Here is a 57671-nt window from a genome sequence, read left to right on the forward strand (position 1 = left end):
ACCTGGGATGCCTCGGCGATCCTCACCGAGGTCAGCCAACTCACTCAGCGGTTCGGGTACGTGCGGGTCCTCTATTCATCCGACTGGAACGAACTGTCGGGCCTCCCCGGGGAGCCGGCGTGGATGACGGTCGCGGCGCTCGCCTACTCGGATCCCCAGGACGCGTTGCAGTGGTGCCTTCAGCAGGGCTTCGACAACCAGCACTGCAACGCGTTCTACGTCTCCGACACCGCCCAGCCGACCGACCCGATCGTCAAGACGAATCCCTGACGAGAGCTCCGCCGAACCTCCGGCGGCGCTACCCCGAGTTCCGCAGGGCGGTCGCCAGGCCGTTCATGGTCAGCAGGATCCCGCGCTGGACCTGCGGGTCGGGGTCTCCGGCGCGGTAGCGGCGCAGCAGCTCCACCTGCAGGTGGTTCAGCGGCTCGAGGTACGGGAACCGGTTGAACACCGAACGCCTGAGCGCCGGGTTGTCCGCCAGCAGGTCGTCGGTCTCGGTGATCGCGAAGTACATCCGGATGGTCCGGGTGTGCTCCTCTGCGATCATCCCGAACACTTTGTCCCGCAAGGCCTTGTCCGCCACCAGCTCGGAGTACCGGGCGGCCAGTCCGAGGTCGGACTTCGCGAGCACCTGCGCCATGTTCGACATCACCGTCTGGAAGAACGGCCACTTCTGATACAGCTCGCGCAGCTGCTGCAGCCGACTCGCGTCACCGTCGACCCATCGCTCGAACGCCGCGCCCGTGCCGTAGAAGCCCGGCAGCATCACCCGCGACAGCGACCACGACATCACCCACGGGATCGCACGCAGGTCCGAGATCTTCTGCGTCTGCTTCCGCGAGCTGGGCCGCGAGCCGATGTTCAGCGAGCCGATCTCGGCGACGGGAGTCGACGTGGTGAAGTACTCGACGAAGCCCTCGGTGCGGTGTACCAGGTCGCTGTAGGCGTCGCGGGCGAGCACCGCCAGTTCGTCGAGGATCCGGTACGCGTCCTCGGCATCCTCGCCCAGCCCCTCGGTGTCGAGCAGCGACGACTCGAGGGTCGCCGCGACCAACGACTCGAGGTTGCGCCGTGCCAGCGTCGGCTCGGCGTACTTCGCCGCGATGATCTCGCCCTGCTCGGTCAGCCGCAACGAGCCACGGACCGCGCCCGGGGGCTGCGCCAGGATCGCCTCGTAGCTCGGCCCACCACCGCGCCCGACGGTGCCGCCGCGCCCGTGGAACAGCCGTAGGGTGATCCCGGTCTCCCGAGCCATCTTCACCAGGTCGAGTTCCGCGCGGTACAGGGCCCAGTTGGCGGCCAGGTAGCCGCCGTCCTTGTTGGAGTCCGAGTAGCCGAGCATGACCTCCTGCAGCATGCCCTTGGATTCCACCAGCTGCCGGTACTCCGGCACCGCCAGCACGGCACGCATCGTCGGTGCGCCCTGCTGGAGGTCCTCGATGGTCTCGAACAGCGGGACGATGTTCAGCGGGCAGACGAGCCCCGGGACCGGAACCGGCGAGCTACCTGACGCGGCGCCGCCGTCGTCACCGCGCCGCAGCAGCCCCGCCTCCTTGAGCAGAACGGCCGCCTCGAGCATGTCCGACACCGACGTACACATCGAGATGATGTAGTTCGGGATCGCAGCGGGCCCCAGGGCCCGAACGGCCCGCGCGCCCGCCGCGAGGATGCCGAGTTCCTTGGTCGTCTGCGCGGAGAACTCGGCGCCGGGCCCCACCAGGGGCCGACGGGTTCGCAGCTCGGCGATGAGCAGCGCGACCTTCTCGTCCTCGTCGAGCGCCGCGTAGTCGGGGTGCACACCCGCCCAGGCGAACAGCTCGGCGATGGTCTCCTCGTGCACGTCGGAGTTCTGCCGCATGTCGAGGGACGAGAGGTGGAATCCGAATGTCTTCACCGCCTCGCGCAGCGCCAGCAGGCGATCGTCGGCGATCAGTCCGTCGCCGCCGGCACGCAGCGAGGCGTCGACGATGTCGAGATCGGCAAGCAGCTCGGCCGGGGCGGTGTAGCGCTCGGCACCGAGGTCGAGGCGACCGTCGAGTTCCTCCGCGACGAGTTCGTCCGCGGTGGCCGTGAGCCGGGCGTGAATCCAATTCAGCGCCCGCCGGTACGGCTCGTCGGCGCGGCGGGGTGAGTCGTCGAACGCGGCGAGCGCGAGTAGTTCATCGGAGACGTCCGTGAGCCGGATCGACAGTGCCAGCTCGCGTTCCAGCTCGAGCACCTGCCGCAGGTAGTGAACAAGCACAGTTGCGGCCGCGCTCTGCGTGGCCATCTCCACGACATCTGCGGTCACGTTCGGGTTGCCGTCCCGATCGCCGCCGATCCACGAGCCCGGACGTACCATCGCGTCCTCGAGCAGATCGACACCGGGGTACATCTCGCGGAGCCGGGTGCGCAGTTCACGGTTCAGCTGCGGCATCACCTCGAGGAACGACGCCTCGAAATACCGTAGGCCAGAGACGATCTCATCCTGAATCCGCAGTCGCTCGAGCCGCACCAAGGCCGTGTCCCACAGCGTCAGGATCTGCCGCCGCAGCGCCAGGTCGACCTGCGCCTCCTCACGCCCGTCGAGGTCGGTGCGGTCGCGGTAGCGCATCAGCTCGGTGATCCGGTGCTGCGTCTCGAAGACGGTACGCCGGCGGGTCTCGGTCGGGTGCGCGGTGATCACCGGCGCGACGAGTGCGTGCCGCAGCGCGTCGGCCACGTCCGACGGTGCCAGGTCCGCATCCGCGAGCAGCCCGTACGTCGCCGCGAGCGACGACGCCTGCGGCGGCTCGCCGGCGCGGACATGGATCGCGCGGCGCCGCTCCCGATGCAGATCCTCGGCGAGGTTCGCCAGCAGCGCGAAGTGGCTGAACGCGCGGATGACGGGCACCGCCTGATCCGTCGGTAGGCCACTGAACATCTCCGCCAGCTCGGCGCGGTCGATCTCCGAGCGCCGCACCCGGAAGGACTCGACGCGCGCCTTCTCGACGAGATCGAAGATCTCGGTGCCCGCATGCTCCCGTACGGTATCGCCGAGGATTCCGCCGAGCAGGCGGATGTCCTCGCGGAGTGGTTCGGTGGCGGCGCGATCCGGGACGGCTGTCATGCGGAACAGTATGCCGTCGCACGACCGATGTCTCAGCACGAGCACCGCGGCAGGTGATCCGGGGGCTCGTCCCGCTCCCTCGCTCGGCTGCTACAGCGGACACACGACAGCGCCGCGGGCCGTGTCCGGCCCGCGGCGCTGTGTCGTCGATCAGGTCAGCTGCCGAGCTTGATGCTCAGCGTCACGCCGATGATGCACACCGTCCAGATGATGCCGACGAAGATGGTCAGCCTGTCGAGGTTCTTCTCGACCACCGACGATCCCGACAGCGAGGACTGGACGCCGCCGCCGAACAGCGACGACAGACCACCGCCCTTGCCCCGGTGCAACAGCACCAGCACGACGAGCAGCAGGCTCAGCACGATGAGCGCGATGTTCAGCGACGTCCGCAACGTTTCCACGGTCGATGAGTCTACCTTCCCGGCTCGGTCCGGCCGTTACAGCGGCCCGCCGGCGGCGATCGCCGACAACGCGGCGAACTCCTCCGGCTTCAGCGACGCGCCGCCCACGAGGGCACCGTCGACATCGGACTGGGCCACGATCTCACCCACGTTCTTGCTGCTCACCGAACCCCCGTAGAGGATTCGGATGCCTGCTGCCACGTCGGCGCCGCCCAGCTCGGCGAGCGAGGCCCGCACTGCGGCGCACACCTCCTGCGCGTCGGCGGGCGTGGCCACCTTGCCGGTTCCGATGGCCCACACCGGCTCGTAGGCGATCACGATCTTCGCCAGCTCGTCGGCCGTGAGCCCGGCGAGCGAGCCCTCGAGCTGCGCGACGTTGTAGGCCACCTGCGTGCCCTGCTCGCGGATCTCGAGGCCCTCGCCGATGCACACGATCGGAGTCAGGCCGTGCCGCAGGGCCGCCTTGGTCTTGGCCAGCACGATCTCGTCGCTCTCGCCGTGGATCGTGCGCCGCTCGCTGTGCCCGACCACGACGAAGGTGCAGCCGAGCTTGGCCAAGAACGCACCGCTGATGTCACCGGTGTACGCGCCGGAATCGTACGGCGAGACGTCCTGCGCACCGTAGGTGATCAGCAGCCCGTCACCGTCGACGGCGGTCTGCACCGAACGCAGGTCCGTGAACGGCGGGATCACCGTCACGTCGACGTGCGCGAAGTACTTCTCCGGCAGGGCGAAGGCGAGCTTCTGCACCACCGCGATGGCTTCGAGGTGGTTGAGGTTCATCTTCCAGTTGCCGGCGATCAGCGGCTTGCGGCTCATCTGCTTGCTCTTCCTCAGGGGTTCGGTTCGGACAGGACGGCGAGACCGGGGAGCTCTTTGCCCTCCAGGTACTCGAGCGATGCACCGCCGCCCGTCGAGATGTGGCTGAAGCCGTCCTCGTCGAGGCCCAGAGTGCGCACCGCCGCAGCCGAATCGCCTCCGCCGACGACTGTGAACGCGCCGCCGCCGGTGGCCTTGATGACCGCCTGCGCGATGCCCTTGGTACCTGCGGAGAAGGCCGGGAACTCGAACACGCCCGCCGGGCCGTTCCAGAACACCGTCTTCGCCTCGGTGAGTACCGCCGCGAACCGCTTCACCGACTCGGGGCCGATGTCCAGGCCCATCCAGCCGTCGGGGATCTCGGAGGCCGGCACCGTCTTGGACTCGGCGTCGGCCGCGAACCGATCTGCGACCACCACGTCCTGCGGGAGGTGCAGCACGTCGCCGAACTCGTCGAGCAGGGCCTTGCACACGTCGATCTGGTCCTCCTGCAGGAGCGAGGTACCCACTGGAAGTCCTTGCGCCGCAAGGAAGGTGAACGCCATCCCGCCGCCGATCACCAGCGTGTCGACCTTGGGGGCCAGCGCCCGGATCACGCCCAGCTTGTCGGATACCTTGGAGCCGCCGAGCACCACCGCGTACGGCCGCGACGGGTTCTCGGTGAGCTTTCCGAGCACGCGCACCTCGGACTCGACGAGGGTGCCCGCATAGTGCGGCAACAGCTTCGCGATGTCGTAGACGGATGCCTGCTTGCGGTGTACGACGCCGAATCCGTCGGACACGAACGCGCCGGGGCCGGCGTGCGAGGACGCGTCGACGAGCTCTGCGAGGGCCCGCGCAAGGCCGGCGCGCTCGGCGTCGTCCTTACTGGTCTCGCGCGGATCGAAGCGGACGTTCTCGAGCAGGAGCACGTCACCGTCGGTGAGACCTTCGGCGCGGGCCAGGGCGTCCTGGCCGACCACGTCGCCGGCGAGCTGGACGTTGCGGCCCAGTTGCTTGGCGAGTTCGGCCGCGACAGGTGCGAGCGAGAACTTCGGGTCCGGCTCGCCCTTGGGGCGGCCGAGGTGGGCGGTGACGATCACCTTGGCGCCGGCCTCGGCGAGCGCCTCGAGCGTGGGGACCGACGCGACGATGCGGCCCGGGTCGGTGATGACCCCGTTGTCGAGGGGCACGTTGAGATCCGAGCGGACCAACACCGTGCGCCCCTCGACTCCGCTCTCGATCAGTTCGGAAAGCGTAGGGACAGAAGACATTACAGGGACTTACCCACCAGCCCGGTGAGGTCGACGAGGCGGTTGGAGTAGCCCCACTCGTTGTCGTACCAGGAGACCACCTTGGCCTGGTTGCCGATCACCTTGGTCAGGCCCGCGTCGAAGATCGAGCTGTGCGGGTCGGTGACGATGTCGGAGGAGACGATCGGGGCATCGTAGTACTTGAGGATGCCCTTGAGCTTGCCCTCGGCCGCGGCCTTCAACGCTGCGTTGATCTCGGTCGCGCTCGCCGTCTTGGAGAGCTCCGCGGTGAGGTCGGTGACCGAGCCGGTGGGGATCGGGACGCGCAGCGCGTATCCGTCGAGCTTGCCCTTGAGCTCGGGCAGCACCAGGCCGATCGCCTTGGCGGCGCCGGTCGACGTGGGCACGATGTTGATCGCGGCGGCGCGGGCGCGGCGCAGATCCTTATGCGGGCCGTCCTGGAGGTTCTGATCCTGGGTGTACGCGTGGATCGTGGTCATCAGCCCCTGGACGATGCCGAACTCGTCGTTCAGCACCTTCGCCAGCGGGCCGAGGCAGTTGGTGGTGCACGAGGCGTTGGAGATGATGTTCTGGCTGCCGTCGTACTTGTCGTCGTTGACGCCCATCACGATCGTGATGTCCTCGCCGCTCGCGGGCGCCGAGATGATGACCTTCTTGGCACCGCTGTCGATGTGGCCCTGGGCCTTCTCGCGAGCGGTGAAGATGCCGGTGGACTCGACGACGACATCGACGCCGAGGTCGCCCCAGGGCAGCGCCGCCGGGCCCTCGCGGACCTCGAGCGCCTTGATCACCTGGTCGCCGACCTTGATCTCGTCACCGGTCGCGACGACATCCTGATCCAGGCGTCCCAGGATGGAGTCGAACTTGAGCAGGTGCGCGAGCGTCGCGTTATCGGTCAGGTCGTTGACCGCCACGATCTCGATGTCGGTGGTGCCCAGGGCCTTCTGGGCCTCGACTGCGCGGAAGAAGTTTCGGCCGATCCGACCGAACCCGTTTACGCCAACCCGAACCGTCACTTGAGAAGCTCCTTAGTTTGGTGGTGCCTGGTCCGATCACCTTATCGTGTGCCGCCGCCACATCGCCTGGGACGTGCACACGTCGCCGACGGTCGGGAGGGTACGGACGCAACCGGGCGCCACCACAGGCGTCGGGAGTCGCTGGGCACGAGGTTTCGGGCACACCGCGGAGTCGCCCGCGTACGCCGTCAGCCCTCCTCGAGCATCTCCGCCGTGACAGCCGACTCGGTGTCGGGGACACCGTCCTGCGCGGCCCGCTTGTCCGCCATCGACAGCAGGCGCCGAATCCGGCCCGCGACAGCATCCTTCGTCATCGGCGGGTCGGCGAGCTGGCCGAGTTCCTCGAGCGAGGCCTGCCGGTGCTCCACTCGCAAGGCCCCCGCCTGGGCGAGGTGGTCGGGCACGTCGCTGCCCAGGATCTCCAGCGCGCGTTCCACCCGGGCGGCGGCGGCGACCGCCGCCCGCGCAGAGCGGCGCAGGTTGGCGTCGTCGAAGTTGGCGAGGCGGTTCGCGGTCGCGCGGACCTCACGGCGCATGCGCCGTTCCTCCCAGACCAGGCGTGTGTCGTTGGCGCCCATGCGGGTCAGCAGCGCACCGATCGCGTCACCGTCGCGCACCACCACTCGGTCCGCGCCGCGGACCTCGCGAGCCTTGGCCGTCACGCCGAGCCGCCGGGCGCAGCCGACCAGCGCGAGGGCCACCTCGGGGCCCGGGCACGAGACCTCGAGTGCGCTGCTGCGCCCGGGCTCGGTGAGCGAGCCGTGTGCCAGGAAGGCGCCACGCCACGCCGCCTCGGAGTCGCCCACTGAGCCGCCGACGACCTGAGCGGGCAGGCCACGGACGGGCCGCCCACGGAGATCGAGCAGGCCGGTCTGGCGGGCGAGCGCCTCGCCGTCCTTCGCCACACGCACGATGTAGCGCGCCGCTTTGCGCAGGCCTCCCGCACCCAGCACGTGCACGTCGGAGTTGTAGCCGTACAGATCCAGGATCTCCTTGCGCAGACGGCGGGCGATGATGCCCATGTCCACCTCGGCCTCGACGATCACGCGGCCACCCTGGATGTGCAGCCCGCCGGCGAACCGGAGCAACGCCGCCACTTCGGCGCGGCGACTGCTGACCTGGGTGATCGACAGCCTGCTCAGTTCATCCTTGACCTCGGACGTCAGGGCCACGACGGGGGATCCTCCTCGGGTGAATATGTTGGCTAGCGATCTGTTCGCTGACGTGCAGCAATTTGTTCACTATACTTCACATCGCGTATCGCCTCGGCGAGCGCGACGACGTCGTGCTGGTGCGTGCCCGGCACGGAGACAGGGACGAAGTGTGCCCGCGCCCCGAACAGCGCAGTCGCGCGCATGAGGTGCTCGCGGTCTCCATCCGACGGCACCGTGTCCACGTCCACGATGATGTCGTCGAACTGTAGTCGCTCTGCGTGCGCCGCGAGGACGTGCAGGTGCCGCTCGGCCGAGAAGCCGCCCGTCTCCCCCGCCTCCGGGGCGAGATTGAGGATCAGGATCCGCCGGGCTCGGGTCGCCTCGAGCGCCTCCAGCTGCGCCGGCACCAGGACGTGTGGGATCACGGAGCTGAACCACGAGCCGGGCCCGACGGTGACCACGTCCGCGTCGAGGATCGCGCGGATCGCCTCCGGGCACGCATCCGGATCGGGCGGCATCAGCCGCACCCGGCGTACCTTGCCCGGCGTTGACGCCACCGCGACCTGGCCGCGGATGACGCGGGTGAGCCGAGGGTCCTCCTCGAGCCCTGCGACGTCGGCCTCGATCCGCAGCGGTCCCGGCACCATGGGCAACACCCGCCCCTGGACGCCGAACCGCTGCACGAACGCGTCCAATGCCGCCACCGGATCGCCCAGCACCTCGCACAGTCCGGCGAGCACCAGGTTGCCGATCGGGTGCCCGGCCATCGCCCCACCGCCGCCGAACCGGTGCTGCAGTACCTCCGCCCAGAACAGGCCGTCCGGGTCGTCGAGCATCAGCGCGGCGAGCGCCATCCGCAGGTCGCCCGGCGGGATGATCCCGAGCTCGTGGCGGAGCCGGCCGGACGAGCCACCGTCGTCGGCGACGGTGACGATGGCCGTGATGTCGCGCGTCAGCCTGCGCAGCGCCTGCAGCGTCGCGAACAGCCCGTGGCCGCCGCCCAGGGCGGCTACGCGGAGCTCCCCGCGCGCCGGGTCGCCTCCCGCGGTCACTCCAGCCCCAGGTCCCGGTGCGCGGCGCGCACCTCGAGGTCCGACCTGTCCGCGAGCCGTCGTGCGAGTTCCTCCGTCATCGCGACGCTGCGGTGCTTGCCGCCCGTGCAGCCGATGCCCACGGTGAGATACAGCTTGCCTTCGCGGCGGTAGCCGTCCATGACGGGTTCGAGGAGTTCCAAGTACGTGTCGAGGAATCCGCTCGCGCCCGACTGCGCCAGGACGTACTCCGCGACCTCGCGATCGCGGCCGTTCTTGGGGCGCAGCTCGGGCACCCAGTACGGGTTCGGCAGGAACCGCACGTCCAACACCATGTCCGCGTCGAGCAGGATGCCGTTCTTGAACCCGAACGACTGCACCGTGATCGACAGCAATCCGTTGCGGGGGCTCGAGAACGCGCTCTCGATGGACTCCCGGAGCTTCGCCACCGACAGAGTGCTGGTCTCGATCACCAGGTCGGCCGTCGAGCGGATCGGTTGCAGGATCTGTCGCTCCGCCGCTATACCCTCGGCCAACGTGCCGCCACCCTGCAGAGGGTGGCGTCGCCGCACCTGCTCGAAGCGGCGGATCAGGGTGGCATCGGAGGCGTCGAGGAACAGCACGCGCGGCTCGATGTCCTTCTCGGCGAGCTCACGCCGGATGTCGGCGAAGTCGCCGGTGAACGTCTTGGAGCGGACGTCGGTGACGATCACGAGCCGTGGGATCCGGGACTCGTCGGCCAGGCTGATATCCACCATGTTGCTGATCAGGGCAGGTGGGAGATTGTCGGCGACGTACCAGCCGAGGTCCTCGAGCACCTTAGCCGCGGTCCCCCGACCAGCACCGGACAGACCCGTGACCAGCAGCACATCCATCGGGCCGTCGCTGCTGTTGGCGCCGATGGTGCGCTCGTCGTTCCGCGTCTCCCGGCCCACTCCCCGATTCCCCTCTCAGCCGACCCAAGCGCCGTCCAGAGTAGTCTGTGCGGCGCCGCCACTCTCGACAAGTTCGACAGGCTCACGGTCAGGTCGACGGTAACATCGCGCCACCGTCCGCGGTGTCGTCCGAACAGAGGGCGTCCCGTCCCGATCTCGCGACCTTCCGTCGAACACATCCCGCCGAATCGCGTTCGCGCCACGTAGGTGTCCGTGACCCACCTTCCCAGTGACCCGTCTTCCGCGCGACACAGCGCCCCACGACGATTCGTGACCTACCGTGGCAGCGTGAGCACATTGAAGATCGGTGCCGCGGCGTTCACCGCCCTTGCGGTGGTATCGCTGGCCGTACCGCGTACCGCCGAATCACAGCCCGCGATCGCGCTCGCCGCCTACTCCGCGCCCGGGACCGAGGGCCTCACTCCCGCCCTCGCCGCGGCCTACACGGCCGCGTATCAGCAGGCCCGCCGTGACGGTGTGCCGCTCCGGATCACGTCCGGGAGGCGGTCGTGGGCCGAGCAGGAGCAACTCTGGAAGCAGGGCATCGCGAAGTACGGCAGCGCGGCGGCGGCTCGCCGGTGGGTTCTGCCGCCGTCGGAGTCGACCCGTGTCACCGGCCACGCGATCGACGTCGGACCGGCTGCCGGTGGGAAATGGCTGGCGGCCAACGGAAGCCGCTGGGGCCTGTGCCGAGCGTATGCCAACGAGTGGTGGCACTTCGAACTACTGACGACGCCCGGCGGCACCTGTCCGCCGCCGCTGCCGGACGCCTCCGAGCGCTGACGGCCACGGTCCGACCGGCGCTCGCCGGTTCAGCCGCTGGTCTCCGCGGGTTGCAGAGCGTCGTGCACGGTCTGCGCGGTCGCGCGCCCGATGCCGGGGACCTCGGTGATCTCCTCCACGCTCGCGACGCGCAGCTTCGCGACCGAGCCGAAGTGCTTGACCAGCGCACTCTTCCGGGTCGGGCCGAGTCCGGGGATGTCGTCGAGGGCGCTCGCCGTCATCCGCCTGGTGCGCTTGCTGCGGTGGAACGTTATCGCGAACCGGTGCGCCTCATCGCGCACGCGCTGCAGGAGGAACAGGGCGTCGGAGCTACGGGGCAGGATCACGGGGTCGTCGTCGCCGGGCACCCATACCTCCTCGAGCCGCTTCGCCAGCCCGACGACCGCAACGTCGGTCACGCCGAGCTCGTCGAGCACCGCCTGCGCGGCCGCCGCCTGCGGCGCACCGCCGTCGACCACGAACAGGTTGGGCGGGTATGCGAAGCGCCGCGGACGGCCCGTCTGCGGGTCGATCCCGGCATGGGTGGCCAGGTCTCCCCCATCGCCCAGGTCTTCCCCCGCGCCCGACTCCAGCAGGTCACCGGCCGGCACTGCGCTGGACGCCGTGCCCCCGCCCGCGTCCGCGCGATGTCGCAGGAAGCGACGGCGGGTGACCTCCGCGATCGAGGCGACGTCGTCGCTGTGCCCGTCACCTGCGGCCTCTTTGATCGCGTAGTGACGGTAATCGGACTTACGCGGCAGCCCGTCCTCGAACACGACGAGCGAGGCCACCACGTCGGTGCCCTGCACGTGACTGATGTCGATGCACTCGATGCGCAGCGGAGCGGAGTCGAGGTCGAGCGCGTCCTGCAGGCCCTGCAGCGCGGCCGATCGGGCGGTCAGGTCGCCTGACCGCTTCAGCTTGTGCTGGTGCAGCGCCTCCGCCGCGTTCCGGGCCACCGTCTCGGCCAGTGCCTTCTTGTCGCCACGTTGCGGAACCCGCAGGGACACATGGGATCCCCGTAGCGCGGTCAACCACTGCTGCAACTCGCCCGCGTCCTCTGGGAGCTCCGGCACAAGCACCTCCCGCGGCACGGGCGCGAACGTGTCCGGGGAGGTCGCGGCCTGATCCGCCTCGCCGCCGTAGAACTGGGTGAGGAACTGCCCGACCATCTCCGCCACCTCGGACGAGCTGTCCTCGGCGGCGTCCATCCGTTCGGTGCCCGCCTTCTCGACCACCCAGCCGCGCTGGCCACGCACCCGACCGCCGCGGACGTGGAAGATCTGGACGGCCGCCTCCAGTTCGTCGGATGCGAAGGCGACAACGTCTGCGTCGGTACCGTCGCCCAGCACCACCGCCTGCTTCTCGACGGCCTTCCGCAGCGCAGCGACGTCGTCGCGCAGCCGGGCCGCACGCTCGAAATCGAGTTCTTCGGATGCGGCGAACATGTCCGCCTCGAGGTGCCTGATCAGCACGTCCGTCTTACCGGCGAGGAAGTCGCAGAAGTCCTCGACGATCTCCCGATGCCGCTGCGGTGTCACCCGTCCGACACACGGGGCGGAGCACTTGTCGATGTAGCCGAGCAGACACGGACGGCCGATCTGATTGTGCCGCTTGAACACTCCTGCCGAGCACGTCCGCGCCGGAAACACCCTCAGCAGTAGGTCGAGTGTTTCGCGGATGGCCCATGCGTGCGAGTACGGGCCGAAGTAGCGCACCCCCTTCCTACGCGGCCCGCGGTACACGTAGAGCCGCGGGAACTCCTCGTTGAGAGTGACGGCCAGCATCGGGTACGTCTTGTCGTCCCGGTAGCGGACGTTGAACTGCGGGTCGAACTCCTTGATCCAGTTGTATTCGAGCTGCAGCGCCTCGACCTCGGTACCCACGACGGTCCATTCGACCGACGCCGCGGTGTGCACCATCTGGTACGTGCGCGGGTGCAGCGAGTAGACATCGGCGAAGTACGAGCTCAGCCGACTACGCAGCGACTTGGCCTTGCCGACGTAGACCACGCGACCGTGCGTATCACGGAACTTGTACACCCCGGGCGCGGTGGGGATCGTTCCGGTTGCGGGCCGGTAGGTCGACGGGTCTGCCACGCGATCCAGGGTAGGCCGCACCTACGACACGGAGTCTCCGCGGTGCGGCAGCTCACCGGGAGCCGCTACCAGAGGTACGGCACCAGCCTCTTTCTGCCCTGCCAGCCCGACCCTCCGAATTTGTCGTACACCCGTGCGACCCTACGGTCCTAGTGTTCGATCCCGGGAGGAGCCCACCATGACCAGCAATCCGATCGACCTCGAAATCCCGCCGCTCACGCCCGATGAGGCGGTGCGGATGAAGTCGATCGTCGTGGCGTCCCTCCCGCCGACGGTCCGCGGCCGTGTATTCGGGCGGTTCCTGCTGGTGTACTCGGTAGCGGCGCCGAGCGTTCAGGCCGCGGTAGACCTACGTCCCGCCGGCGCCATGGCGGCGGGGGTGTCCGATCATGATTTCGCGGTGGTCGCCAAGGATTTCGCCGACGAGGCAGTCGTCTCGCTGACGCTCGCGGCGCTGCGCGACGGTGTCACGGCCGACGCCGTGTTCCCCTACCTGCGAGCCGCGCCCGACGGTGCCGATCCGCTGCCCGGATACCCCGACCGCGCGACGGTGCCGGGCTTCGAGCTGGTCGCCGCGGTACGGACGGAGACCGGGGCCCGGGTCCTCGAATCCACCGAGGAGTTCGGGCATCTCGGCGACGTCGACCGGATGTGGGGTTCGGCGCTCGCCAATCTACGGTCCCTCCGCCCGCCGCTGCGCCAGGTCTTCCAGTCGGGGTCGCGGCGAGCTCCGACGACGCTGCACGTCCTCCGGTTCGCCGATCCGTTCGGCGCGGCCCGCCTTGCGGATCTCGACGACCTGCTGCACCGCCATCTGCCCGAGGCGGGGACGCGCCCGGTGGTGTCGGTCCCCGATCCGCGCACGATGGTGGTGCTGCCCACGGATCCGAGCCCCGGGCCGCAGGGGTACTGCCGGCTCGCCGTTCTGACGCGGCGGCTGTATCTGGCCGCATCGACCCCGCTCTCCTCACTGTTGTGGTTCGCCGAGCCGTGGTTCGCCGACGACGCGGCAGGTCCGGCCGAGCGGGGCCTGACTCCGTGCCGCCCGGTGCCGGTCGGCGACGCGCGCGGGCGGAGCGGCTTCGCACCTACTCCGACCCTCGAGCGCCTGCTCGGCATCGATCCGATGCGCGCATCGGGGACGCCGCAGCGGGCGCGCCGCGCCGGGTCGGCCGCCTGACGCGTCGACGGCGGTGATCCACGGGCGGCCGATCTCGACCTCGCCGAGATCCACGACCTCGACAACGACGACGACCGAGCGGAGGCTCTGCAGCACGAAGGTCGGGAGATGCTCCGCAAGGGAGGCCCGTGCCGGGGGACTACACAGATCCATCCGCCCCGACCACGACGAGGCCACCGTCGGCGTACCGGGCGCGCAGAACCTTCTTGTCGAACTTGCCCACGCTGGTCTTGGGCACCGCGTCGACGAAGGACCAGCTGTCGGGGATCTGCCACTTGGCGAACTTCGTGGCGAGGTGCTCACGCAGCGCGGCGACCGACGGTGCCGCCCCCTCGCGCACGACCACCGCCACCAGGGGGCGCTCGTCCCATTTGGCGTCGGGGATTCCGATGGCGGCGGCCTCGAGCACATCAGGGTGTGCCATCACCTCGTTCTCGAGGTCGACGGACGAGATCCATTCGCCGCCGGACTTGATGACATCCTTCGAGCGGTCGACCAGGGTCAGGTAGCCGTTGGGCGTCACCTTGCCGATGTCACCGGTCCGCAGCCAGCCGTCGTCGAACTTGTCTGCGCCGACGGGCTTCGACTCGTCCGGCGTGTAGTACGAGGCGGTCGCCCACGGTCCGCGGATCTCGATCTCGCCGAGGGACTCCCCGTCGGGAGGCACCAGCCGGTCGTCCGCGTCGACGAGGCGCGCACGGATGCCCGGCAGGAAGCGCCCCTGCGTGTAGCGGTAGCGCCAGGCCTCGTCAGCGTCGGCGCCCCGCGGCGCCCAGGCGAGCGTGGCCAGCGGCGAGATCTCGGTCATGCCCCAGGCCTGGATGATGTCGACGCCGTGCCGCTCGGAGAAGGCGCGCATCAGCGACGGCGGAACCGCCGAGCCGCCGACGACCACGTGCCGCAGGTGTGAGATATCTTGCGGCACAGCGTCGAGGCGCTGCAGCACGCCGATCCAGACGGCCGGCACCGCCGCGGCGAATGTCGGCCGCTCCTCGGCGAGCAACCGGAGGACGTACTCGGGCTGCAGGAACCGGTCGGGCATCACGACCGACGCGCCGGCCATCAGCGTCGCGTACGGGATTCCCCACGACATGGCGTGGAACATCGGCACGATGGGCAGCACGGTATCGGTCGGCGACACGCCCATCCCATAGCTGGCGCACACCTGTAGGGAATGCAGCCAGATCGAACGATGCGAGTACACGACACCTTTCGGGTCGCCGGTGGTGCCCGAGGTGTAGCACGCGGCGGCCGCGGCGCGCTCGTCGATGTCGGGCCACGCGTAGCTGTCGGGCTGGGCGTCCAGCAGCTGCCGGTAGTCGTGTACCTCCACTCCGTGAGGCGCATCCACTCCGGCCGGATCGCCGTTCGTCACGACGATGTGCCGCACGGTGGTCATCCCAGGCAGCGCGGCGTTCAACTGCGGCAGCACCGAATGGTCCGCGATGATCACCTTGTCCGCGGCGTGATTCGCGATGAACGTCGCCTGCTCGGGGAACAGGCGGATGTTCAGCGTGTGCAGCACCGCGCCCATCGCGGGTATCCCCGCGTACGCCGTCATGTGTTCGGTGTTGTTCCACATGAACGTGGCGACACGATCGCCGGGCTTGACCCCCAGCGAGCGCAGGGCGTTCGCCAAGCGCGCCGCCTCCCGGCCCAGGTCCGAGAACGTGATGCGGCGCGTACCGGTGTCGGACCAGGTCGCGACGGTCGCGTCGCCGTGCCAGCCGGTGCCGTACTCGAGCAGAGTGGCCAGGGACATCTGCTCGTCCTGCATGGTGGACTGCATGGGAAGGATGCGGTCGGACATGGTTCATGCCTACCGCACACAATCACGGGGCGCACCTGTTCCGACCTGCTCGTGGGACCCGCTCAGTCGAGCCACATGAAGGGCGTGCCCGGCGCGAGCGCGAGAGGCTGCAAGGCGGCTGGACACCGCCCCGAGCAGCACCCCGACGCCGGTCGAGCACGCAGCCGGCCTGGACCGCGCCTCCGACGGGCCTCGGAGACGGCAGAGGCGCCGCGGCCGTGACCGGCCGCAGCGCCCCGCTGATCGGTGTTACTTGATCTTCGCGCCGAGAGCCTTGGCATCGGCCTGGATCGACGCCAGGGTGGCGTCGGCCTTCGCGCCGGTCAGCGACTTGTCGGTCTGGGCGGTCTGCAGCGTCTTGACGAACGCGGTCAGGCTGCTCTTGGACGAGATCGACACAGCCGACTCACCCTTGGTCAGGGTGGTGATGTCGGTGCCCAGCTTGGCCGAGAGGGCGGTCGCGGTCTTGGTGGACTCGATGCCGGACAGCACCGTCTTGACCTGGGCGGCGGTCACGGTCGAGGCCTTCTTGGCAGCCGACGCGGCGGACGACCCGGTGGCGGCGGACGCCGACTTGGAGGCGCTGGCGGACGCGGCGACATGCACGGTCGGGGCCGCACCGGAAGCCGGCGTGCTGGCGTACGCGACGGTGAGGGCGGGCGCCGCGCAAGCTGCGACGATACCGGCGGTAGCCAGGACGTGGCGGGCGTTGATCTTCATGGTGATACTCGTCTTCCTGTCGGGACGTCGGTCTCATTGCCGACTCGGCAACGCGACTGAGGCTAAGCCATCTGTAGCCTGAATTCCACCTGTGAATTCGGTTTGATCGAAACACGGCAGCGGTCGGATGTGGTTGCCGGACATTCCCTTTGTCATGGCTTTGCACTACCATCACCCGACTGGGCATATACAGGTTGTCGTTATCGTGCCGTGATCGAAACGTTATCGCAGGTGACGGCGTCGCGGCCGAAAAGCCCTGCCGCAGCCGCGATACGACAGGACGGATATCGGTCACCGGCGGCAAACCGCCGGAACGGCGCAGTGCAAAATCTTGGTGAAATCTTCTGGCAGACCCGCTCGATGTCCGAAACCACCTGGATCGGTGCCGTCGACGACACGTTCCGACGCGACGCGCTGAGGCGCATGCAGTCGGCGTGCACCCGAAACCTGTCGTACCGCCGTGCGACATTCGTCTCGAGCAGACGACGGCATAGCAGGGGGCACCATGACCGATATCCCGGACAGCCACGCGCAGCATCGCGTGCCGACCGTCGGAGCTCCCCGGTACCCTCGCACCGTGATGGATGCCCTCACCACGGATGAGCCACGCGAGTCACGACCGTTCGCCCATGTCAACGCACAGCATGCGGCGCTGTACCGGAGGGTGATGGGGGCGTTCGTCACCGCCAAACGGCGGTTCACCGTGCACCTGCGCCCCGAGGACGTTCGCGAGCACCTGGCCGCTGTCGCCGGTGAGGCACCCGACCACGAGGCCGTGGTCGATGCTCTGACCAGCCTCGAGCAGTGGGGCAATCTACGCGCCGACCCGGACACCAGCCGCGTCACCACGGTAGAAGACTTCCATCGAGCGCGGTACCTGTACCAGATGACCCGGGAGGGGGCGGCCGCCGAGACCGCGCTCGCCGCCTACGACGAGGCTCTCGGCCGCCGGGGCGCGCTCCAACGGGTCGCCTTGAGCGACATCGCGACCCAGCTGCGGGCACTGCTCGCGCTGGCCGGCGGGTCCGACGAGGCTCGGGCCTACTACGCGCTCGAGACACTGGCGAGCAGGTTCGACGAGCTGGCGGACAACGCCCAGGCGTTCATGGCGTCGCTGCAGCGGACCATCGACCTGCACGACGCCGAGGTCGAGGCATTCCTCGCCTACAAGGATCGGCTGATCGACTACCTCGAGCAGTTCATCAAGGACCTGGTGGCCACCGGCAGTGAGATCGCGCAGCTGATCGAGCAGCTGGAAGGCGGAGGCGCCGACGCCCTCCTCGACGACGCCGCACGGCACGTCAGCCGCGATGCGGTGCCGGACGGCACCGACGATTACGTCGACCGCGAGTTCGCGCGTCAACGCGTGCTGTGGGCCGATCGGTGGGCGGGTTTCCACGCCTGGTTCCTGAGCGGGCCGAGCCACCCCAGCCAGGCGACGCTCCTGCGCACCCAGGCCCGTGCCGCGGTCCCGCGCCTGCTGCGGGTGGTGTCGGTGCTCAACGACCGCCGCACGGGCCGGTCCGACCGCTCGGCAGACTTCCGCGAGCTCGCACTGTGGTTCGCGCAGGCGCCGGACGACGAGGCCATGCATCGGCTCTGGCGCGCGGCGTTCGGCCTGCACTCGGCGCGGCACCTGACGGTGGACGCCGACACCGTCGACGCCCGCGACGCCTCGCCCGTCCCCCCGTCGACGCCGTGGGCGGCGGCGCCGCCCATCGAGATCAGTCCGCGGCTGCGCCAGACCGGCCAGTACGAGCGCCGCGGGAGACCGAACCAGGTGATCGACCGCTCAGCGCAGCGCAGGGCGCTCGCCGAACGCGCGCGACTCGAGGCGGAGCAAACGGCAGCGGCGCGCGACGCCCTGCTCGACCGGGTGGGCGAGACCATCCGGCTCTCCGACGTCGGCGAGCTCGACCCCCACGCGTTCCGGCTGTTCCTCGCGCTGCTCGGAGCCGCGTTGGCCGCCAAGACCCCGGGCCGCGATCGGGCCGAGGCCACCACCACCGACGGCACGCTCACCATCGGACTCACCGAACTGAAGGACGCCGCCACCGCTGAGATCCACACCGACGCGGGCGTCTTCCGCGGCCCCGATCACCTGCTGCAGGTCACCGATCTCACCGGCGAGTACGTCGGGCGCCGGGCCGAGGCGTCATGAGCGACCTGACCGACGCCCTCACCGCCACACTCGCGGATGAGCGCCGGCGCGCCGCGCGAGCGGTCCTGCGGCGGCCGCTGCTGCGTGCCGACGGCGCCCACGCCGACGCTTTCGTCCTCGTCACCCGCCATCAGTCCCACCTGCGCGACTGGTTCGATCGTGAGACCGGCTGGCGCCTGCTGGTCAACAGCGAGGTCGCCCGGCTGGTCAAGACGCCGGCGTACGCGGGCGACCACACCCACCCCGCGCTCGATCCCGCCCGCGGGCTCGCCTTCACCCGCCGTCGGTACGTTCTCGTCTGCCTCGCGCTGGCGGCCCTCGAGCGCGCGGACGCACAGATCACATTGGGCCGGCTCGCCGAGCAGCTGGTGATGGCCGCGGCCGAGCCCGAGCTCGCCGACGCCGGGATCGATTTCACCCTCGAACGCCGCGACGAGCGCAGCGATCTGGTCGCCGTCGCACGGCTGCTCCTATCGATGGGCGCGCTCACCAGGGTGGCTGGAGACGAGCAGGCATTCGTCGACAGCACCGGCGACGTCCTCTACGATGTGCGCCGCCGGGTCACCTCCGCTCTGCTCGCGACCGCACGGGGCCCGTCGGTGGTAGGTGAGGAGAGGTTCGCCGACCGCCTGGACGCGGTCACCGCGGAGCCGCCGGCGGGCACCGACGAACTACGCAACCGGCGTATCCGGCACCGTCTCACCCGGATCCTGCTCGACGAACCGGTGCTGTACTACAACTCCTGTACCGAGGCCGAACTCGTCTACCTCACCAGTCAACGCTCGGCGATCTGTCAACGGATCAGCGCGTTCACCGGCCTGGTACCGGAGATCCGCGCCGAGGGCATCGCGATGGTCGACCCCGCCGACGATCTCACCGACGTCCGGATGCCGGAGGTGGGAACCGACGGCCACGCCGCCCTGTTGCTCGCCGAGCGCCTGGCGTCGGCCATCGGTACACCCGTACCGGTACCCGATCTGCAGACCTGGATCGCCGACATCGCAACGGATCTCGTCGCTCGCCGCCTGTGGAAGAGGGCCGCCGGCGAGCCGGGCGCCGAGCGGGAGCTGATCGACACCGCGCTCCGCAAACTCGAGGCGCTGCGCCTCGTCGAGCGCTCGCCCCGCGGCGACGCGCCGCCCTGGGTGCGGCCGCTGCCCGCGATCGCACGCTACGCCCTGACGGCCCCGACAGTGACTGGAGGGAACCGATGACTCGCACCCCGCCCACCCCGCTGCGCCACCGCTGGCAGCCGCTCCGCGCGGGCCTCGTCGACCTCTTCTACTACGACGCCGAGGAGTTCTGGTTCCGGGACGGCCGACTCCTGTTGCGCGGCAACAACGGCGCGGGAAAATCGAAGGTACTGGCGCTGACACTGCCGTTCCTGCTCGACGGTGACCTGGCCGCCCACCGCGTGGAACCGGACGCCGATCCGAAGAAGCGCATGGAGTGGAACCTGCTGCTCGGCGGCGCGCACCCGCATCCGGAGCGGATCGGGTACACCTGGCTGGAGTTCGGCCGGCTCGGCGCCGACGGCACAGCGCACTACCTCACGATCGGCTGCGGACTGAAAGCCGTCACCGGGAAGGGCATCGCGGCGCACTGGTTCTTCGTGTCGCCCGAACGGGTCGGCGACGGACTGCACCTGGTGGACCGCAACGGTACCCCGCTCACCCGGGACCGCCTCGGGGATGAACTCGGCGCGACCGGGCGGCGGTTCGACCGGGCGGGCGAGTACCGGTCCGCGGTCGACGAGGCGCTGTTCGGGCTCGGCCAGCAGAGATACGCGGCGCTGATCGATCTGCTGATCCGGCTGCGCCAACCGCAGCTGTCCAAGCGGCCGAGCGAGAAGGCACTATCGGCGGCGCTCACGGAATCCCTTCCCCCGCTGGGACAGGCGGTGCTCGCGGATGTCGCCGAGGCGTTCCGTAGCCTGCAGGAGGACCGCGAGGAGCTCGCGGCCATGAGCGAGGCATTCGGCGCGGCCACCACTTTCCTCACCCACTACCGGAGCTACGCGCGGCTCGCCTGCCGCCGCCAGGCCGCGAAGCCCCGGGTCGCACACTCCCGGTACGAACAGCTCGGCCGCGATCTCGCCGACGCCGAACGCCGGGTGCTCGACGCCGACTCCCGGCGCGCCGCCGTCGCCGCGACGCTCGGCGAGGTGGAGCGCGAGTCCGACCGACTCACCGCGCATGAGGAAGCACTGCGCTCGTCCACCGCGATGGAGGCCGCGACGCAGCTCGACAGCGCCCGGAAGACCGCGACGCTGCTCGCGCAGCAGGCACAGCGCGCCGCCGACGACCGCGACATCGCCGCCGAGGCAGCCGCCGACCGGCAGGAGCGGTTCGAGGCCGCCGTCGCCGCATTGGACGCGGCCCGGGAAGCGGCAAGCCTGGCTCGGAACGCGGCGAGCACGGCGAGTGACGGTGCCGCACTGTCGGATCGGCACGCGGCGGACGTCGACGCGGCACTCGGCACCATCGAGATCGCCGAGCTGCGGCGGGTGGTCGCGGCGCTGGTCGCGACGCAGCAGGCCGCCGTCCGACGCGTGGAGACGCTGGTGACGGAGGTCGAGCGACGCGGGCGGGACCTGACCGCAGCGCGCGCCCGGTTCGCCGAGCTCGACGCCCGAGCCGCCGAGCCCGCCGACGCCCGCGCCGCCGCAGGGACCCGCGTGGCCGACGCCACTGTGGTTCTGTCTCGGGAGACCCGCGAGCATCTCTCCGCCGCAACCGAACTGCGCCTCACCGACCCACACGACGTGTTCGAGGAACTGCGGGCGTGGTGCGAATCCCTCGCCGGCGACAACCCGTACACCGTTGCGGTCGCCGACCTGGCGGCGGAGGTCCGCGACGGGGTCGCCCGCACCGACGCCGCGGAGGAGGCCGCCGCCGCGGCGCTGCGCGCCGAGTTGGATCAGCTCGAGACCGAGCAGGACCGTCTGGAGTCGGGCCACGTCGACGCCCCGCCGCCGCGATACACCGTCGACCCCGAGCGCGCAGGCACCCCGCTATGGCGGCTCGTCGACTTCACGCGCAAGGCTCGGATGAAGGACCGGGCCGGGCTCGAGGCCGCGTTGGAGGCGTCCGGCGCCCTCGATGCGCGCGTCAGCGCCGACGGCGCCCTGGTCGGCTCCGATCTCGTCGTCACGGCCGGCGACCCCGCCCCGGGGCGCTCTCTGGCCGACGTGCTGACGCCGGCGATCGACCCCGACGATCCCGAGGCCGTGGCTGTGGGCGCCGACACCGTCGCCGCCGTTCTGGCGGCCGTCGGGCTAGGCCCGGGCCACCACACCTGGGTCGACACCGACGGGCGTTTCCGGGTCGGCGCACTGACGGGCGCGTGGCGCAAGGACGCCGCCCAGTACATCGGCGCGGGGGCACGCGAGCAGGCGCGGCGGCGCAGGCTCGCGGAGCTGGCGGAGGCGATCGCAGCGGTCGACGGGCAGATCGCCGAGGTGGCCGAGCGCCGCACCGTGCTCGCGGAGCGGCGGGCGACGGTCACCCTCGAGCACAAGTCGGAGGCCAAGCGGTCTTAGGAAGACAACCACTAGTCCCAACTCCTTGGCTCACAGAACGACATGGCTACGATCCGACTTCCCCCAACCGGTTGCGGCGCGGGGCTCATCGCGCGCCCAGGGCCGCGTGCATGTCCTGCAGGCTGCGCACGCCGATGTCGCCCCGCAGCGCCGCCTCGATGCCCTGGACCGCCGCCGAGGCGCCCGCCGTGGTGGTGACGCACGGTACCGACGCCTGCACCGCAGCCGTGCGGATCTCGTAGCCGTCGACGCGCGGCCCGGTGTTGCCGAACGGTGTGTTGATGATCAGGCCCACGTCGCCGTCCTTGATCCGCTGCACGATCGACACCTCACCCGCGGGGATCACGTCCGAGTGCTTGTGCACTGTCTCCACCTGGATCCCGTTGCGGCGCAGCACGTCCGCGGTCCCGGCGGTCGCCAGGATCGAGAAACCGAGGTCGGCCAGGCGCTTGACCGGGAAGATCAGCGCGCGCTTGTCCTTGTTGGCCACCGACACGAAGACGTTGCCCGAGCGGGGCAGCGAACCGTTCACCGCGGTCTGCGACTTGGCGAACGCCGTGCCGAAGTCGGCGGCCACGCCCATCACCTCGCCCGTGGACTTCATCTCCGGGGACAGCAGCGAGTCGACGCCCGTGCCGTCGGCGCGGCGGAACCGGTTGAACGGGAGCACGGCCTCCTTGACCGACACCGGCGCGTCGGCCGGCACGTAGGAACCGTCTCCGGTGGGCGGCAGCAGCCCCTCGGCGCGCAGGTCGGCGATGGTGGCGCCCAGCATCACCCGCGCACACGCCTTGGCGAGGGACACCGACGTGGCCTTGGATACGAACGGCACCGTCCGCGACGCGCGCGGGTTGGCCTCAAGCACGTACAGGATGTCGTCCTTGAGCGCGTACTGAACGTTGAGCAGCCCGTGCACCCCGATGCCCTTGGCCAGCGCCTCGGTGGAGCGGCGGACCGCCTCGATGTCACTGCGCCCCAGGGTGATCGGCGGCAGCGAGCACGCCGAGTCGCCGGAGTGGATGCCGGCCTCCTCGATGTGCTCCATGATCCCGCCGATGTACACCTCGCCGGTGGCGTCGCACAGGGCGTCGACGTCGATCTCGATCGCGTCCTCGAGGAACCGGTCCACCAGCACGGGGTGTTCAGGAGTCAGCTCGGTCGCACGGGAGATGTAGTCGCGCAGCGAGTCCTCGTCGTACACGATCTCCATGCCGCGGCCGCCGAGCACGTACGACGGACGCACCAGCACCGGGTAGCCGATCGTCGCGGCGACGTCCCGCGCACCGTCGAACGTGGTGGCGGTCCCGAACTTCGGCGCCGGAAGCCCCGCCTCGGTGAGCACACGGCCGAACTCGCCGCGGTCCTCGGCGAGGTCGATCGCCTCGGGCGAGGTACCCACGATCGGCAGGCCCGCCTCCTTCAGCCGGGCCGCCAGGCCCAACGGGGTCTGGCCGCCGAGCGTCACGATCACGCCGGCAACCGTGCCGGACTGCGACTCGCTGAGATAGACCTCGAGCACGTCCTCGAAGGTCAGCGGCTCGAAGTACAGGCGGTCGGCGGTGTCGTAGTCGGTGGACACGGTCTCCGGGTTGCAGTTGACCATGACGGTCTCGTAGCCGGCGGCCGACAGGGCCAGCGCGGCGTGCACGCACGAGTAGTCGAACTCGATGCCCTGCCCGATGCGGTTGGGGCCGGAGCCGAGGATCAGCACCTTCGGCCGGTCCGGCTGCGGCGCGACCTCGGTCTCGGACGTGGGATCGAGCTCGTACGCCGAGTAGTGGTATGGAGTCTTGGCCTCGAACTCCGCCGCGCAGGTGTCGACGGTCTTGTAGACGGGGCGGATCCCGTTGCTGTGCCGGAAGTCCCGCACCGCCGCCTCGGTGTCCAGGGACCGCGGAGCTCCAGCCGCCCGCCCGCTCGCGGCGCGCCCGGCGCGGAGGCTCGCGATCTGCAGGTCCGACAGGCCCAGGGTCTTCGCGGCGCGGACGGTGTCGACGTCGAGCCGGTCGGCGCCGGCGAGCGCGTCGCCGAAGTCGCTGACGGCCTTGATCTCCTCCAGGAACCACGGGTCGATGGCCGTGGCGGCGTACACGTCGGCCACCGCGGCGCCCAGCTCGAAGGCCCGCTGCACCAGGTAGATCCGGCCGTCCTTCGGGGTCTTGATCGCCTCGAGCAACTCCGGCAGCGTCCCCTCGACGGCGGGGCCGGTCCAGAAGCCCTGCCGCTTGGTCTCGAGCGAGCGCAGCACCTTCCCGAGCGCCTCGGCGAAGCTGCGGCCCAACGACATCGCCTCGCCCACCGACTTCATGGTGGTGGTGAGGGTGTCGTCCGCGCCCGGGAACTTCTCGAACGCGAACCGCGGCGCCTTGACCACCACGTAGTCGAGCGTCGGCTCGAAGCACGCCGGTGTCTCGCCCGTGATGTCGTTGAGGATCTCGTCGAGCGTGTAGCCCACGGCGAGCTTCGCAGCGATCTTGGCGATCGGGAAGCCGGTGGCCTTGGACGCGAGCGCCGAGCTGCGGGAGACCCGGGGGTTCATCTCGATGGTCACGAGCCGGCCGTCCGCGGGGTTGAGCGCGAACTGGATGTTGCAGCCACCGGTGTCGACGCCGACTTCGCGGAGGATGGCGATCGACTGGTCACGCATGACCTGGTACTCGCGGTCGGTGAGGGTCATCGCGGGGGCGACGGTGATCGAGTCGCCCGTGTGCACGCCCACCGGGTCGACATTCTCGATCGAGCACACGACCACCACGTTGTCGCGGCCGTCGCGCATCAGCTCGAGCTCGAACTCCTTCCAGCCCAGGATGGACTCCTCGATGAGCACGTTCGCCGTCGGCGACGCCGCCAGGCCGGCGCCCGCGATGCGCATCAGATCGGTCTCGTCGTACGCCATGCCTGAGCCCAGGCCGCCCATCGTGAACGACGGGCGGACCACCACCGGGTAGCCGAGCTCGGCGACCGTGTCCTTGCACTCGTCGAGGGAGTAGCAGACCCGCGACCGCGCGGACTCGCCGCCGATCTTCGCGACGATGTCCTTGAACTTCTGCCGGTCCTCGCCGCGCTGGATCGCGTCGAAGTCGGCGCCGATCAGCCGGATCCCGTGCTTGGCCAGGATGCCCTGCTCGTGCAGCGCGACGGCGGTGTTGAGCGCGGTCTGCCCGCCCAGGGTGGCGAGCACCGAGTCGATCGGGTGGCCGGCGGCCGCCTCACGCTCGATGACCTTCTCGACGAACTCCGCTGTGATCGGCTCGATGTAGGTGGCGTCGGCGAACTCGGGGTCGGTCATGATGGTCGCGGGGTTGGAGTTGACCAGCGATACCCGCAGGCCCTCCGCGCGGAGCACGCGGCAGGCCTGGGTGCCGGAGTAGTCGAACTCGCACGCCTGGCCGATGACGATCGGCCCGGAGCCGATCACCAGAACGTGCTCGATGTCTTTCCGGCGTGGCATTACTTCTCTCCTACTGTCAAGATCTCACGAACTCCGTCTCGGAAGACGCGGAAACTGGCTGATCTGTTCTTCTCGATATTCATGTGCGGCGCAATATCCCGTGCCGCCTGGATCTTCGCGAGCCCGCCCCTGTGTACCGGAACCTTGGACACGAGTCGAGAGAACGCCTCCCACGTTCCTCCACCGATCGCATCCGGATCGCGGTAGACGGACTTCGCAGCGAACGACGGCACGGCCGGGTATGCCGCGCGGACCGCTGCCTCGTCTCCGAAGTACCACGCTTCGAGCTCCTCGACGGCGATCCGACTCACGACGGTCATCGCGCTGCGACGACCGCCCGCCCGTACCTGGGTGAGGGTGCCGGCACCTGCCTTGGTGACGAACTCATCCAGCTGACGTTTGAGGTCGTGGCAATCCTGCTGATCACGGTCGACCACCACAACCACCGGCCCCGCATGGTAGCGCGCGAGACCGTTGAGCCGGGCGGGCAGCTTCTTCAGCAGGTTCGTCTTCCCGTCGAACGAGTGGATGACGAACGCGGCCTGCGGTTCGATCCGTGGCAGAAGCACCGCCAGGAACTCCTTCATCGACGGTTCTTCCGTGAACACCTCGACCAGATTCGGCGTCGTCACGACCCGGGTCCCGCGTGCGCGATGAAGTTCTCGTTCCACAAGTCGCCCAGGTGCCCACCGGCCGCCACCTGCGCGACCAGCTTCAGGTCGTCGCTCGCCCGAGCGACCGAAGCGTATCCGTCGGCGCCGCGCGAGATCGTCCACAGCTCGGCAGGTTCCAAGCCACTGACGAACTCCGGCGAGTGGGTGGTGACGAACACCTGGGATCGTCCGGAGACGCTGCGGATCACCTCGACGAGGTCGGTGAGGACCTCAGGGTGCAGCTGGTTCTCCGGTTCCTCGATCCCGAACATCATCGGCGGATCCGGATCGAAGAGAACCGTGAGGTACGCGAGTAGCTTCATGGTTCCGTCGCTCACATTGCGCGACAAGATGAGCTCATCAAACGCACGATCCTTCAGCCGCAGCAGCAAGCGGCCATCGGGCATGACCGAGGTCTCGAAGCCCTCCAGCTGGGGAACCAACCGTCCGAGTTCGGCAAAGATCCGGCGCAGTCGCTCCGGATGCTTCTCCTGGAGGTATTGAATGACGTTCGGAAGGTTGTCTCCAGTCTTGTTCAGTTGTCGCTGCGGGCCGGACTCCGGTTGCGACCGAGTCGCGCTCGGCTCGACGTAGGATAGATACCAGCCCGAGACCAAATCACGCAGGTATCGCACACGCGGGTGCTGGTCGAAGTTCGCAAGCGCCGTGACCGCGAGAGTGCTCGGCGACGCCAAAGACTGCTCCCGGTACACACCCTTCTCCTCGTCGTACCAACGACCTGAACCGTGTTCGTAACGAACGATCTCACGCGGGCGTCCAGATCCCGGCGCTGTTGACCAACTGACGATCTCACTGGCTACGACGGGCGCTCTGTCCTGCTCCTCGATCCGGAGCTGGTAACGAGCTTTGCGCAGCCCGGAAGTCCCCAGCCCGGGCGCGCGGTAGCCGATCTCGAACCCGATCGGACCGTCGCTGCCTCTAGACCGAATCCCTGCCATCCGGTTTCGGCGGTTCCACGCAGTCTCCAACCCTTCACTGAAGGACTCATGAAGGAACGCCAACGCGTCGAACACCGTCGACTTCCCGCTACCGTTGGCTCCGATGAGCACGGTCAGCGGCGTCACCCGCGTGAAATGGACCTCCTTGAGAACACGGTAATTCCACACCGAGAAGTCCTCGATGACCGGGGCGGCACTCACTGCACGTCTCCCCCCATCACCGAAGCGAAGCGGTCGAAGAGGTACGCGGCGTCGTGTGGGCCCGCGGCCGCCTCGGGGTGGTACTGCACCGAGAAGGCGCGACCGTCGAGCAGCTCGACCCCCTCGACGGTTCCGTCGTTGGCGCACACGTGGCTCACGCGACCGCGGCCGAACGGCGTGTCGAACTCACTCCCGCGTTCGCCCTCGAGCGCGAACCCGTGGTTCTGCGCGGTGATCGAGATCCGGCCGGTGGCGTCCTCGACGACGGGGATGTTGATGCCGCGGTGGCCGAACTTCATCTTGTAGGTGCCCAGGCCCAGTGCGCGACCGAGCAGTTGGTTGCCGAGGCAGATCCCGAACAGCGGCAGTCCGGCGCCCAGCACCTCGCGGGTCAGAGCCACCTCCCGCTCGGCGGTGGCCGGGTCACCGGGGCCGTTGGACAGGAAGAAGCCGTCCGGGTTCAGGTCCCGGACCTCGTCGAAGGTCACCGTCGACGGCACGACGTGGACGCGCATCCCGCGCTGCGCGAACATGCGCGGCGTGTTGGTCTTGATCCCCAGGTCGACGGCGACGACGGTGAACGCGGGCTCAGCCCCACTCGACATGACCGGCTCGATCGTGTATGTGTCCGGCGTGGAGACCTCACCGATCAGGTTGCGGCCGGCCATCCCCGGCTGCGCGCGCACCCGGTCGAGCAACTCGGCGTCGGCGGCGAGTGCATCACCGGAGAACACGCCGGCGCGCATCGAGCCGTGATCGCGCAGGCGGCGCACCACCGCGCGGGTGTCGATCCCGGCGATGCCCACGACCTCCTGGCTCGCCAGCTCGTCCTGCAGCGACCGGGTCGCGCGCCAGGAGCTGACCCGGCGGGTGGGGTTGCGGACGGCGTAACCGGCCACCCAGATCCGCCCTCCGCCCGAATTCGGCCCGCTCGCTACGCTCCCGGCGCCGGGCCGAGACTCTCCATCACTGTCGTTCCACCCCGTGTTCCCGATCTGCGGAGCGGTGGCGATCACGATCTGGCGGTCGTACGACGGGTCGGTGAGGGTCTCCTGGTAGCCGGTCATGGCGGTGCAGAAGACGGCCTCGCCGAGGGTCTCGCCCACCGCGCCGAACGCCTGCCCGCGATGGACGGTGCCGTCCTCGAGGACCAGCACGGCCGGCCCGGCCGGGCCCGGCGTGGGTGTCATCAGTGGTGCGGTCATGCCTGTTCGTCCTTCTCGTCGCTCTCACTCACGTCGCCCATGAGGCGGCGGTAATCGGTCTTGTCGTCGGCGCGGAAGCCGGTATCGATGACGGTGCCGGTGGGCAGCTCCCAGCGCAGCACCAGCAGGCCGCCGCCCGGCATCACCTTGCCCGCGAGCTTGCTGGCGAGGCGCACCCCCTCGAGGGCGCCGTCGGCGATCCACATCGGGTTGCCGCGGGACCGCTCGAGCAGGTAGCCGTCGGCGTACCTGCTCACGTTGACCACGGCCCGGAAGCCCCAGTCGCCCACCGCGACCCGGTCCTGCCAGTGCGGCGCGATGGTCGAGCCGACGTACACGCCGCTCACCGGGCCGTACACCAGGTCGGCGAGCCGGTCCGGCGCCGTGGGGATCTCGCCGATCGCGGCGGCCTGCCGCTGGCCGCGCGAGCGCCAGCCCCGCCACATCAGGGCGAACAGCCCGCACAGGGCCAGCAGGACGACCACGATCGTCGCGATGTCGCTCGCGTTCACCGGTTCTCCCCGGGGTCGGCCGCCACACCGTCCCGGGCCGTCACGCGACCGCGCAGCAGGGTGAGCACGGGCTTCGCATCGAACGACATCTCGGCGTACGGGGTGTTGGCCGACAGGCTCGCCAGCTCGTCGCTGCGCACGGTCCACGCGTGGTCGGGGTCGACCAGCACCAGGTTGGCGGGCTCGCCCACGGCGACCGGCCGGCCCTGGTCGTCGAGCCCCGCGATCTGCGCGGGCCGCTCGCTCATGACCCGGGCCACGTCGCGCCAGCTCAGTCCGCCGGGTTCGACGAGGACCTGGGCGACGACCGCCAGCGCGGTCTCGAGGCCCAGCATGCCGGGGCGTGCAGCAGCGAACTCACAGCACTTGTCCTGCTCGGCGTGCGGCGCGTGATCTGTTGCGACGCAGTCGATCACGCCGTCGATAAGGGCCTCCCGCAGCGCCGCGGCATCGGAGGCCTCGCGCAGTGGCGGGTTCACGCGGTTCACCGCGTCGAACGTCTCGAGCCGCGAGTCGTCCAGCAGCAGATGGTGCGGCGTGACCTCGGCGGTGATCGAGATGCCTTGCCCGCGAGCCCACTTCAGCAGCTCGACGGTGCCCGCGGTGGAGGCGTGGCAGATGTGCACCCGCGCCCCGGCGTCCCGCGCGAGCAGCGCGTCACGGGCGACGATGGCCTCCTCGGCGGCGCGCGGCCACCCGGCCAGGCCGAGCCGCGCGGCTGTGGGGCCCTCGTGCGCGACCGCTCCGATCGTCAGCCTCGGCTCCTCGGCGTGCTGCGCGATCACGACGCCGAGCGACGCGGCGTACTCGAGCGCGCGCCGCATCAGCAGCGGGTCGGCGACGCAGACACCGTCGTCGGAGAAGATCCGGACGCGCCCGACCCCCGCCGCCATCATGCCCATCTCGGCGAGCTTCTCGCCCTTCAGCCCGATGGTGACGGCGCCCACGGGGTGCACGTCGACCAGGCCGACCTCCTGCCCGCGCCGATACACGTGGTCGGTGACGACCGCCGAATCGGCGACCGGGTTCGTGTTGGCCATCGCGAAGACCGCGGTGTAGCCGCCGAGTGCGGCTGCGGCGGAACCGCTCTCGACGGTCTCGGTGTCCTCGCGTCCCGGCTCGCGCAGATGTGTGTGCAGGTCGACGAAGCCTGGCAGCAGGACCCGTCCACCGCCGTCTATCACCTCGAGGCCGACCGCGTCACCGCCGGGCGCCGCCAGATCCGGACCGATCTCGGCGATGGTCTGGCCCTCGATGAGTACGTCGACCGGATCGCCCTCGCCGTACGGGCGCACGTTCTTCAGCAGCACGCTCACTCTTCGCCTCCGTCCTTGGCCAATAGGTGGAACAACACGGCCATCCGCACGTGCACACCGTTGTCGACCTGTTGCAGCACCGCCGACCGTGACGAGTCGGCCACCGAGAAGCCGATCTCCATACCGCGCAGCATCGGCCCCGGGTGCAGGACCACGGCGTGGTCCGGCAACATGCGGGTCCGCTTGTCGCTGAGGCCGTACCGCACCGAGTACTCGCGCGCGCTGGGGAAGAAGCCGCCGTTCATCCGCTCGGCCTGCACTCGCAGCATCATCACCGCGTCGGCGCCCGGCAGCTCCGCGTCGAGGCTGTCGGCCACCGTCACCGGCCAGGTCTCGAGGCCCACCGGTAGCAGCGTCCGCGGCGCGACGAGCACGACCTCGGCGCCGAGGGTGGACAGCAGGTGCGCGTTGGAGCGCGCGACCCGGCTGTGCAGCACGTCGCCGACGATCACGACGCGGCGCCCCTCGATGCCGCCGAGCCGCTGGCGCAGCGTGAGCGCGTCGAGCAGTGCCTGCGTGGGGTGCTCGTGCATGCCGTCACCGGCGTTGATCACAGCGGGGCCCGCGGGCCCGCCGGGTGGGTTGGTCCACTGCGCGATCTGCTGCGCGGCGCCCGACGCAGGGTGCCGCACGATCAGTGCGTCGGCGCCCGCAGCGTGCAGGGTCAGCGCGGTGTCCCGCAGCGACTCGCCCTTGGCGACCGAGCTGGACGACGCCGAGACGTTGATCACGTCGGCGCTCATCCACTTCCCGGCGACCTCGAACGAGACGCGCGTGCGGGTCGAGTTCTCGTAGAACACCGTCATGATGGTCCGCCCGCGCAGCGTCGGCAGCTTCTTGACCTCGCGGCCGAGCAGCGCCTGCTGCATACGGTCGGCCTCGTCCAGGATCTCCTCCGCGTCCGCGCGCGGCAGTCCCTCGGTTGCGAGTAGGTGCCGCATCACGCCTCCCCGCCCGCCGCGATCGGTCCCGACTCGATCAGGACGGCATCGGTGCCGTCCTTCTCCTGCAGGCGCACGCGCACGTCCTCGGTGCGCGACGTCGGAATATTCCTGCCCACGTAGTCGGCGCGGATCGGCAGCTGCCGGTGGCCGCGGTCGACGAGCACCGCGAGCTGCACAGCGGCGGGCCGGCCGATGTCACGCAGCGAGTCCAGGGCGGCGCGCACGGTGCGGCCGGAGAAGAGCACGTCGTCGACCAGGATCACGAGCGCGCCGTCGATGCCGCCGTCGGGCACCGTGGTGCGCTCGAGGGGCCGGTGCGGCTTGTGCCGGAGGTCATCGCGGTACAGGGTGATGTCGAGCCGCCCGCAGGGCACGGCGACGCCGGTGAACTCCGCGATGTCGGCGACGAGCCGATCGGCGAGTACCGCGCCGCGGCTGGGGATGCCGAAGACCACCACCCGCACGGGAGGCTCACCCCCGTCGTCGACGGGTCCGCCCGAGTCCAGCGCCGTCTTCTCGATGATCTGATGCGCGATGCGCGCAATGGTCCGCGACACGTCAGCCGCAGACATGAGCTCTCGAGCCATTCGAGACCTCCTTCTCCGCCTCACCGGACGGCTCATTCCGCCTCACCGGACGGACCACAAAGGATGCCTTGATGCGCCCGGAAGCCTACCAGTACGTTCTGTAGGCCATGGAACTGAACACCGCGCAGCGCGAGACCCTCGCCGCCATCGTCGACGCCTTCGCGCCCGGCGACGGTGTCGCGATCCCGGCCGCGACCGCGGTGGGCACCGTCGACGTGGCCGTATCGCTGATCGGGCCCACCCCGAGACTCGGCCAGGACGACGGTCTGGGGAACCTGTTGTCGACATGGGGCAGCCGATTGTTCGCGACCACGGTCCTGGGCACCCGCGGACGCACGTTCGCCGAGTTGTCGCGGGCCGAGCGCGAGCGGGTGCTGGTGGATCTGTCCCGGTCCCGCTTCCCCGCCAAGCGCACGCTGTTCAAGCGGCTGCGCACCATCGCGATCATGTCGTACTACGTGGCGCCGGGATCGTCCGGCTACTCCCCCGTGTGGGAGGCCATCGGGTTCCCGCCACCGCCGCCCCGCAAGCGCCTGCGGGGCCGCGCGCTGCGGGCGGTCAAGCCGCTGTCGCCGACCCGGTTCGAGGTGGACGCGACCGCAGGCTGCGACGTCGTGGTGGTGGGCTCCGGCCCCGGCGGGGCGGCCGCGGCCGCGACGCTCGCCGAGGCCGGCCTGGACGTCATGGTGCTCGAGCGCGGCGACTACCTCGCCGCTCCCGACTTCGCATCCACCGAGTACGACGCCCTGCTCAACCTGTATGCGTCGAGCCCCTTCGTGAGCGACGACGCGCAGACGACCCTGCTGTCCGGGCAGTGCCTGGGCGGCGGGAGCGTGATCGGATACGCCGGCTGCTACCGCCCGTCGGACGCCGTGCGCGCCGACTGGGCCGACCGTGGCCTGACGATGGGCGACGACTTCGACGCCGCGCTGAACGCGGTGTGGCGGCGGCTGGGGGTGACCGACTCCGAGTCGCGGCCGTCGGCGCGGGACGAGTTGCTGGACGCGGGGTGCGCAGCGCTCGGCCTGTCCACCCGTACCGTCGAGCGCGCGGTGGACGACTGCGACCAGGGCGAGGAGTGCGGCCGCTGCGGGCTGGGCTGCCGGCTCGGGGCGAAGCGTACGGCCGCGCAGACGTGGTTACGGGACGCCGAGCGGCGCGGCGCACGGATCGTCACCGGCACGTCCGCGCGAACGATCGAGGTCCGCGACGGGCGCGCGACCGCGGTGGTCGCCCGCACATCCGGCGGGTCGTGGCTGACGGTGCGCTGCCGTGCCGTGGTCGTGGCGGGCGGCGCGTTCCAGACCCCCGCGCTGTTGCATCGGTCGGCGATCGGTGGCATGCACGTGGGCAAGCACCTGCACCTGCACCCCACGGCGACGGCGTTCGGGGTGTTCGAGCAGGTGGTGCGGCCCTGGTCGGGAACGATGACGGCCCGCTACTGCGACGACCACGCCGATCTCGACGGCGAGGGCTTCGGGGTGCTGTACGAGACGGTGCCCGCGACGCCCGCGATGAGCGCGTCGTTCGCCCCCTGGCGCGGCGCGAACGAGCATCTGAACGTGATGCGGCAGCTGCCGCACCTCTCGCACGTGCGGGTCGTGACCCGCGACCGCGGATCCGGCGAGGTGGGCTTCGACCGGTCGGGCGAGCCGACGGTGCGCTACACGCTGGCCGACGCCGACCGGCCGCACGTGCGGGCGGGGCTCGACACCGCGGTGCGGATCCTCGAGGGGGCGGGCGCGCGGCGGATCTTCACCGGCCACCAGTGGGGTAGCGACTACGTACCCGGCGTCCAGTCGCGCGACGCCTTCCTGACCGGCGAACACCAGGCCGGCTACGGCCCCGGCGAGCTGGCCCTGGGGTCGCTCGGCGGGATGAGCACCGCCCGGATGGGCTCGTCCGACCGGCACTCGGTCGCCGACCCGGTCGGCGCGCTGTGGGACGTGCCCAACGTGGTGGTCGCCGATGGGTCGATGCTGCCCAGCGCGGCGGGGGTGCACCCGATGGCGTCCATCGCGGCCCTGTCGCTACTCAATGCGCAGGCACTCGCGGCCGAGCTGACCTGACGGCGGGCTCCGGCGCTGTCAGGCCGGCTCGGGCCCGCTCGCTGCGCGCTGTGACGTCGCCGCGGCGGCCGCGCGCACCTGCGGCGCCAGTGTGGCGATGCGCCCGAGCACGCCGTTGATGTACGACGGCGACTCGTCGGTCGAGAGCTCCTTCGCGAGCTCGACAGCCTCGTCCACCGCCACCGCGGGCGGCACGTCCGCGGCATTGAACAGCTCCCACACGGCGACGCGCAGGATCGCCCGGTCGACCGCCGGCAGCCGCTGCAGCGTCCACTGCTGCAGGTGCGAGCCGATCACCGAGTCGAGCTGCGTCCGGTCGACACCCACGCCCGTGACCAGCGTCTCGGTATAGCCGCTCACGGGCGGCATCGACTCGTCGCCGGCGGCCAACTCGGTACGCTCCGCGATCAGGCCCGGCAGGTCGGTGACCCCGCGGGCCTCGGCCTCGAACAGCAGGTCCACGGCACGCCGACGGGCCTTGTGGCGCGCGCCCAGCTTCTTACGCGGGGCGCGGTCGTCCTGATTGGTCACCAGCGGCCGTCAGGAGTTGACGCGGCCGAGGTAGCTGCCGTCGCGCGAGTCGACCTTCAGCTTGTCGCCCGTGTTGATGAACAGGGGGACCTGGATCTCGGCGCCGGTCTCGAGCGTGGCGGGCTTGTTGCCGCCGGTGCTGCGGTCGCCCTGCAGACCCGGGTCGGTGTGCTGCACCAGGAGCTCGACGGTGACGGGGAGCTCGACGTACAGCGGCGCCCCCTCGTGCATCGCGATCTGCACCGGCATGTTCTCGAGCAGGAAGCGGCTGCCGTCGCCGACGGTCGCGGGTGTCACGGTGATCTGGTCGTACGTCTCGCCGTCCATGAAGACGTAGTCGGAGCCGTCGTTGTACAGGTACGTGAAATCCCGCCGGTCGACGGTCGCGGTCTCGACCTTGACGCCCGCGTTGAAGGTCTTGTCGACGGTCTTTCCGGACAGCACGTTCTTCAGCTTGGTACGCACGAATGCAGGGCCCTTGCCCGGCTTGACGTGCTGGAATTCGGTGATCTGCCAGAGCTGCCCCTCCTGGTTGAGGACGAGGCCGTTCTTGAAGTCAGCGGTAGTCGCCACGAGTCGATTCTCCTAGAGTGTGATCAGGTCTTTGCCGGTGCGGGTCAGCAGCTCCGGGCCCGCGGCCCGGACGACGAGTGTGTCCTCGATGCGAACCCCGCCACGCCCCGGGAGGTACACACCCGGCTCGACGGTGACCACGGCACCGTCCGACAGTGTACCGGTGCCCAGCGCGCCGACCGACGGCGCTTCGTGTATCTGCAGTCCGACGCCGTGTCCCAGCCCGTGGACGAAGCGGTCTCCGTACCCCGCCGCGGCGATGACGGCGCGCGCCGCACCGTCCACGTCGCGGGTCCCAGCGCCCGGCGCGAGCGCCTCGCGTCCGGCCTGCTGGGCGTGCGCGACGAGACCGTAGATCTCGCGCTGCCAGGCCGCGGGCTCGCCGAGCACGAAGGTGCGGGTGATGTCGGCGTGGTAGCCGGCGTACCGGGCGCCGAAGTCGATCTTGACGAAGTCACCGGTCGCCAGCACCGCGTCGGTGGGCCGGTGGTGCGGAATCGCCGAGTGCGACCCGGACGCCACGATGGTCTCGAACGCCGTGTCCTCGGCGCCGCGGTCGTACATGAGGTTCTCCAGATGGCGCGCGACCTGCGCCTCGGTGCGGCCGGCGCGGATACCGTCTGCCGCGATCAGGGCGGCAAGGGCCTCGTCACTGATCGCACACGCCCGCGCGATGAGCTCGATCTCGCCCGGGTCCTTGACCTCCCGGAGTCGCTCGACGACGCCGCGGGTGGGAAGGAGCACCGGACCGACCTTCGCCAGTCTGGTGTGCTCCGCCACCGTCATCGCGTCGGCCTCGAACGCGACGCGGTCGGTCGGGACGCGGCCCAGCAGGGCCCCGGCGCAGTCGCGCTCGATCACCGCCGGGAGGTCGCCCGCCTGCGCGACGATCTGGGTGGTGTAGCGGCCGTCGGTGGCGATCACGTCGTCGCGAGGCACGGCGCCGAGCAGCAGAGCGGCATTGGAGCCGGTGAAGCCCGACAGGTATCGGATGTTGGTGAGGTCGGTGACGAGGAAGGCACCGGCACCGTCGGCTGGGGTGCCGGCAGCCTCCCGGGCTGCCTGCCTGGCTGCGGCGCGGCGCGCGGCGTGGATGTCGGCCATGGCGTCCACGGTAGTTGTCCGCTACGACAGCGACCGAAGTCCACCGCCGGGACCGGCCGATCCGGGCCTCGGCGTGGACCGATGACGTCAGAGTCGATCGATCACATCGAAGTCGCACCCGTCCGCTCGCGCCAGGTACACCGCCTGCCGGGTGTGGCTGCCCCGGAGCGTCATACTGCCCCGGGCCCCCTCATACCGGACCTGCGGGGCGCGGCGCAGCACGTCGACGAGTTCGGCGCTGCCCGCGGTGCACAGCAGCGCCTCGAGCAGCAGCATGCCCTCGAAGCAGGACTCCCCCATCGACGTCGGCGGACAGGCGGCGCGGCCGAAGCGGCCGAAGTACCGCGAGCCGAACTCCATCGTCTCCGGGGTCACGACCGACCCGAAGAAGCCGGCGGCGGCGTAGAGGTCCGTCGTCGCGTCGGCACCGGAGGCCATGAGCATGTGCTCGTCCATGAGCGGCGCGAATCTGGTGGTGCGGGCCGTCAGCCCGGCCGCGGCGAAAGCACGGTTGAACACGACCGCGTCCTGCCCGAGCAGCAGCATCAGCACCCCCTGCGCCCCCGAGCGGCCGATGTCCTCGATCACGGCGTCGAAGTCCGCGGTCCCCAGCGGGACGAACCGCACGCGCACCACCCGCCCGCCGAGGGACGTCACGAACCCGACGGATGCGCGGGCGCTTCCGCGCGCCCAGAGATAGTCGCTGCCCACGATGTACCAGTCCGTGATGCCGCGCTCGTGTCGCAGCCACCGCAGGGCCGGCCGGATCTGCGCGTCCGGGGTCTCGCCCGTGAGGAACACGCCCGCCGTCGACTCACCGCCCTCGTAGAGCGCCGTGTACACGTACGGGACCCGCAGCCCGAGCCGCGCCGACAGCGCGCTGCGCACGTCGGAGGTGTGCCAACCGACGACGGCGTCGATCTCGCGCCGGGCGATCAACCCCTCGACCTCGCGGACCACGCGCTCCACGCCGGCCGCGGCGTCGATGGGCCGGAGTACCACCTCGCGTCCGAACATCCCGCCGCGCCGGTTGATGTCGTCGGCAGCCAGGATCGAACACGACAGGCAGGACGGGCCGAACAGCCCCGCCGGACCCTGCATCGGGTAGAGCAGCCCCACAGTGAATCCGCTCATCCGCATCCGCTCGCCGTACGTGAAGTCGTATCGGTCGATCGGACCACACCGCGCCGGTTCGTGCCATTCGGCCGACCCGACTACGGTGAGGACCGTTCGGGCCGAGACCGGTCTGGACGGACCCGAGATCGCAGGAGTCGGCATGACGGAGCATGCGGTACGCAGCGCACTCGCCGCTGTCGCAGCGGCGGACGACCTGATCATGCGCGTGTTGACGCCGGTCCTCGCGCGCCACGACCTGACGATCGAGCACTTCCGCGCCCTGCGGCTGCTGGCCGACGTCGACGGCGCCACCGTCGGCGAGATCGCCGCACGTACCGGCACGACACCGTCCTCCACGACCCGACTGGTCGACCGACTCGTCGAGCGCAACCTCGCGTATCGCCGCCCGGCCCCGACGGACCGCCGCAGCGTAGTGCTCACGATGTCGGACACGGGCCGGAGCGTGTGGGACTCGCTCGTCGCCGAACTCGGCTGATCGCACCGACTTCCGGCCGCTCCTCGTACCGATCGGGGATAATCCCGAATCGGTATTATCGTGGGGGTGTCGAAAGGAGTCCACCATGCGCCACGGAGACATCTCCTCCAGTCCCGACACCGTCGGGGTCGCCGTCGTCAACTACAAGATGCCCCGCCTACACACCCGCGAGCAGGTGATCGACAACTGCCACAGGATCGCCGACATGCTCGTCGGCATGAAGTCCGGGCTGCCCGGCATGAACCTCGTGGTCTTCCCCGAGTACTCGACGCAGGGCATCATGTACGACCCCGACGAGATGTACGCGACCGCCGCGGCGATCCCCGGCGAGGAGACGCGGATCTTCTCGGAGGCCTGCCGGAAGGCGGGCACCTGGGGCGTCTTCTCCATCACCGGCGAGCAGCACGAGGATCACCCGCACAAGCCGCCGTACAACACCCTGATCCTGATCGACAGTCAGGGCCAGATCGTGCAGAAGTACCGCAAGATCATCCCGTGGGCGCCGATCGAGGGGTGGTACCCCGGCGACTCGACGTACGTCGTCGAGGGACCCAAGGGCCTGAAGATCTCGCTCATCGTGTGCGACGACGGCAACTATCCCGAGATCTGGCGCGACTGCGCGATGAAGGGAGCCGAGCTGGTCGTGCGCTGCCAGGGGTACATGTACCCGGCGAAGGAGCAGCAGGTGCTGATGGCCAAGGCGATGGCGTGGGCGAACAACGTGTACGTCGCGGTCGCCAACGCCGCCGGCTTCGACGGTGTCTACTCGTACTTCGGGCACTCGTCGATCATCGGCTTCGACGGCCGGACGCTGGGCGAGACCGGCGAGGAGGAGTACGGCATCCAGTACGCGCAGCTGTCGGTGTCGGCGATCCGCGACGCCCGCAGACATGACCAGTCCCAGAACCACCTGTTCAAGATCCTCCACCGCGGCTACACGGGTATCCACGCCGCCGGCGAGGGCGACAAGGGCGTGGCGGAGTGTCCGTTCGACTTCTACAAGCTGTGGGTGACCGACGCCGAGGCGGCGCGGGAGCAGGTCGAGTCGTTCACCCGCGACACCGTCGGCGTCGCCGAGTGCCCCGTCGGCTCGCTGCCCACGGAGAAGACCCGCGAGGCCTGACGGTGCCGTTCATCACCGACCGGCTGGCCGCCGAGGGCGCAGCTGCCCCCGGCGGCCGACCCAGGCCGCCCGATCGCCCCACCGACGCCGACTTCGCCGCGGCCTCCGTCGGCCGCATCGACGCGGCTCGCATCGAGAAACAGCTGCGCGCCAACATCTTCGGCCAGGACAACGCGATCGACGCGATCTTTACCACCCTGTCCGTGGTGCAGGCCGGACTGAACGACCGCACGCGGCCGCTGGCGAGCCACCTCCTGGTGGGGCCGACCGGGACGGGGAAGACGGAGATCGTCCGGCAGCTCGCGTCCGCGCTGCGCACCGGACCCGACGACTTCTGCCGGGTGGACATGTCCGCGATGGCGCAGGAGCACTACGCCGCGTCGTTCGCGGGCGCGCCGCCCGGCTACGCCGGTTCGAAGGAGGGGCTCAGCGTCTTCGACCGCTCGCAGGTGGAGGGCACCGTCTCCATGCCGGGAATCGTCCTGTTCGACGAGGTGGAGAAGGCGCACACCACCGTGATCCGTGCGCTGCTGCACGTCCTCGATCGCGGCCTGCTCACGTTGGCCAACGGCCAGCAGAAGTACGACTTCCGTAACTGCCTCGTGTTCCTGACCTCCAACCTGGGCAGCCGTGAGCTGCGCGCCGAGCAGGTGACGCCGTGGCACCGCGCCGGCCGTGCGCTCGCTCGCCGCTCCCCGGCGGCGGTCGGCGGTCGGGTCGAGCGGCGGCTCGAGCGCCGTCTCGACCGGATCTCCGAGCGCGCGATCACGGCGTTCTTCGATCCGGAGTTCCGCAACCGCATCGACGTGGTGACGCTCTTCGAGGAGCTCACGCCCGACGCCGCAGTGCAGGTCGCCCGCCACGAGCTCGGCCGGTTCGCTGCGGCGTCCGCCAGACGCGGTGTGCGGCTGTCGGTCGACGACGCGGTCGCACCGCTGCTCGTGCGGGACGGCTTCGACCCGGCGTACGGCGCCCGGTCGATCCGGCGGCAGATCCGCCACGAGGTCTGGCCCCTGGTCGCGAACGCGGTGATCACGCACCGCGCCGCGCGAACGGTGGACGTGCACAAGGACATCCAGGCGACGCTGAGCGTAATTGGCGGCGCCCATCCCGGCCTGCGATGCCTCGTCGACTGATCGGGGCGGAGCGGCCGAGCCCGCGCGACCGCAGATACCAAGTACAGACTTGGTAGGCGAAACTTGTAATGCTAGCCTTGGCGCATGCCCCCCAGCCCCGACGTCGACGATGTCGCCGCCGCGCTGTATTCGAGCATCGGCCTGTGCCTGCGCGTGCTCCGACTGAGCAGGGGCGAGGGCGCGCCGAGCCTCTCCGAGGTGTCGGCCCTCAAGCGCCTCGATCGCGGGGGCGCGACCACGGTCACCGCTCTCGCCGCAGCGGAGCAGATCAGCGTGCAGTCCATGGGTGCGACGCTCGGCGCGCTCGAGACGCGCGGCCTGGTGCACCGCGATCGCGATCCCGACGACGGGCGCAGGTCCGTCCTGTCGATCACCCCGGCCGGGCGACGAGTGCTCGAGGACAAGCAGAACGCCCGCACCCAGCAGCTGGCCCGGGCCCTGTCAGGGGACTTCAGCCCCGTCGAGCTCGACCAGCTCATGACCGCGGCACCACTGATCGAACGGATGGCGAGACGACTGTGACACTCCTCGGCACGCTGCTGCGCAACCAGCGGGCACGCGATGCGCGCTCGGCGTGGAACCTGCCCGGCCTACAGGGCCCCGACCTGTTGACGGTGACGAGCAGCCGCTTCGAGCACGGCGGGACCATCCCGCACGAGCACGCCGGCAAGCGAGTCGGCGGGCTGGACGTCTCGCCCGACCTGACCTGGAGCGCACCGCCGCCCGAGACGACGGCACTACTGCTGGCCGTCGAGGACCTCGATGCCCCGATCCTGCCCACGCCGGCCGTGCACTGCCTCGCACTCATCGACCCCGCGCGGCTCGACGTGGCCGGTCACCTGCCGCCGGGCGCACTCTCGGCGCGAGCGCCCGCGGCGGGCGTGCGGATCCTCAGGTCCACCGTCGGCCGCGGTTATCACGGCCCGGAACCGTTGAAAGGCCATGGGCCACACCGCTACACGTTCGAGCTGTTCGCCCTGACCACCGAAGACGGCGAGGCGCTGGCCCACGGCGGGGCGCCGATCGACCGCGCCCGGCCGCGCATCGTCCTCTCGTCCATCACCGCACCCGTCACCGCCCGCGGGCGGCTGACGGGCGTCGCCGAACGCTGACCCGCGACCGGGCCCAGAGAGACAGGTCCTCATGACCACCGTTCCGACGTCGTCCCGCAGGGCCCGGATCGCCGCCGCGCTCGCACTGGTAGCCACGCTGGTCGCGGCGTGCGGCGGATCCACCACCACCGCCGCCTCCACCGCGACGATCACCGTCGCCGCCCCCACGCGCGCCGCCGCCTCCGGCGCCCGGCCCGCTCTCGATCCCGCGCACACCGCGCTGCTGGTGATGGATATGCAGCAGGGGATCGTGTCCGAGCTGAGCGCGTCGGCCGGCACCGTCATCACCCACACCGCCGCCGCGGAACAGGCCGCACGCAGGGCCGGCGTCCACGTCGTGTTGGTGGGCACCGCCTTCCAGGCCGGCTACCCCGAGGTGTCGCAGAACAACAAGGCCTTCGCCCGCGTGATCGGCAGCGGGTCGATGCTGCAGGGCAGCCCGGAGTCGCAGTTCGACCCCCGCATCGCGGCGGTCGGCAACGAGCCGGTCGTCATCAAGGCGCGGGTCGGCGCGTTCGGATCCACGCCGCTGCGGGAGATCCTGCGCGCCGGCCACATCCAGACCCTCGTCCTGACCGGCATCGCCACCAGCGGGGTCGTGCTGTCGACGCTGCGCGTCGCCGCCGACGACGACTACCGGATCATCGTGCTCTCGGACTGCGTCGCCGATCCCGACCCCGAGGTGCAGCGCGTCCTGCTCGACAAGGTGTTCCCCACCCAGGCCGACGTGATGACGTCTGCCGCGTTCGACGCCGAGCTGGCCACGTAGGTAGCCCCCGCTGTTCCAACATGTGCACCGTTCCGTCGGTCCCCCGGCTTCGCTGAGTGTCCAACATGTGCACCGTTCCGTCGGCCCCGGGGGCCGACGGAACGGTGCACATGTTGGACAGGCGTCGGATCAGGCCGCCGAGATCACGAAGATCGGGTACCGGGGCGCCGCGGCGGCGATCGTCGCGTCGTCACTGTCCACCGCGAGCCCGGGGAAGAATGCGCCGATCTCCCACCGCCACTTGCGCAGGTACTCGCGCAGGACGGGCACCTTATCGGCATCCGGCAACTCGGTGGCGGTGAACGCCTCGGCCCGGCGACCGAGCCGCAGCTCACCTCCGCCTGCGACGCGCATATTGCGCACCCACTGCGTGACGCCGCGGGGCGCGACGAGGTAGCGCCGTCCGTCGAGCGCCAGGGGGTTGACGGGCGTGGTGCGCCACTGCCCCGAGGTACGGCCGCGCACCGCGAGCTGACGGCTGCCCATCAGCGAGACACCATGGCAGGCAAGCCAACCCACCGCGTTGTTCATCGCCGTCGTGCCCTGGCCCGGAGCATTGGTCTTGTCGGTCACGGTGGACTCCCTTCGAATTTCGAGAGCGGTGCTCTCGCTCTGAAGGCAATGATCCGCCCCGCCGATGAGATTTGTCAAGAGCAGTGCTCTTGTTTCAGATCAGTGGCACAATCGGCTGGGTGAACGCCTCCATGACGGCCCGCGAACGGGCCCGCGCCGAGCTGACCGAGGAGATCAAGGCGAGTGCGCGCCGACAGCTCGCCGATGCAGGCGCCGCCCAACTCTCGTTGCGCGCGGTGGCGCGGGACCTGGGCATGGTGTCGTCGGCCATCTACCGGTACTTCCCGAGCCGCGATGAACTGCTCACGGCGCTGATCACCGACGCCTACGACGCGGTCGGCGAGGCGCTCGAGCGCGCCGTGGACGACGGTGACGAGCCCCGCGCCCGGTGGCGGGCCTGCGCGGATGCGCTGCGCGCGTGGGCGCGCGCGAACCCGCACGAGTACGCGCTGATCTACGGTTCCCCGGTCCCCGGCTACCGGGCGCCGGACGCCACCATCGCGGCGGCGGCGCGCAGCGCCGTGGTGATCGCTCGGATCGCGGCCGAGGCCACGATGGACGCGGGCGTGGACGGGCCGCTCGGCGCGGAGCTGGAGCGGCAGGTGCGTCTTATCAGCGACATCGTGGCCCCCGGCACGTCGCCCCGGGTGATGGCCCGCGGGCTGATCGCCTGGACGCAGCTGTACGGCATGGTGAGCTTCGAGCTGTTCGGCCAGTTCGCGAACACCCTCGACCCGGCGGACGAGTTCTTCGCCTACGCCGTCGAGCGCACCGCCGACCTCATCGGCCTGCCGTGACTGATGGCCTCACGCGTCCGAAAACTGCTCCCGCGCCCAAACATCCGGGCGCGGGAGCGAAATCTGGCCGCGTCAGCCGACGTGGACAGCCGGAGCGGTGAGCCCTCGCAGGAACGATCAGAGCAGGACGGTGCCGTCCGGCGTCGTGCCCTCCTTGGCGACGGCGGAGTACGCCGCGACCAGCAGCGACGGGTCGGGCGCCTCCAGCCGGCCGGGCTTCGCGAGGCCGTCGAGCACCACGAACCGCAGCATGCCCGCGCGGTTCTTCTTGTCTTTACCCATGCCCTCCAGCAGTTGGCCGAACGCGTCGGCGTCGTAGCTGGTGGGCAACCCCACCGACTCGAGGACCCGACGGTGCCGGTCGGCGGTCTCGTCGTCGAGGCGGCCGGCGAGGCGGCCCAGCTCGGCGGCGTACACCAGCCCCACCGAGACCGCGGCGCCGTGGCGCCAGCGGTACCGCTCGCGGCGCTCGACGGCGTGGCCGAGGGTGTGGCCGTAGTTGAGGATCTCGCGCAGCGACGACTCCTTGAGGTCCGCGGAGACCACCTTCGCCTTGACCTCGATGGAGCGGCGCACCAGCTCCGGAAGGACGGGGCCGGTGGGGTCGAGCGCGGCCTCCGGGTCGGCCTCGACGAGGTCGAGGATCACCGGGTCGGCGATGAAGCCGGTCTTGATGACCTCGGCCATGCCGGCCACGATCTCGTTGCGGGGCACCGTCTCCAGCGTCGCGAGGTCGACGATCACGGCGCGCGGCTCGTAGAACGCGCCCACCAGGTTCTTGCCCGCGTCGGTGTTGATGCCGGTCTTGCCCCCGACCGCGGCGTCGACCATCGCCAGCAGCGTGGTGGGGACGTGCACCACGGGCACGCCGCGCATCCAGGTGGCGGCCACGAAGCCGGTGAGGTCGGTGGCGGCGCCGCCGCCGAGGCTGTAGATCACGTCCTGCCGCGAGAGCCCGATCCGGCCGAGCACCTCCCAGCAGAAGCCGGCGACCTGAAGGTCCTTGCCCGCCTCGGCGTCCGGGAGCTCGATGCGATGCGCGTCGATCCCCCGCTCCTCCAGGCGCTTCCGGAGCACTTCGGCCGTCTCCTTGAGCGGCGGCTGGTAGAAGATCGCCGCCTTGGACGCGCGCGGGCCGCCCGACGGCGTGCCGGCACCGTCGGCGGCGTCGACGGTCTCGTCGAGCAGCCCGCGCCCGATGATCACGTCGTACGGGCTGGCCGCGTTCACCCGCACCCGCACGGGCTCGGCCGCCCGGTCACCGGTCGTCACCTGGTCGTCGCTCATCTCACTCCGTCCTGTTCCTACCCGAACCACTCTTGCTGCCGGGGCTGCGCAACACCGCGGGCAGCTTGGGCCACGGGCCCCGGCGCACCCGGCCGGGTTCTGTGTCCTTGAGCCGCCGCTGCACCTGCCGGACCACCGATGCGGGCGCACGGCCGACCGTCGAGACCCGGATGGTGGCGAGGTCACGGTAGATGGGCGCGCGATGCGCCATCAGGGCGCGGTACTTCGCCGCCGGGTCGTCGCCGGCCAGCAGCGGCCGCCCGGACCCGACGGTACGTTTGATCCCCTCGTCGACGGTCAGTTCGAGATAGACCACCTGGTAGGCGCTCAGCAGCTCGCGGGTGCGGGACGACAGGATGGCCCCGCCACCCAGCGAGATGACGCCGGTCTGGTGGGCCACGACGTCCGCGACGACGTCCTCCTCGATCTGCCGGAACCGAGGCTCTCCCTCGGTCGAGAAGATGTCCCCGATGCTGCGACCCTCGCGCCGCACGATCTCCGAGTCGACGTCGATGAACTGCACCCGCAGCACCTTCGCGAGCCGCTTCCCGATCGTCGTCTTCCCGGCTCCCGGCGGCCCGATCAGGATCGCGGTCGGTGCCTGATCCACCTGCTACCCCGCCTCCGAAGGGTAGGTCTCGAACCCCGCCTCGGGGTCCATCTCGAGTCCCACCTCGGTGGGGTAGGCCTCGGCGCCGGGATAGCCCTCCTCGTCCGGACGCGGCTCGTCGATCGTGTGCCGCGCGAGCCGGGCCTCGACATGGGCTCGGTACCGCGCCGCGTTCGCCGCCGTCTCGGCGAGCGAGTCGCCGCCGAACTTCTCCAGCACCGCCTGCGCAAGCACCAGCGCGACCATCGCCTCGGCGACCACGCCCGCAGCGGGTACCGCGCACACGTCGCTGCGCTGGTGGATCGCCACCGCCTCGGTGCCGGTCTGCATGTCGACGGTGCGCAGCGCGCGCGGCACCGTCGAGATCGGCTTCATGGCGACCCGCACGCGCAGCGCCTCGCCGTTGGTCATGCCGCCCTCGAGCCCGCCCGCGCGGTTGCTGGACCGCAGGACACCGTCGGGACCCGGCAGGATCTCGTCGTGCGCGACGCTGCCGCGGCGGCGCGCGGTGGCGAAGCCGTCGCCGATCTCGACGCCCTTCATCGCCTGGATGCCCATCAGCGCGCTCGCGAGCCGGGCGTCGAGGCGCGTGTCACCGGCGGTGAACGAGCCGATGCCCACCGGCAGGCCGGTGGCCACGACCTCGACGACGCCGCCGAGGGTGTCGCCATCCTTCTTGGCGGCCTCGATCTCGGCGATCATCGCCGCCTCGGCCTCGGGATCGAACGCGCGCACGGGCGACTCGTCGATCCGGGGCAGGGCATCGATGGTCGGGGTGGGACCCGTGTACGGCTCCGACGCGCCGATCGACACGATGTGGCTGAGCACCTCGACACCCGCCGCCTGCCGCAGGAAGTTGCGGGCGACGGTGCCGGCGGCCACCCGGGCGGCCGTCTCGCGGGCGCTGGCGCGCTCGAGCACGGGGCGCGCGTCGTCGAAGCCGAACTTGAGCATGCCGGCGAAGTCGGCGTGTCCGGGCCGGGGCCTGGTCAGCGGCGCGTTGCGCGCGACGTCGGCGAGTACGGCCGGGTCGACGGGGTCGGCCGCCATGACCTGCTCCCACTTGGGCCACTCGGTGTTACCGACCTGGATGGCGATCGGCCCGACCTGCGTGCGTCCGTGCCGGACACCGCCGAGCAGGGTCACCTGGTCGGCCTCGAACTTCATCCGCGCGCCGCGACCGTAGCCCAGTCGTCGACGGGCGAGCTGGAACGCGATGTCCGAGGTCGTGACCTCGACACCGGCGACCATGCCCTCGACGATCGCCACGAGGGCGGGGCCGTGTGATTCTCCTGCGGTAGTCCAGCGCAACACCAGGCGATTCTCCCACGCCCCGATGTACCACTTGAAATTCGGCTACCCGAAACCCTGATTCAAGGCGTACAGTGAACACTATGACGGCACTGCCCACATCGACATCACCGGCTCGCCGGATCTCGGATTCGGTCGATGTCTTCGGTGTGCGGTGGCCGCGGTACAAGGTCGAGGCGCTGGTCGTCGGGGTGGTGGCCCTGATCGTGATCCTCACGCTCACCGCCCTGGCCGGGGTCACCTCGGCCGCGCCCGCCGTGCTCGGGGCGACCGGCGTCACCGTCGTCGCCTGGTGGGCGCTGCGCGCCGCACGCACACGTCGCTAGCGTCGTCATGGGCACCCGTAACAACCCTCCCGCGCAGCATCTCTAATCAGGCTAGGCTTCGTAGTACAAAGCTAGGGCCGGGCCAGGGAGGGACTGCAGATGACAACTGCGAGCAATCCGACGACTGATATTCAGTTGATCGACGCTGTCGACGGCAAAGTATCGGCAATCAGGACGCGCCAGCTCGATTTGTCATTCAACGAGCTCGCAGACATGTATAAGTCGGGCGAGCTCATCATCCAGCCCGAGTATCAGCGATTGTTCAGGTGGACCCCCGGGGCGCAATCTCGCTTTATCGAGACGCTAATTCTAGAGCTACCGGTCCCGCCCATATTCCTGATGGAGACCGAGGAGAACGTCTATGAATTGATAGACGGTCTTCAACGAATCTCGTCCTATCTCAACTTCCGGGGGCTGCTTCCAAACCGCGAACCCTTAAAGCTGGAAGACTGCGACATTGTAGAAGAGCTAAATGGCCACACCTACACGAGTCTTCCGGCCGCACTTGAGCGACGACTTAAGCGCAATTTCATCCGCGCAGAAATACTCCGTAAGGAGAGCGATGTCCGACTGCGGTACTACATGTTTAAGAGACTCAACTCTGGCGGCGAACCTCTCGAACAGCAAGAGATTCGCAACTGCACAATCCGGCTACTGAGTCCGCACTTCAACGACCTCTTGCGGCGCTTGGCCAAAACACCGAGTTTCGAATATTGCATTAGCATAATATCCGACAGTCAGCTGGAGCGTCGTTTCAACGAAGAGCTCACCTTGCGATTCTTTGCATTCTTGAAATGGAATGCGAAGTACAAAAAAGCAGTAGGTGACTTCCTCACCGAATACATGGAAGCGGCTTCTGCACCGGAAGGCGTTGGCGCCGACGTATTCGATATGGGTTCTGACCTTGACACGTTTGAAAAAACTTTCGCCACCCTGAAGCGCGCAGCAGAACTAGACAGCCGCGTAGGGACTTCGCTGTTCGGATCTGTGAACACACGTGGCACGATCATCGGCCAGTTTGCCATCTACCACTACGAGGGAATCGCCCTGGGACTCCAGCGTGTACTACATAAACTCGATGTATCAGATGATCAACAAATGAGAGTTTTGGGCGCTGCGATCTTCGATGCTAAGACGGATCCAGATCTGCGCGCGTTCACCGGCGGCGGCAAGAATACAGCACAACAGCACCGCGATCGGATCGAGTTCTTTGGTAGCCGCTTTGAGTCCGCCCTCTAGGACTCAGATGTCTACCGGCGCACGAGCAGCACAGGTACGGGCCGCCCTAGAAGATGACCTAACGTGGCGACGCGACGAGATCAGGAATTTACGGAACCTAAGCACATCCGGTTCCGGAAAGTCAGGTGATGCCTGCCGTAGGCGTGCGCTATTACTTTTACTTTACGCTCATCTTGAGGGTTTTATAAGGTTTGCATTGGTGCAATATGCGACGACGATCAACGATTGCAGGATCGCCGTATCGGATGCAAAACAAACCTTGTCGGCCGCCACCCTGTCCGAGCGATTCAAGCGACACAGGTCCAGCGACGTGGGTGATCCATTCGACCCTAGCGGAAATCGGGCGAGGCAAGTTGAACGCGATGCCGCGCTAATCACCGATATACTCGCACTCCAGGGAACGCCCGTTAGTCTCCCGATTAATCTGGTCACTTCTGCGGACTCTAACCTCACGCCAACGGTTTTGAGGCGCAACCTCGTGAGTCTTGGGCTAGAGGACTCTGAATTTATCAAATACTCGCACAGACTGGAAGGATTACTCAGCCTTAGGAATAGGATCGCTCACGGGGAGAATGCGAACCTACCCAGCGACCCAAATTATTGGAACTTCGAAACAAAAATTTTTGACTTATGCGAAGAAGTAATGCGGACGATTTACGAATCGGTCCGTGACGAAAAATATCGCGCATAAGAGCTCTCCTCTCCAGCCAGTACGCGGTGTCGATACCTTAACTGCGGCTCACAGAACGTGGGCTGTCAAGTAACCACGTCCCCGACGAGCACGGGCCGCACCGGCCATGCGCCCGCGAGGCGCAGCAGCGCCGGAACCTCCGGAGAGTCGCTCGGTACCTCGCGTGTCCCCGTGACGCGCACCGCGCGGCCGCCTCGGCGCAGGGTGTACTCCCCCACGGCCAGGACGTTCTTGACCCACTGCGTCTCCGGCCCGTAGTTGAGCAGCACGAACGCGCGGCCGCCCGATAGGACCGCCACCACCGGCGTGGAGTACTGGCGACCGGTCTTGCGGCCCACGTGGTCGACCACCGCCAGGGGCGGCATGCGGTACGACAGCGGCCCGAGCACCCGGTTCGTGTAGCGCTTGTTGAGCACGGCCACGCGGCGCTGGACGCCCCGCACCGACGGTTGCGTTCCCATGGCCGGGACGCTACCCGCCCGACGACCGCCCGATAGCCCGATCACGCCGACCCGACCGGCCGTCGTCGGAGATCACCAGCCTCATCGCAGGCGAAGGTCAGGCCAGGCAGGACGGGCCGAGCAGCGCCTTGAGGTCGCCCATCAGAGCGGACGTCGGGTTCACCCGGAGAGCGTCGTCGAGCTTGAGCGTGGTGGCCTTGTCGCCGCTGACCAGCTTGACGTGGACGTCCGAGGCACCCGGGTGCCGGCTGAGCACCTGCTTGAGTTGGCTCACCTTGTCCTGCGTGCAGATGCGGGTCGGCATGGTGAGCGCGAGCGGCTTGGCGACGCCGATCTGCGACAGGTCGATGGGGGCGATGTCGTTGGCGATGAGGGTGATCTTGTCGTCGCGGAAGTTGACCCGCGCCTTGATCAGCACCACCGCGTCCTCGACCACCTCGGCACCGAACGCCGCGTAGGCCTGCGGGAAGAAGAACACCTCGATGCCACCTGACAGGTCCTCGATCTGTGCCGAGGCGAACGGAGCGCCGTTCTTGTTGACCCGGCGGTTGACCGCCTGCAGGATGCCGCCGACGGTGACCTGGCTCCCGTCCTTGATGTCGCCCTCGAGGATGGCCGGGATCGGCGTGTCGGTCTGCGCCGCGATCACGTGCTCGACACCGTCCAGCGGGTGGGCCGACACGTACAGGCCGAGCATCTCGCGCTCCAGCGCGAGCTTGTGCTTGCCGTCCCACTCCTCGTCGGGGATCTTGACCGCGAACACGTCCTCGAACCCGGTCGCCGCGTCCTCGTTCCCGGCGTCGTCGCCCATCGACCCGAACAGGTCGAACTGCCCCACCGCCTCGGCCTTCTTGGTGGACAGCACCGCCTCGATCGCGTCGCTGTGCACCAGGAACAACCCCTTGCGCGGGTGGTGCATCGAGTCGAACGCGCCCGCCTTGATCAGGGACTCGGTGACCTTCTTGGAGCAGGCGCCCACCTCGATCTTGCCGAGGTAGTCGGAGAACGACGAGTAGTCGCCCTTCTCGGTGCGGCTGCGGACGATGGACGCGACCACATTCGTGCCCACATTGCGCACGGACCCGAGCCCGAACCGGATGTCCTTGCCCACCGACGAGAAGTTGTGGAACGACTCGTTGACGTCGGGCGGCAGCACGGTGATGCCGAGCCGGCGGCAGTCGGACAGGTAGATGGCGGCCTTGTCCTTGTCGTCTCCGACGGATGTGAGCAGCGCAGCCATGTACTCAGCAGGGTAGTTGGCCTTGAGGTACGCGGTCCAGTACGAGACCAGGCCGTATGCGGCGGCGTGCGACTTGTTGAACGCGTAGCCGGCGAAGGGGAGCACGGTGTCCCACAGCGCGGTGATGGCCGCCTGCGAGAAGCCGTTGTCCAGCATGCCCTTCTGGAAGCCGCCGTACGCCTCGTCGAGGATCGCCTTCTTCTTCTTACCCATCGCGCGCCGCAGCAGGTCGGCCTGGCCCAGGCTGTACCCGGCCACCTTCTGCGCGATGTGCATGATCTGCTCCTGGTACACGATCAACCCGAAGGTGTCGGCCAGGATCTCCTTGAGCGGCTCCTCGAGCTGCGGGTGGATCGGCTTGACCTGCTGCCGGCCGTTCTTGCGGTCGGCGTAGTCGTTGTGCGCGTTCATACCCATCGGACCCGGCCGGTACAGAGCGCCGACGGCCACGATGTCCTCGAACTTGGTGGGCTGCATACGGCGCAGCAGGTCCCGCATGGGGCCACCGTCGAGCTGGAACACGCCCAGGGTGTTGCCGCGCGACAGGAGCTCGAACGTGGTCGCGTCATCGAGCGGCACGGTGTCCATGTCGAGGTCGATGCCGCGGTTCTGCTTGATGTTCTCGAGCGCGTCACCGATCACGGTGAGGTTGCGCAGACCGAGGAAGTCCATCTTGAGCAGGCCGATGGCCTCGCACGACGGGTAGTCCCAGCCGGTGATGATGGCGCCGTCCTGCGCGCGCTTCCAGACCGGGATCGCATCGGTGAGCGGGTCGCACGACATGATCACCGCGCACGCGTGCACGCCGGCGTTGCGGATCAGGCCCTCGAGGCCCAGCGCCATGTCGTAGATCTTCTTGACGTCCGGGTCGGTCTCGATCAGCTGCCGGACCTCCACGGCCTCCTTGTACCGCTCATGGTTCGGGTCCGTGATGCCGCTGACCGAGATGTCCTTGGCCATGATCGGGGGCGGCAGCGCCTTGGTGATCCGGTCGGCGATCGAGTAGCCGGGCTGGCCGAACAGGACCCGCGCAGAGTCCTTGAGGGCGGCCTTGGTCTTGATGGTGCCGAACGTGATGACCTGGGCCACCTTGTCGACGCCCCACTTCTCGGACGCGTAGCGCACCATCTCGCCGCGCCGGCGGTCGTCGAAGTCGATATCGATATCGGGCATCGACACGCGCTCGGGGTTGAGGAACCGCTCGAACAGCAGGCCGTGCGGGATGGGGTCGATGTTGGTGATGCCCAGCGCGTACGCGACCAGTGAGCCGGCGGCGGACCCGCGGCCGGGGCCGACCCGGATGCCCACCTCGTGCGCGTGCGCGATGAGGTCGCCGACCACCAGGAAGTAGGCCGGGAAGCCCATCTGGTTGATGACGGACAGCTCGTACTTCGCGCGCTCGACGTACTCGGCCGGCGGACCGTCCGGGAACCGGCGCGCCAGCCCCGCCTCGACCTCCTGCTCGAGGAACGACTCCTGCGAATGCTCCTCCGGCACGGGGAAGATCGGCATGCGATCACGGTGCGTCCACACCTCGTCGTACGACTGCACGCGCTCGCCGATCTCGACGGTCGAGTCGCACGCGCCGGGCACCTGGTCGTCCCACAGCGCCCGCATCTCGTCGGCGGACTTGAGGTAGTAACCGTCACCGTCGAACTTGAACCGGGTGGGGTCGGACAGGGTCTTGCCGGTCTGGATGCACAGCAGCGCGCTGTGGCTGTCGGCATGTCCCTTGGTGACGTAGTGGCAGTCGTTGGTGGCGAGCGGCTTGATGCCCAGCTTGCGGCCGACCTCGAGCAGCCCGTCCCGGACGCGACGCTCGATGTCGATTCCGTGGTCCATCAGCTCGAGATAGAAGTTCTCCTTGCCGAAGATCTCCTGCCACTTCGCGGCGGCCGCGAGGGCCTCCCGCTCCTGCCCCAGCCGCAACCGGGTCTGCACCTCGCCCGACGGGCAGCCCGTGGTCGCGATGATGCCCTCGTGATACTCGGCGATGAGCTCGGCGTCCATGCGGGACCACTTACCGAGCTGCCCCTCGATGGAGGCCAGCGAGCTGAGCTTGAACAGGTTGCGCAGGCCGGTGGCGTTCTCGGCGACCATGGTCATGTGGGTGTACGCACCCGAGCCGGAGACGTCGTCGCTCTTCTGGCCGGGGTCGCCCCACTGGACCCGCTTGGTGCTCAGCCGCGACTCCGGCGCTATGTACGCCTCGATGCCGATGATCGGCTTGATCTCGTACTTCTTGGCGGTGTTGTAGAAGTCCGAGGCGCCGAACATGTTGCCGTGGTCGGACATGCCTACCGACGTCATGCCCAGGCGCTTGGCCTCGGCGAACAGTGGATCCACCTTCGCTGCACCGTCGAGCATCGAGTACTCGGTGTGATTGTGCAGATGCACGAAGGACCCGGCCACGTCTACTTCACCCCGTTCCAGTCGACTCGTCTAGGGGGTCGAGTCTAGGCGGTGGGTCCGACAGGTCCGTGCAGGCGCGGCCCGGGGTGACGGGTCCTGCTCTGCCGGACGGCGTGTCGCCCCGGCGTGTCGCCGGTGGCCGACACCGCGGGGAGTGCGCGAGCCGGGCCTGCCGTTCCCGCGGCCGGATATCACCGACGCGACCGGATGAACCGTCGCGGGAGCAACTTTTCGGCCGCGCAAACCGGTCGAACCGGGGAGCGCTCGTGTGGAGACGACCTACAAGCGCACCGGCGAGCATTCACCTAGACGACGAGCACGACGATCAGGATCAGCACCGCCAGCACAGCGAGCGCGGCGACCGCGATCGCCGCCTTGGGCACCCGCCCCGCCGCGTGACCGCCCGCGGCAGGTGGCGCCGACGGTGGCGGATACGGCACCTGGTAGCCGGGCTGCGGCGGGACCGAGCGGTACGGCGGCGGGGCCGCCGGCTGCTGGGGTCCGGACGCGTGCAGCGCGCCCGACGGTCGCTGGGGCCCCGACGAGTACGGAGGTGCCGACGGCTGCTGGGGTCCAGACGGGTACTGCCGCCCCGGCTGCGCCTGGCCGCCGGGCACCGACCCGGCCTGGGGGAATCTCCCGGCCTGCTCGAACCGCGCAGACGCCTGCTGCGCCGCAAGCGGGTGCTGCGGCGCCTGCGGGTGCTGCGGCGCCTGCGGCCCCGACGGATGCTGAGGTGGAAGCACCGGCCCAGCGCCCTGCGGCCCAGCATTCTGGGGTCCCACGCTCTGGGGGCCACGCACCTGTGACACCGGGTTCTGCAGCGCCGGATTCTGTACCGCCGGGCTCGGGGGTACCTGCACCTGCGGCCGCCCCGCCCACGGCGCGGGCCCTGGAGGGCGTGGGCCGGGCCCGGGGCGGGGCGCCGTCATCGCCTGCGCCAGTGCGGTGGCGAACTCGCGACAGGTCGCGAACCGCTCACCCGGGGTCTTGGCGAGCCCACGCGCCACGACGGCGTCGACAGCCGCGGGTATGCCCGCCCGGATCTGGGAGATCCGCGGCGGCGGGGCGTTGAAGTGGGCGTCGATCACGGCGTCGGTGGTGCCACCCGAATAGGGCACCTTGCCGGTGACGAGGTGGAAGAACGTCGCGGCCAGCGAATACTGGTCCGAGCGGGCGTCGAGCGGCTCACCGCACAGTTGTTCGGGCGACGCGTACGCGAGCGTCGCGAGGACGGTGCCGATCACGGTGAGCTGCGAGGCGTCGTCGCCACCCTTCGCGACACCGAAGTCGGTGAGCAGCACCCGTCCCGGCTCGTCGCCGTCGCCGGCCGCGACCAGGATGTTGGCGGGCTTGATGTCGCGGTGCAGCAGCCCGCTGCGGTGCGCGTAGTCGAGCCCCCGCGCGATCTCGCCGACGATGTGGACAGCGGTCGGGGGCGCCAGACCGGCGGGCGTCTTCTTCAGCAGGACCGAGCAGTCGTCGCCGTCGACGTACTGCATGGCGATCCACAGCCGGTCGCCCTCGCGGCCGCGGTTGTGGATCGCGACGATGTTCGGGTGGTCGAGCCGCGCGGCCAGCTCGGCCTCACGCAGGAAGCGCTTGCGGAACGCGTCGTCCGCCTCGTATCCGGCGCCGAGCACCTTGAGCGCGTCGTGGCGCGGGAGCTCGGGATGCTTGGCGAGGTACACCGACCCCATCCCACCGGACCCGAGCCTCCGCTCGATCCGATAGCCGCCGATCACCGTCCCCGGTGCGAGATCTTCCTTCATCCTGTCGCCAACTACCCCTGTGCGCTCGTATTCGTCGTGTCGTTCGCCGGGTTCCAGCGTATCGCCTGGACTCGGGATCGCCTTGTCGTTGACTTGCGCGCGGACCCGGCATCCCTATCGTCCCCGTCACATACGCCGACCGCGCTACGTCGTCAGCTCGTCGTCTCCGACCAGCGCGCCCTCGAACTGCGCACGGTAGAGGCGGGCGTACGCGCCGCCCGCGGCGAGCAGGCCCGCGTGGTCGCCCTGCTCGACGATCCGTCCGTGCTCCATGACGACGATGACGTCGGCGTCCCGGATGGTCGAGAGGCGATGGGCGATCACGAAGCTGGTGCGATCGGCGCGCAGCGCCCGCATCGCGTGCTGCAGCAGTACCTCGGTGCGGGTGTCGACGGCGCTGGTGGCCTCGTCGAGGATCAGGATCGACGGGTCGGCCAGGAACGCGCGCGCGATGGTGATGAGCTGCCGCTCCCCCGCCGACAGGCTGCCGGACTCGTCGTCGACGACGGTGGCGTACCCGTCGGGCAGCGAATGCACGAACCGGTCGACGAACGTCGCCTCCGCGGCGCGATGCAGCTCATCGTCGGTGGCGTCGAGGTCGCCGTAGCGGATGTTGTCGGCGATCGTGCCCTCGAACAGCCAGGTGTCCTGTAGCACCATGCCGATCCGGGCCCGCAGGGCAGCACGCGGCACAGTGGCGATGTCGGTGCCGTCCAACAGGATCCGGCCGCAGTCCAGCTCGTAGAACCGCATGATGAGGTTCACCAGCGTGGTCTTGCCCGCGCCGGTGTGGCCGACGATCGCCACCGTCCGGCCGGGCTCCGCGACCAGGTCCAGACCGTCGATCAGCAGCTCGTCCGGGCGGTACCCGAACCGGACGCCGGAGAACTCGACCCGGCCGCGGGCCGATGTGCCGAACTGCTCGCTGCGCTCCGCGACCTGGTCCGGCGCGTCGAGCACGGCGAACACCCGCTCCGCGGACGCGACGCCCGACTGCAGCAGGTTGGCCATGGACGCGATCTGGGTGAGGGGCTGGGTGAACTGCCGGGAGTACTGGATGAACGCGATCACGTCGCCGAGGGTCATCGCACCCGACGCGACCCGCAGCCCGCCGACTACGCAGACGCCCACGTACTGCAGGTTGCCGACGAACATCATGATCGGCATCATCAGCCCCGAGACGAACTGCGCCTTGTACCCCGCCTCCATGAGCTTGTCGTTCTCGTCCTCGAACCGTCGGGCCACCTCGCCGCGGCGGCCGAACACCGTCACCAGCTCGTGCCCGGAGAACGACTCCTCGACCTGCCCGTTGAGTCGACCGGTGTGCTTCCACTGGGCGACGAACTGCTTCTGCGAGCGCTTCATCACGGCGCTTGTGAACAGCACGACGAGCGGAACGGCGATCAGCGCCACGAGCGTCAGTACCGGGGACACGAGCAGCATCACGACGAGGACGCCGATCACCGTCATCACGGATACGAGCAGCTGGCTGAGCGCCTGGGTCAGCGACTGGCCGAGGTTGTCGATGTCATTGGTGACCCGCGACAGCAGCTCGCCGCGCGGCTGCCGGTCGAAGTACGCGAGCGGTAGCCGGTGCAGCTTGGCCTCCACCTGTGCGCGGATCTCCGACATGGTGCGCTGCACGGCGCCGTTGAGTAGGTACGCCTGCACGTACATCAGCAGCGACGACAGCACGTACACCGCCACCGCCCAGGTCAGGATGGTGCCCACGCGACCGAAGTCGATGCCCGCGCCGGGCACCACGTGCGCGGCGGCGATCATGTCGGCGAACCGGCCCTGCCCGTGGGCGCGCAGCAGCGCCACCGCCTGCGCGGTGGTGAGGCCGCGCGGCAGGTGCTGCGACAGTGTCCCGGCGTAGACGGCGTCGATCGCGTGACCGATGATCGTGGGCCCGGACACCGAGGCGGCCACGGAGCCCACCGACAGCGCCAGCGCGCCGATCATCGCCATGCGCTGGGCGCGCAGCGATCCGGCGAGACGGCGCAGCGAGGGCCAGAAGTCGAGCGGCCTCTCGGTGGGCGCCATCTGCATCCCGCCGGGTCCGCGCCCGCCGCGCATCATGCCGGGGCGCGTCATGCCGCACTCGCATCGGTCGCCTGGCTGCCGGCGATCTCCTGGTACGTCGGGCACGATTCGAGCAGCTCGGCGTGGGTCCCGAGTCCGACGACGGCGCCGTCCTCGAGCACGAGGATCTGGTCGGCGTCGGCGATGGTGGAGATGCGCTGGGCGACGATGACGACGGTGGCGTCGCGGGTGCGCGGAGCGAGCGCGGCTCGCAGTCGGGCGTCGGTGGCGAGGTCGAGCGCGGAGAAGCTGTCGTCGAAGAGGTAGATCGCCGGCTTGTTGACGAGGGCGCGGGCGATGCACAACCGCTGCCGCTGGCCGCCGGAGACGTTGGTGCCGCCCTGCGCGATCGCGGCGTCGAGGCCGCCGAGGTCAGTGACGAAGTCGCGGGCCTGGGCCACCTCGAGCACATCCCACAGCTCCTCGTCGGTGGCGTCGGGATCGCCGTACCGCAGGTTGGTGGCGACGGTGCCGGAGAACAGGTACGGCCGCTGCGGCACGAGCCCGACATGGCCCCACAGGGCCTGCGGTGCGAGGTCCCGGACATCCACGCCGTCATACCGCACGGACCCGCCCGTCGCATCGAACAGCCTGGCCAGGAGGGAGATCAGAGTCGTCTTGCCCGCGCCGGTCGACCCGATCACGGCGAGCGTCGTGCCCGGCCCCGCGGACGCCTGCACGCCGCGCAGCACCGGCTCGGCGGCACCGGGGTAGGTGAACGACACGTCGTGCAGTTCGACGGTGCCGGTGATCGGCGCGGTACGCAGGGGCGCGGCGGCGGGCACCACCGTGGACTCGGTCTCGGTGACGGCGACGATGCGGTCGGCGGCCACCGAGGCGCGCGGCACCATCATCACCATGAAGGTGGCCATCATGACCGACATGAGGATCTGCACGAGGTACTGCATGTAGGCGGTCACGGCGCCGATCTGGGTGGTGCCGCCCGCGACCTGTCGCGCGCCGAACCACCAGACCGCGACCGTGGAGACGTTCATGACCAGCATCACCCACGGGAACATCACCGCCATCAGTCGTGATAC

Annotated in this window: 47 protein-coding genes and 1 pseudogene (2 of these 48 cut by a window edge); 16 read left to right on the forward strand and 32 right to left on the reverse strand. The window is 69.6% G+C overall.

The genetic code is table 11. The annotated features are described in order from the left end of the window. On the forward strand, window positions 1-270 hold the final stretch of the coding sequence (locus tag ABD908_RS00495; protein ID WP_344989350.1) for a serine/threonine-protein kinase. 1383 nt of this gene lie to the left of the window's left edge; 270 of the gene's 1653 nt are visible here — the last part of the coding sequence; the start codon falls outside the window, past its left edge; the stop codon is at window positions 268-270. 28 nt (window positions 271-298) lie between these two features. Here the strand turns inward: ABD908_RS00495 and ppc are convergent, their stop codons facing one another. The 8 genes from ppc to rapZ form a co-directional block, all read right to left on the reverse strand. Next, the gene (ppc, locus tag ABD908_RS00500) at window positions 299-3088 is read right to left on the reverse strand and encodes a phosphoenolpyruvate carboxylase (RefSeq protein ID WP_344989353.1); all 2790 of its coding nucleotides are present in this window, start codon (window positions 3086-3088) and stop codon (window positions 299-301) included. A gap of 155 nt (window positions 3089-3243) precedes the next feature. Further along, window positions 3244-3480: a preprotein translocase subunit SecG gene (secG, locus tag ABD908_RS00505; RefSeq protein ID WP_344989484.1), complete on the reverse strand. Its 237-nt coding sequence runs from the start codon at window positions 3478-3480 to the stop codon at window positions 3244-3246. A gap of 45 nt (window positions 3481-3525) precedes the next feature. Continuing rightward, complete coding sequence (gene tpiA, locus ABD908_RS00510) at window positions 3526-4308, reverse strand: triose-phosphate isomerase (protein ID WP_344989356.1); 783 nt, start codon at window positions 4306-4308, stop codon at window positions 3526-3528. Window positions 4309-4322: 14 nt separating this feature from the next. Then, complete coding sequence (locus ABD908_RS00515) at window positions 4323-5561, reverse strand: phosphoglycerate kinase (protein WP_344989359.1); 1239 nt, start codon at window positions 5559-5561, stop codon at window positions 4323-4325. Further along, complete coding sequence (gene gap, locus ABD908_RS00520; protein WP_344989361.1) at window positions 5561-6577, reverse strand: type I glyceraldehyde-3-phosphate dehydrogenase; 1017 nt, start codon at window positions 6575-6577, stop codon at window positions 5561-5563. The genes ABD908_RS00515 and gap overlap by 1 nt, the downstream gene beginning before the upstream one ends. A gap of 188 nt (window positions 6578-6765) precedes the next feature. Beyond that, entirely contained in the window at window positions 6766-7749 is a 984-nt protein-coding gene (gene whiA, locus ABD908_RS00525; protein WP_344989364.1) for a DNA-binding protein WhiA, read from the reverse strand. Between the two features lie 32 nt (window positions 7750-7781). Then, entirely contained in the window at window positions 7782-8783 is a 1002-nt protein-coding gene (locus tag ABD908_RS00530; protein ID WP_344989367.1) for a gluconeogenesis factor YvcK family protein, read from the reverse strand. Beyond that, window positions 8780-9637 (reverse strand): RNase adapter RapZ, encoded by an 858-nt coding sequence (gene rapZ, locus ABD908_RS00535; protein ID WP_344989487.1) that lies wholly within the window; start codon window positions 9635-9637, stop codon window positions 8780-8782. The genes ABD908_RS00530 and rapZ overlap by 4 nt, the downstream gene beginning before the upstream one ends. Before the next feature lie 348 nt (window positions 9638-9985). Between rapZ and ABD908_RS00540 the strand changes: the two genes are divergently transcribed. Beyond that, window positions 9986-10480 (forward strand): M15 family metallopeptidase, encoded by a 495-nt coding sequence (locus ABD908_RS00540; RefSeq protein WP_385920381.1) that lies wholly within the window; start codon window positions 9986-9988, stop codon window positions 10478-10480. Between the two features lie 29 nt (window positions 10481-10509). Here the strand turns inward: ABD908_RS00540 and uvrC are convergent, their stop codons facing one another. Then, window positions 10510-12558, reverse strand: coding sequence for an excinuclease ABC subunit UvrC (gene uvrC / locus ABD908_RS00545; RefSeq protein WP_344989370.1), 2049 nt, complete (start codon window positions 12556-12558; stop codon window positions 10510-10512). Window positions 12559-12736: 178 nt separating this feature from the next. Between uvrC and ABD908_RS00550 the strand changes: the two genes are divergently transcribed. Continuing rightward, window positions 12737-13738 carry a hypothetical protein gene (locus ABD908_RS00550; RefSeq protein ID WP_344989373.1) on the forward strand — a complete coding sequence of 334 codons (1002 nt, stop codon included), beginning with the start codon at window positions 12737-12739 and terminating at the stop codon, window positions 13736-13738. Between the two features lie 139 nt (window positions 13739-13877). On the opposite strand, the gene ABD908_RS00555 is transcribed toward ABD908_RS00550, so the two are convergent. After that, window positions 13878-15527, reverse strand: a complete 1650-nt coding sequence (locus ABD908_RS00555; RefSeq protein WP_344989493.1) for a fatty acid--CoA ligase — start codon at window positions 15525-15527, stop codon at window positions 13878-13880. Window positions 15528-15797: 270 nt separating this feature from the next. Beyond that, window positions 15798-16268, reverse strand: coding sequence for a hypothetical protein (locus tag ABD908_RS00560; protein ID WP_344989376.1), 471 nt, complete (start codon window positions 16266-16268; stop codon window positions 15798-15800). Between the two features lie 580 nt (window positions 16269-16848). Between ABD908_RS00560 and ABD908_RS00565 the strand changes: the two genes are divergently transcribed. Then, the gene (locus ABD908_RS00565; protein ID WP_344989496.1) at window positions 16849-18429 is read left to right on the forward strand and encodes a TIGR02677 family protein; all 1581 of its coding nucleotides are present in this window, start codon (window positions 16849-16851) and stop codon (window positions 18427-18429) included. Next, on the forward strand, window positions 18426-19643 hold the full coding sequence (locus ABD908_RS00570; protein ID WP_344989379.1) for a TIGR02678 family protein: 1218 nt from the start codon (window positions 18426-18428) through the stop codon (window positions 19641-19643). Before ABD908_RS00565 ends, ABD908_RS00570 begins: the two co-directional genes overlap by 4 nt. 2412 nt (window positions 19644-22055) lie before the next feature. Here ABD908_RS00570 and carB read toward each other — a convergent pair. From carB to pyrR, 8 genes are read right to left on the reverse strand one after another with little or no spacing between them, the layout of a single operon-like run. Beyond that, complete coding sequence (carB, locus tag ABD908_RS00580) at window positions 22056-25421, reverse strand: carbamoyl-phosphate synthase large subunit (RefSeq protein WP_344989385.1); 3366 nt, start codon at window positions 25419-25421, stop codon at window positions 22056-22058. Continuing rightward, complete coding sequence (locus tag ABD908_RS00585) at window positions 25421-26053, reverse strand: DUF4276 family protein (protein ID WP_344989388.1); 633 nt, start codon at window positions 26051-26053, stop codon at window positions 25421-25423. The genes carB and ABD908_RS00585 overlap by 1 nt, the downstream gene beginning before the upstream one ends. Then, window positions 26050-27234, reverse strand: coding sequence for an AAA family ATPase (locus ABD908_RS00590; RefSeq protein WP_344989391.1), 1185 nt, complete (start codon window positions 27232-27234; stop codon window positions 26050-26052). The genes ABD908_RS00585 and ABD908_RS00590 overlap by 4 nt, the downstream gene beginning before the upstream one ends. Further along, window positions 27231-28439 (reverse strand): glutamine-hydrolyzing carbamoyl-phosphate synthase small subunit, encoded by a 1209-nt coding sequence (carA, locus tag ABD908_RS00595; RefSeq protein ID WP_344989394.1) that lies wholly within the window; start codon window positions 28437-28439, stop codon window positions 27231-27233. The genes ABD908_RS00590 and carA overlap by 4 nt, the downstream gene beginning before the upstream one ends. Next, window positions 28436-28951: a PH-like domain-containing protein gene (locus ABD908_RS00600; RefSeq protein WP_344989397.1), complete on the reverse strand. Its 516-nt coding sequence runs from the start codon at window positions 28949-28951 to the stop codon at window positions 28436-28438. The genes carA and ABD908_RS00600 overlap by 4 nt, the downstream gene beginning before the upstream one ends. Continuing rightward, window positions 28948-30267: a dihydroorotase gene (locus ABD908_RS00605; protein WP_344989400.1), complete on the reverse strand. Its 1320-nt coding sequence runs from the start codon at window positions 30265-30267 to the stop codon at window positions 28948-28950. Before ABD908_RS00605 ends, ABD908_RS00600 begins: the two co-directional genes overlap by 4 nt. Continuing rightward, window positions 30264-31211, reverse strand: coding sequence for an aspartate carbamoyltransferase catalytic subunit (locus ABD908_RS00610; RefSeq protein WP_385920284.1), 948 nt, complete (start codon window positions 31209-31211; stop codon window positions 30264-30266). The genes ABD908_RS00605 and ABD908_RS00610 overlap by 4 nt, the downstream gene beginning before the upstream one ends. Further along, on the reverse strand, window positions 31208-31798 hold the full coding sequence (gene pyrR, locus ABD908_RS00615) for a bifunctional pyr operon transcriptional regulator/uracil phosphoribosyltransferase PyrR (protein WP_344989406.1): 591 nt from the start codon (window positions 31796-31798) through the stop codon (window positions 31208-31210). The genes ABD908_RS00610 and pyrR overlap by 4 nt, the downstream gene beginning before the upstream one ends. A 107-nt stretch (window positions 31799-31905) precedes the next feature. On the opposite strand from pyrR, the gene ABD908_RS00620 reads away from it, so the two are divergent. After that, the gene (locus ABD908_RS00620) at window positions 31906-33867 is read left to right on the forward strand and encodes an FAD-dependent oxidoreductase (protein WP_344989409.1); all 1962 of its coding nucleotides are present in this window, start codon (window positions 31906-31908) and stop codon (window positions 33865-33867) included. Window positions 33868-33885: 18 nt separating this feature from the next. On the opposite strand, the gene nusB is transcribed toward ABD908_RS00620, so the two are convergent. From nusB to ABD908_RS00640, 4 genes are all read right to left on the reverse strand, one after another. Beyond that, window positions 33886-34401: a transcription antitermination factor NusB gene (nusB, locus tag ABD908_RS00625; protein WP_385924265.1), complete on the reverse strand. Its 516-nt coding sequence runs from the start codon at window positions 34399-34401 to the stop codon at window positions 33886-33888. A 6-nt stretch (window positions 34402-34407) separates the two neighbouring features. Then, window positions 34408-34971, reverse strand: coding sequence for an elongation factor P (efp, locus tag ABD908_RS00630; protein ID WP_344989414.1), 564 nt, complete (start codon window positions 34969-34971; stop codon window positions 34408-34410). A 12-nt stretch (window positions 34972-34983) separates the two neighbouring features. Next, window positions 34984-36075 (reverse strand): M24 family metallopeptidase, encoded by a 1092-nt coding sequence (locus ABD908_RS00635; protein WP_385920276.1) that lies wholly within the window; start codon window positions 36073-36075, stop codon window positions 34984-34986. An 87-nt stretch (window positions 36076-36162) separates the two neighbouring features. Continuing rightward, window positions 36163-37209, reverse strand: a complete 1047-nt coding sequence (locus tag ABD908_RS00640; RefSeq protein ID WP_344989419.1) for a substrate-binding domain-containing protein — start codon at window positions 37207-37209, stop codon at window positions 36163-36165. Between the two features lie 142 nt (window positions 37210-37351). Here ABD908_RS00640 and ABD908_RS00645 point away from each other — a divergent pair, with 142 nt between their 5' ends. The 6 genes from ABD908_RS00645 (at window position 37352) to ABD908_RS00670 (ending at window position 41827) form a co-directional block, all read left to right on the forward strand. Beyond that, window positions 37352-37687 carry a MarR family transcriptional regulator gene (locus tag ABD908_RS00645; protein ID WP_344989421.1) on the forward strand — a complete coding sequence of 112 codons (336 nt, stop codon included), beginning with the start codon at window positions 37352-37354 and terminating at the stop codon, window positions 37685-37687. Between the two features lie 85 nt (window positions 37688-37772). Then, window positions 37773-38810 (forward strand): aliphatic amidase, encoded by a 1038-nt coding sequence (locus ABD908_RS00650; protein ID WP_344989424.1) that lies wholly within the window; start codon window positions 37773-37775, stop codon window positions 38808-38810. Between the two features lie 2 nt (window positions 38811-38812). Further along, complete coding sequence (locus ABD908_RS00655) at window positions 38813-39946, forward strand: AAA family ATPase (RefSeq protein ID WP_344989427.1); 1134 nt, start codon at window positions 38813-38815, stop codon at window positions 39944-39946. Window positions 39947-40030: 84 nt separating this feature from the next. Further along, on the forward strand, window positions 40031-40468 hold the full coding sequence (locus ABD908_RS00660; RefSeq protein ID WP_344989430.1) for a MarR family transcriptional regulator: 438 nt from the start codon (window positions 40031-40033) through the stop codon (window positions 40466-40468). Further along, window positions 40465-41058 carry a YbhB/YbcL family Raf kinase inhibitor-like protein gene (locus tag ABD908_RS00665; protein ID WP_344989432.1) on the forward strand — a complete coding sequence of 198 codons (594 nt, stop codon included), beginning with the start codon at window positions 40465-40467 and terminating at the stop codon, window positions 41056-41058. The genes ABD908_RS00660 and ABD908_RS00665 overlap by 4 nt, the downstream gene beginning before the upstream one ends. A gap of 31 nt (window positions 41059-41089) precedes the next feature. Continuing rightward, a complete protein-coding gene (locus ABD908_RS00670; RefSeq protein WP_344989435.1) occupies window positions 41090-41827 on the forward strand; it encodes a cysteine hydrolase family protein in 738 nt (245 codons plus the stop codon). Between the two features lie 129 nt (window positions 41828-41956). On the opposite strand, the gene ABD908_RS00675 is transcribed toward ABD908_RS00670, so the two are convergent. Next, window positions 41957-42358 (reverse strand): nitroreductase/quinone reductase family protein, encoded by a 402-nt coding sequence (locus tag ABD908_RS00675; RefSeq protein ID WP_344989498.1) that lies wholly within the window; start codon window positions 42356-42358, stop codon window positions 41957-41959. Between the two features lie 161 nt (window positions 42359-42519). On the opposite strand from ABD908_RS00675, the gene ABD908_RS00680 reads away from it, so the two are divergent. Next, window positions 42520-43197 (forward strand): TetR/AcrR family transcriptional regulator, encoded by a 678-nt coding sequence (locus ABD908_RS00680; RefSeq protein WP_344989438.1) that lies wholly within the window; start codon window positions 42520-42522, stop codon window positions 43195-43197. A 117-nt stretch (window positions 43198-43314) separates the two neighbouring features. Here ABD908_RS00680 and aroB read toward each other — a convergent pair whose 3' ends face one another. The 3 genes and pseudogenes from aroB to aroC all read right to left on the reverse strand — a co-directional run. Beyond that, on the reverse strand, window positions 43315-44484 hold the full coding sequence (gene aroB, locus ABD908_RS00685) for a 3-dehydroquinate synthase (protein WP_344989440.1): 1170 nt from the start codon (window positions 44482-44484) through the stop codon (window positions 43315-43317). Window position 44485: 1 nt separating this feature from the next. Continuing rightward, window positions 44486-45094 carry a shikimate kinase gene (locus ABD908_RS00690; RefSeq protein ID WP_344989442.1) on the reverse strand — a complete coding sequence of 203 codons (609 nt, stop codon included), beginning with the start codon at window positions 45092-45094 and terminating at the stop codon, window positions 44486-44488. Between the two features lie 129 nt (window positions 45095-45223). Then, window positions 45224-46408, reverse strand: a pseudogene (gene aroC, locus ABD908_RS00695) (chorismate synthase); the annotation flags it as partial. A gap of 80 nt (window positions 46409-46488) precedes the next feature. Between aroC and ABD908_RS00700 the strand changes: the two are divergent. The 3 genes from ABD908_RS00700 to ABD908_RS27530 all read left to right on the forward strand — a co-directional run bounded on the left by ABD908_RS00700 (window position 46489) and on the right by ABD908_RS27530 (window position 48661). Continuing rightward, window positions 46489-46731, forward strand: a complete 243-nt coding sequence (locus ABD908_RS00700) for a hypothetical protein (protein WP_344989444.1) — start codon at window positions 46489-46491, stop codon at window positions 46729-46731. A gap of 99 nt (window positions 46732-46830) precedes the next feature. Beyond that, on the forward strand, window positions 46831-47970 hold the full coding sequence (locus ABD908_RS00705; protein WP_344989446.1) for a GmrSD restriction endonuclease domain-containing protein: 1140 nt from the start codon (window positions 46831-46833) through the stop codon (window positions 47968-47970). Window positions 47971-47977: 7 nt separating this feature from the next. Continuing rightward, a complete protein-coding gene (locus ABD908_RS27530; protein WP_425584325.1) occupies window positions 47978-48661 on the forward strand; it encodes an MAE_28990/MAE_18760 family HEPN-like nuclease in 684 nt (227 codons plus the stop codon). Window positions 48662-48726: 65 nt separating this feature from the next. Here ABD908_RS27530 and ABD908_RS00710 read toward each other — a convergent pair whose 3' ends face one another. From ABD908_RS00710 to ABD908_RS00730, 5 genes are all read right to left on the reverse strand, one after another. Then, entirely contained in the window at window positions 48727-49122 is a 396-nt protein-coding gene (locus ABD908_RS00710) for a nitroreductase family deazaflavin-dependent oxidoreductase (RefSeq protein WP_344989448.1), read from the reverse strand. A 97-nt stretch (window positions 49123-49219) separates the two neighbouring features. Then, window positions 49220-52774 (reverse strand): DNA polymerase III subunit alpha, encoded by a 3555-nt coding sequence (dnaE, locus tag ABD908_RS00715; RefSeq protein ID WP_344989450.1) that lies wholly within the window; start codon window positions 52772-52774, stop codon window positions 49220-49222. Window positions 52775-53079: 305 nt separating this feature from the next. Continuing rightward, window positions 53080-54546 carry a protein kinase domain-containing protein gene (locus ABD908_RS00720; RefSeq protein WP_344989452.1) on the reverse strand — a complete coding sequence of 489 codons (1467 nt, stop codon included), beginning with the start codon at window positions 54544-54546 and terminating at the stop codon, window positions 53080-53082. A 144-nt stretch (window positions 54547-54690) separates the two neighbouring features. Beyond that, window positions 54691-56643 carry an ABC transporter ATP-binding protein gene (locus ABD908_RS00725; protein WP_344989455.1) on the reverse strand — a complete coding sequence of 651 codons (1953 nt, stop codon included), beginning with the start codon at window positions 56641-56643 and terminating at the stop codon, window positions 54691-54693. Next, window positions 56640-57671, reverse strand: partial view of an ABC transporter ATP-binding protein gene (locus ABD908_RS00730; RefSeq protein WP_344989458.1) — the 3' portion only. The gene runs 699 nt beyond the window's last position; the window shows 1032 of its 1731 coding nt (coding positions 700-1731); its start codon lies off the right edge, out of view; its stop codon occupies window positions 56640-56642. The genes ABD908_RS00725 and ABD908_RS00730 overlap by 4 nt, the downstream gene beginning before the upstream one ends.

It is taken from the genome of Tsukamurella soli (genome assembly GCF_039541155.1).
Classification (GTDB): domain Bacteria; phylum Actinomycetota; class Actinomycetes; order Mycobacteriales; family Mycobacteriaceae; genus Tsukamurella; species Tsukamurella soli.

What these genes read in the sequence shown, in the direction of transcription:
- ppc (WP_344989353.1), bottom strand. Translation starts at nt 3,088, where the DNA reads ATGACAGCCGTCCCGGATCGCGCCGCCACCGAACCACTCCGCGAGGAC.
- tpiA (WP_344989356.1), bottom strand. Translation starts at nt 4,308, where the DNA reads ATGAGCCGCAAGCCGCTGATCGCCGGCAACTGGAAGATGAACCTCAAC.
- ABD908_RS00515 (WP_344989359.1), bottom strand. Translation starts at nt 5,561, where the DNA reads ATGTCTTCTGTCCCTACGCTTTCCGAACTGATCGAGAGCGGAGTCGAG.
- rapZ (WP_344989487.1), bottom strand. Translation starts at nt 9,637, where the DNA reads ATGGATGTGCTGCTGGTCACGGGTCTGTCCGGTGCTGGTCGGGGGACC.
- ABD908_RS00550 (WP_344989373.1), top strand. Translation starts at nt 12,737, where the DNA reads ATGACCAGCAATCCGATCGACCTCGAAATCCCGCCGCTCACGCCCGAT.
- ABD908_RS00555 (WP_344989493.1), bottom strand. Translation starts at nt 15,527, where the DNA reads ATGCAGTCCACCATGCAGGACGAGCAGATGTCCCTGGCCACTCTGCTC.
- ABD908_RS00560 (WP_344989376.1), bottom strand. Translation starts at nt 16,268, where the DNA reads ATGAAGATCAACGCCCGCCACGTCCTGGCTACCGCCGGTATCGTCGCA.
- ABD908_RS00565 (WP_344989496.1), top strand. Translation starts at nt 16,849, where the DNA reads ATGGATGCCCTCACCACGGATGAGCCACGCGAGTCACGACCGTTCGCC.
- ABD908_RS00570 (WP_344989379.1), top strand. Translation starts at nt 18,426, where the DNA reads ATGAGCGACCTGACCGACGCCCTCACCGCCACACTCGCGGATGAGCGC.
- carB (WP_344989385.1), bottom strand. Translation starts at nt 25,421, where the DNA reads ATGCCACGCCGGAAAGACATCGAGCACGTTCTGGTGATCGGCTCCGGG.
- carA (WP_344989394.1), bottom strand. Translation starts at nt 28,439, where the DNA reads ATGACCGCACCACTGATGACACCCACGCCGGGCCCGGCCGGGCCGGCC.
- pyrR (WP_344989406.1), bottom strand. Translation starts at nt 31,798, where the DNA reads ATGGCTCGAGAGCTCATGTCTGCGGCTGACGTGTCGCGGACCATTGCG.
- ABD908_RS00620 (WP_344989409.1), top strand. Translation starts at nt 31,906, where the DNA reads ATGGAACTGAACACCGCGCAGCGCGAGACCCTCGCCGCCATCGTCGAC.
- ABD908_RS00635 (WP_385920276.1), bottom strand. Translation starts at nt 36,075, where the DNA reads ATGGCCGACATCCACGCCGCGCGCCGCGCCGCAGCCAGGCAGGCAGCC.
- ABD908_RS00640 (WP_344989419.1), bottom strand. Translation starts at nt 37,209, where the DNA reads ATGAGCGGATTCACTGTGGGGCTGCTCTACCCGATGCAGGGTCCGGCG.
- ABD908_RS00645 (WP_344989421.1), top strand. Translation starts at nt 37,352, where the DNA reads ATGACGGAGCATGCGGTACGCAGCGCACTCGCCGCTGTCGCAGCGGCG.
- ABD908_RS00650 (WP_344989424.1), top strand. Translation starts at nt 37,773, where the DNA reads ATGCGCCACGGAGACATCTCCTCCAGTCCCGACACCGTCGGGGTCGCC.
- ABD908_RS00660 (WP_344989430.1), top strand. Translation starts at nt 40,031, where the DNA reads ATGCCCCCCAGCCCCGACGTCGACGATGTCGCCGCCGCGCTGTATTCG.
- ABD908_RS00670 (WP_344989435.1), top strand. Translation starts at nt 41,090, where the DNA reads ATGACCACCGTTCCGACGTCGTCCCGCAGGGCCCGGATCGCCGCCGCG.
- ABD908_RS00675 (WP_344989498.1), bottom strand. Translation starts at nt 42,358, where the DNA reads ATGAACAACGCGGTGGGTTGGCTTGCCTGCCATGGTGTCTCGCTGATG.
- aroB (WP_344989440.1), bottom strand. Translation starts at nt 44,484, where the DNA reads ATGAGCGACGACCAGGTGACGACCGGTGACCGGGCGGCCGAGCCCGTG.
- ABD908_RS00700 (WP_344989444.1), top strand. Translation starts at nt 46,489, where the DNA reads ATGACGGCACTGCCCACATCGACATCACCGGCTCGCCGGATCTCGGAT.
- ABD908_RS00705 (WP_344989446.1), top strand. Translation starts at nt 46,831, where the DNA reads ATGACAACTGCGAGCAATCCGACGACTGATATTCAGTTGATCGACGCT.
- ABD908_RS27530 (WP_425584325.1), top strand. Translation starts at nt 47,978, where the DNA reads ATGTCTACCGGCGCACGAGCAGCACAGGTACGGGCCGCCCTAGAAGAT.
- ABD908_RS00710 (WP_344989448.1), bottom strand. Translation starts at nt 49,122, where the DNA reads ATGGGAACGCAACCGTCGGTGCGGGGCGTCCAGCGCCGCGTGGCCGTG.
- ABD908_RS00720 (WP_344989452.1), bottom strand. Translation starts at nt 54,546, where the DNA reads ATGAAGGAAGATCTCGCACCGGGGACGGTGATCGGCGGCTATCGGATC.
- ABD908_RS00725 (WP_344989455.1), bottom strand. Translation starts at nt 56,643, where the DNA reads ATGACGCGCCCCGGCATGATGCGCGGCGGGCGCGGACCCGGCGGGATG.